At 66.5% G+C, this 54,795-nt stretch carries 56 protein-coding genes (2 of these 56 only partly in view); 22 read left to right on the top strand and 34 right to left on the bottom strand.

The window, feature by feature from the left end:
* The 3 genes from JOE41_RS07890 to JOE41_RS07880 all read right to left on the bottom strand — a co-directional run.
* On the bottom strand, positions 1-385 hold the 5' portion of the coding sequence (locus JOE41_RS07890; RefSeq protein WP_011693368.1) for a FadR/GntR family transcriptional regulator. 344 nt of this gene lie to the left of the window's left edge; 385 of the gene's 729 nt are visible here — the first part of the coding sequence; the start codon lies at positions 383-385; its stop codon lies off the left edge, out of view.
* Positions 386-477: 92 nt separating this feature from the next.
* Positions 478-729, bottom strand: a complete 252-nt coding sequence (locus tag JOE41_RS07885; RefSeq protein ID WP_209751835.1) for a DUF2630 family protein — start codon at positions 727-729, stop codon at positions 478-480.
* A 182-nt stretch (positions 730-911) separates the two neighbouring features.
* Positions 912-1,706, bottom strand: coding sequence for a carbon-nitrogen hydrolase family protein (locus JOE41_RS07880; RefSeq protein WP_209751833.1), 795 nt, complete (start codon positions 1,704-1,706; stop codon positions 912-914).
* Between the two features lie 32 nt (positions 1,707-1,738).
* Here JOE41_RS07880 and JOE41_RS07875 point away from each other — a divergent pair, with 32 nt between their 5' ends.
* Positions 1,739-2,395: a GntR family transcriptional regulator gene (locus JOE41_RS07875; RefSeq protein WP_011693366.1), complete on the top strand. Its 657-nt coding sequence runs from the start codon at positions 1,739-1,741 to the stop codon at positions 2,393-2,395.
* 13 nt (positions 2,396-2,408) lie between these two features.
* Here the strand turns inward: JOE41_RS07875 and JOE41_RS07870 are convergent, their stop codons facing one another.
* Positions 2,409-3,800 carry an MFS transporter gene (locus JOE41_RS07870; RefSeq protein WP_011693365.1) on the bottom strand — a complete coding sequence of 464 codons (1,392 nt, stop codon included), beginning with the start codon at positions 3,798-3,800 and terminating at the stop codon, positions 2,409-2,411.
* Positions 3,801-3,948: 148 nt separating this feature from the next.
* Here JOE41_RS07870 and JOE41_RS07865 point away from each other — a divergent pair, with 148 nt between their 5' ends.
* Positions 3,949-4,635, top strand: a complete 687-nt coding sequence (locus JOE41_RS07865; RefSeq protein ID WP_011693364.1) for a DUF2848 domain-containing protein — start codon at positions 3,949-3,951, stop codon at positions 4,633-4,635.
* A 69-nt stretch (positions 4,636-4,704) separates the two neighbouring features.
* Here JOE41_RS07865 and JOE41_RS07860 read toward each other — a convergent pair whose 3' ends face one another.
* Positions 4,705-5,895 carry a winged helix DNA-binding domain-containing protein gene (locus JOE41_RS07860; RefSeq protein WP_307800678.1) on the bottom strand — a complete coding sequence of 397 codons (1,191 nt, stop codon included), beginning with the start codon at positions 5,893-5,895 and terminating at the stop codon, positions 4,705-4,707.
* A 68-nt stretch (positions 5,896-5,963) separates the two neighbouring features.
* Positions 5,964-6,272 (bottom strand): hypothetical protein, encoded by a 309-nt coding sequence (locus JOE41_RS07855; protein WP_209751829.1) that lies wholly within the window; start codon positions 6,270-6,272, stop codon positions 5,964-5,966.
* A 335-nt stretch (positions 6,273-6,607) separates the two neighbouring features.
* Between JOE41_RS07855 and JOE41_RS07850 the strand changes: the two genes are divergently transcribed.
* Positions 6,608-7,213: a DUF1992 domain-containing protein gene (locus JOE41_RS07850; RefSeq protein ID WP_209751827.1), complete on the top strand. Its 606-nt coding sequence runs from the start codon at positions 6,608-6,610 to the stop codon at positions 7,211-7,213.
* 44 nt (positions 7,214-7,257) lie between these two features.
* On the opposite strand, the gene JOE41_RS07845 is transcribed toward JOE41_RS07850, so the two are convergent.
* Positions 7,258-7,899: an NADPH-dependent F420 reductase gene (locus JOE41_RS07845; protein WP_209751825.1), complete on the bottom strand. Its 642-nt coding sequence runs from the start codon at positions 7,897-7,899 to the stop codon at positions 7,258-7,260.
* A 156-nt stretch (positions 7,900-8,055) separates the two neighbouring features.
* Between JOE41_RS07845 and JOE41_RS07840 the strand changes: the two genes are divergently transcribed.
* Entirely contained in the window at positions 8,056-8,823 is a 768-nt protein-coding gene (locus JOE41_RS07840) for a hypothetical protein (RefSeq protein ID WP_209751823.1), read from the top strand.
* Positions 8,824-8,839: 16 nt separating this feature from the next.
* Here the strand turns inward: JOE41_RS07840 and JOE41_RS07835 are convergent, their stop codons facing one another.
* Together JOE41_RS07835 and JOE41_RS07830 are read right to left on the bottom strand one after the other, a co-directional pair.
* Entirely contained in the window at positions 8,840-9,154 is a 315-nt protein-coding gene (locus JOE41_RS07835; RefSeq protein WP_011693358.1) for a DUF6221 family protein, read from the bottom strand.
* 6 nt (positions 9,155-9,160) lie between these two features.
* Positions 9,161-9,346, bottom strand: a complete 186-nt coding sequence (locus JOE41_RS07830) for a hypothetical protein (RefSeq protein WP_209753714.1) — start codon at positions 9,344-9,346, stop codon at positions 9,161-9,163.
* A 165-nt stretch (positions 9,347-9,511) separates the two neighbouring features.
* Between JOE41_RS07830 and JOE41_RS07825 the strand changes: the two genes are divergently transcribed.
* The gene (locus JOE41_RS07825) at positions 9,512-9,883 is read left to right on the top strand and encodes a hypothetical protein (RefSeq protein ID WP_011693357.1); all 372 of its coding nucleotides are present in this window, start codon (positions 9,512-9,514) and stop codon (positions 9,881-9,883) included.
* 98 nt (positions 9,884-9,981) lie between these two features.
* Here JOE41_RS07825 and JOE41_RS07820 read toward each other — a convergent pair whose 3' ends face one another.
* From JOE41_RS07820 to JOE41_RS07805, 4 genes are all read right to left on the bottom strand, one after another.
* A complete protein-coding gene (locus JOE41_RS07820; RefSeq protein WP_011693356.1) occupies positions 9,982-10,266 on the bottom strand; it encodes a DUF1540 domain-containing protein in 285 nt (94 codons plus the stop codon).
* 269 nt (positions 10,267-10,535) lie between these two features.
* Complete coding sequence (locus JOE41_RS07815; protein ID WP_307800677.1) at positions 10,536-11,849, bottom strand: ammonium transporter; 1,314 nt, start codon at positions 11,847-11,849, stop codon at positions 10,536-10,538.
* Positions 11,850-12,225: 376 nt separating this feature from the next.
* A complete protein-coding gene (locus JOE41_RS07810; RefSeq protein WP_011693354.1) occupies positions 12,226-13,629 on the bottom strand; it encodes a GntP family permease in 1,404 nt (467 codons plus the stop codon).
* 71 nt (positions 13,630-13,700) lie between these two features.
* A complete protein-coding gene (locus JOE41_RS07805) occupies positions 13,701-14,246 on the bottom strand; it encodes a gluconokinase (protein WP_011693353.1) in 546 nt (181 codons plus the stop codon).
* Between the two features lie 191 nt (positions 14,247-14,437).
* On the opposite strand from JOE41_RS07805, the gene JOE41_RS07800 reads away from it, so the two are divergent.
* Positions 14,438-15,172 carry a FadR/GntR family transcriptional regulator gene (locus JOE41_RS07800; RefSeq protein WP_011693352.1) on the top strand — a complete coding sequence of 245 codons (735 nt, stop codon included), beginning with the start codon at positions 14,438-14,440 and terminating at the stop codon, positions 15,170-15,172.
* A 3-nt stretch (positions 15,173-15,175) separates the two neighbouring features.
* On the opposite strand, the gene JOE41_RS07795 is transcribed toward JOE41_RS07800, so the two are convergent.
* The 7 genes from JOE41_RS07795 to JOE41_RS07765 form a co-directional block, all read right to left on the bottom strand.
* Positions 15,176-17,347 carry a transglycosylase domain-containing protein gene (locus tag JOE41_RS07795; protein ID WP_209751819.1) on the bottom strand — a complete coding sequence of 724 codons (2,172 nt, stop codon included), beginning with the start codon at positions 17,345-17,347 and terminating at the stop codon, positions 15,176-15,178.
* 116 nt (positions 17,348-17,463) lie between these two features.
* Positions 17,464-18,285 (bottom strand): HpcH/HpaI aldolase/citrate lyase family protein, encoded by an 822-nt coding sequence (locus JOE41_RS07790; RefSeq protein ID WP_209751816.1) that lies wholly within the window; start codon positions 18,283-18,285, stop codon positions 17,464-17,466.
* Positions 18,270-19,055, bottom strand: coding sequence for a 2-oxo-hept-4-ene-1,7-dioate hydratase (gene hpaH / locus JOE41_RS07785; protein ID WP_209751815.1), 786 nt, complete (start codon positions 19,053-19,055; stop codon positions 18,270-18,272). Before hpaH ends, JOE41_RS07790 begins: the two co-directional genes overlap by 16 nt.
* A gap of 2 nt (positions 19,056-19,057) precedes the next feature.
* The gene (gene hpaD / locus JOE41_RS07780; protein ID WP_011693348.1) at positions 19,058-20,143 is read right to left on the bottom strand and encodes a 3,4-dihydroxyphenylacetate 2,3-dioxygenase; all 1,086 of its coding nucleotides are present in this window, start codon (positions 20,141-20,143) and stop codon (positions 19,058-19,060) included.
* Between the two features lie 49 nt (positions 20,144-20,192).
* Positions 20,193-21,707 (bottom strand): 5-carboxymethyl-2-hydroxymuconate semialdehyde dehydrogenase, encoded by a 1,515-nt coding sequence (hpaE, locus tag JOE41_RS07775; protein WP_209751814.1) that lies wholly within the window; start codon positions 21,705-21,707, stop codon positions 20,193-20,195.
* A 9-nt stretch (positions 21,708-21,716) separates the two neighbouring features.
* Positions 21,717-22,400: a GntR family transcriptional regulator gene (locus JOE41_RS07770; protein WP_209751813.1), complete on the bottom strand. Its 684-nt coding sequence runs from the start codon at positions 22,398-22,400 to the stop codon at positions 21,717-21,719.
* Positions 22,393-23,862 carry a fumarylacetoacetate hydrolase family protein gene (locus JOE41_RS07765; RefSeq protein WP_209751812.1) on the bottom strand — a complete coding sequence of 490 codons (1,470 nt, stop codon included), beginning with the start codon at positions 23,860-23,862 and terminating at the stop codon, positions 22,393-22,395. Before JOE41_RS07765 ends, JOE41_RS07770 begins: the two co-directional genes overlap by 8 nt.
* Positions 23,863-24,084: 222 nt before the next feature.
* Between JOE41_RS07765 and JOE41_RS07760 the strand changes: the two genes are divergently transcribed.
* Positions 24,085-26,001: an FAD-binding monooxygenase gene (locus JOE41_RS07760; protein ID WP_011693344.1), complete on the top strand. Its 1,917-nt coding sequence runs from the start codon at positions 24,085-24,087 to the stop codon at positions 25,999-26,001.
* Between the two features lie 9 nt (positions 26,002-26,010).
* Here the strand turns inward: JOE41_RS07760 and JOE41_RS07755 are convergent, their stop codons facing one another.
* The 4 genes from JOE41_RS07755 to JOE41_RS07740 all read right to left on the bottom strand — a co-directional run bounded on the left by JOE41_RS07755 (position 26,011) and on the right by JOE41_RS07740 (position 28,453).
* Positions 26,011-26,868, bottom strand: coding sequence for a prephenate dehydratase (locus tag JOE41_RS07755; protein ID WP_209751811.1), 858 nt, complete (start codon positions 26,866-26,868; stop codon positions 26,011-26,013).
* A gap of 124 nt (positions 26,869-26,992) precedes the next feature.
* Positions 26,993-27,709 carry a GntR family transcriptional regulator gene (locus tag JOE41_RS07750; RefSeq protein ID WP_011693342.1) on the bottom strand — a complete coding sequence of 239 codons (717 nt, stop codon included), beginning with the start codon at positions 27,707-27,709 and terminating at the stop codon, positions 26,993-26,995.
* Between the two features lie 4 nt (positions 27,710-27,713).
* A complete protein-coding gene (locus tag JOE41_RS07745; protein WP_307800676.1) occupies positions 27,714-28,226 on the bottom strand; it encodes a PTS glucose transporter subunit IIA in 513 nt (170 codons plus the stop codon).
* Positions 28,223-28,453, bottom strand: a complete 231-nt coding sequence (locus JOE41_RS07740) for a glucose PTS transporter subunit EIIB (protein WP_011693340.1) — start codon at positions 28,451-28,453, stop codon at positions 28,223-28,225. Before JOE41_RS07740 ends, JOE41_RS07745 begins: the two co-directional genes overlap by 4 nt.
* Before the next feature lie 186 nt (positions 28,454-28,639).
* Here JOE41_RS07740 and JOE41_RS07735 point away from each other — a divergent pair, with 186 nt between their 5' ends.
* The 3 genes from JOE41_RS07735 to nagB are packed head-to-tail and all read left to right on the top strand — an operon-like array spanning position 28,640 to position 31,974.
* Positions 28,640-29,914 carry a PTS transporter subunit EIIC gene (locus JOE41_RS07735; protein ID WP_011693339.1) on the top strand — a complete coding sequence of 425 codons (1,275 nt, stop codon included), beginning with the start codon at positions 28,640-28,642 and terminating at the stop codon, positions 29,912-29,914.
* Positions 29,904-31,187 carry an N-acetylglucosamine-6-phosphate deacetylase gene (locus JOE41_RS07730; RefSeq protein WP_209751810.1) on the top strand — a complete coding sequence of 428 codons (1,284 nt, stop codon included), beginning with the start codon at positions 29,904-29,906 and terminating at the stop codon, positions 31,185-31,187. The genes JOE41_RS07735 and JOE41_RS07730 overlap by 11 nt, the downstream gene beginning before the upstream one ends.
* A complete protein-coding gene (gene nagB, locus JOE41_RS07725; RefSeq protein WP_011693337.1) occupies positions 31,168-31,974 on the top strand; it encodes a glucosamine-6-phosphate deaminase in 807 nt (268 codons plus the stop codon). The genes JOE41_RS07730 and nagB overlap by 20 nt, the downstream gene beginning before the upstream one ends.
* Before the next feature lie 12 nt (positions 31,975-31,986).
* Here the strand turns inward: nagB and JOE41_RS07720 are convergent, their stop codons facing one another.
* Together JOE41_RS07720 and JOE41_RS07715 are read right to left on the bottom strand one after the other, a co-directional pair.
* The gene (locus JOE41_RS07720) at positions 31,987-33,396 is read right to left on the bottom strand and encodes an aldehyde dehydrogenase family protein (protein WP_011693336.1); all 1,410 of its coding nucleotides are present in this window, start codon (positions 33,394-33,396) and stop codon (positions 31,987-31,989) included.
* A 157-nt stretch (positions 33,397-33,553) separates the two neighbouring features.
* On the bottom strand, positions 33,554-34,147 hold the full coding sequence (locus tag JOE41_RS07715; RefSeq protein ID WP_011693335.1) for a TetR/AcrR family transcriptional regulator: 594 nt from the start codon (positions 34,145-34,147) through the stop codon (positions 33,554-33,556).
* Between the two features lie 182 nt (positions 34,148-34,329).
* Between JOE41_RS07715 and JOE41_RS07710 the strand changes: the two genes are divergently transcribed.
* The 3 genes from JOE41_RS07710 (at position 34,330) to JOE41_RS07700 (ending at position 37,621) form a co-directional block, all read left to right on the top strand.
* Positions 34,330-34,674 carry a cupin domain-containing protein gene (locus tag JOE41_RS07710; protein WP_011693334.1) on the top strand — a complete coding sequence of 115 codons (345 nt, stop codon included), beginning with the start codon at positions 34,330-34,332 and terminating at the stop codon, positions 34,672-34,674.
* An 8-nt stretch (positions 34,675-34,682) separates the two neighbouring features.
* Positions 34,683-35,990 carry an NAD(P)/FAD-dependent oxidoreductase gene (locus JOE41_RS07705; protein WP_011693333.1) on the top strand — a complete coding sequence of 436 codons (1,308 nt, stop codon included), beginning with the start codon at positions 34,683-34,685 and terminating at the stop codon, positions 35,988-35,990.
* Between the two features lie 155 nt (positions 35,991-36,145).
* The gene (locus tag JOE41_RS07700) at positions 36,146-37,621 is read left to right on the top strand and encodes an APC family permease (RefSeq protein ID WP_011693332.1); all 1,476 of its coding nucleotides are present in this window, start codon (positions 36,146-36,148) and stop codon (positions 37,619-37,621) included.
* On the opposite strand, the gene JOE41_RS07695 is transcribed toward JOE41_RS07700, so the two are convergent.
* Entirely contained in the window at positions 37,598-38,293 is a 696-nt protein-coding gene (locus tag JOE41_RS07695; protein ID WP_209751809.1) for an AmiS/UreI family transporter, read from the bottom strand. The genes JOE41_RS07700 and JOE41_RS07695 overlap by 24 nt on opposite strands.
* A gap of 205 nt (positions 38,294-38,498) precedes the next feature.
* Between JOE41_RS07695 and gdhA the strand changes: the two genes are divergently transcribed.
* Positions 38,499-39,836 carry an NADP-specific glutamate dehydrogenase gene (gene gdhA / locus JOE41_RS07690; protein ID WP_011693330.1) on the top strand — a complete coding sequence of 446 codons (1,338 nt, stop codon included), beginning with the start codon at positions 38,499-38,501 and terminating at the stop codon, positions 39,834-39,836.
* 8 nt (positions 39,837-39,844) lie between these two features.
* On the opposite strand, the gene JOE41_RS07685 is transcribed toward gdhA, so the two are convergent.
* The gene (locus tag JOE41_RS07685; protein WP_011693329.1) at positions 39,845-40,804 is read right to left on the bottom strand and encodes a helix-turn-helix domain-containing protein; all 960 of its coding nucleotides are present in this window, start codon (positions 40,802-40,804) and stop codon (positions 39,845-39,847) included.
* A 128-nt stretch (positions 40,805-40,932) separates the two neighbouring features.
* Entirely contained in the window at positions 40,933-41,529 is a 597-nt protein-coding gene (locus JOE41_RS07680; protein WP_011693328.1) for a TetR/AcrR family transcriptional regulator, read from the bottom strand.
* Positions 41,530-41,654: 125 nt separating this feature from the next.
* Here JOE41_RS07680 and JOE41_RS07675 point away from each other — a divergent pair, with 125 nt between their 5' ends.
* Together JOE41_RS07675 and JOE41_RS07670 are read left to right on the top strand one after the other, a co-directional pair.
* Positions 41,655-43,577: a primary-amine oxidase gene (locus tag JOE41_RS07675; protein ID WP_209751807.1), complete on the top strand. Its 1,923-nt coding sequence runs from the start codon at positions 41,655-41,657 to the stop codon at positions 43,575-43,577.
* 9 nt (positions 43,578-43,586) lie between these two features.
* On the top strand, positions 43,587-44,060 hold the full coding sequence (locus JOE41_RS07670; protein WP_011693326.1) for a hypothetical protein: 474 nt from the start codon (positions 43,587-43,589) through the stop codon (positions 44,058-44,060).
* Here JOE41_RS07670 and JOE41_RS07665 read toward each other — a convergent pair.
* Together JOE41_RS07665 and JOE41_RS07660 are read right to left on the bottom strand one after the other, a co-directional pair.
* The gene (locus tag JOE41_RS07665; RefSeq protein ID WP_209742425.1) at positions 44,057-44,503 is read right to left on the bottom strand and encodes an SRPBCC family protein; all 447 of its coding nucleotides are present in this window, start codon (positions 44,501-44,503) and stop codon (positions 44,057-44,059) included. The genes JOE41_RS07670 and JOE41_RS07665 overlap by 4 nt on opposite strands.
* A 165-nt stretch (positions 44,504-44,668) precedes the next feature.
* Positions 44,669-45,997, bottom strand: a complete 1,329-nt coding sequence (locus JOE41_RS07660; protein ID WP_209751806.1) for an MFS transporter — start codon at positions 45,995-45,997, stop codon at positions 44,669-44,671.
* A 153-nt stretch (positions 45,998-46,150) separates the two neighbouring features.
* Between JOE41_RS07660 and JOE41_RS07655 the strand changes: the two genes are divergently transcribed.
* The 3 genes from JOE41_RS07655 to JOE41_RS07645 all read left to right on the top strand — a co-directional run bounded on the left by JOE41_RS07655 (position 46,151) and on the right by JOE41_RS07645 (position 48,843).
* Entirely contained in the window at positions 46,151-46,987 is an 837-nt protein-coding gene (locus tag JOE41_RS07655) for a shikimate dehydrogenase (protein WP_209751805.1), read from the top strand.
* 124 nt (positions 46,988-47,111) lie between these two features.
* Entirely contained in the window at positions 47,112-47,909 is a 798-nt protein-coding gene (locus JOE41_RS07650) for an IclR family transcriptional regulator C-terminal domain-containing protein (RefSeq protein WP_011693322.1), read from the top strand.
* Between the two features lies 1 nt (position 47,910).
* A complete protein-coding gene (locus tag JOE41_RS07645; RefSeq protein ID WP_011693321.1) occupies positions 47,911-48,843 on the top strand; it encodes a threonine/serine dehydratase in 933 nt (310 codons plus the stop codon).
* 40 nt (positions 48,844-48,883) lie between these two features.
* Here JOE41_RS07645 and JOE41_RS07640 read toward each other — a convergent pair whose 3' ends face one another.
* Both JOE41_RS07640 and JOE41_RS07635 read right to left on the bottom strand, forming a co-directional pair.
* Complete coding sequence (locus JOE41_RS07640) at positions 48,884-50,242, bottom strand: LssY C-terminal domain-containing protein (RefSeq protein ID WP_209751804.1); 1,359 nt, start codon at positions 50,240-50,242, stop codon at positions 48,884-48,886.
* Positions 50,243-50,333: 91 nt separating this feature from the next.
* Positions 50,334-50,807 (bottom strand): sensor histidine kinase, encoded by a 474-nt coding sequence (locus JOE41_RS07635; RefSeq protein WP_011693319.1) that lies wholly within the window; start codon positions 50,805-50,807, stop codon positions 50,334-50,336.
* 315 nt (positions 50,808-51,122) lie between these two features.
* On the opposite strand from JOE41_RS07635, the gene JOE41_RS07630 reads away from it, so the two are divergent.
* The 3 genes from JOE41_RS07630 to JOE41_RS07620 all read left to right on the top strand — a co-directional run bounded on the left by JOE41_RS07630 (position 51,123) and on the right by JOE41_RS07620 (position 54,555).
* The gene (locus tag JOE41_RS07630; RefSeq protein ID WP_209751803.1) at positions 51,123-51,956 is read left to right on the top strand and encodes a response regulator transcription factor; all 834 of its coding nucleotides are present in this window, start codon (positions 51,123-51,125) and stop codon (positions 51,954-51,956) included.
* A 104-nt stretch (positions 51,957-52,060) separates the two neighbouring features.
* Positions 52,061-53,902, top strand: coding sequence for a histidine kinase (locus JOE41_RS07625; protein ID WP_307800675.1), 1,842 nt, complete (start codon positions 52,061-52,063; stop codon positions 53,900-53,902).
* On the top strand, positions 53,899-54,555 hold the full coding sequence (locus JOE41_RS07620; protein WP_011693315.1) for a response regulator transcription factor: 657 nt from the start codon (positions 53,899-53,901) through the stop codon (positions 54,553-54,555). The genes JOE41_RS07625 and JOE41_RS07620 overlap by 4 nt, the downstream gene beginning before the upstream one ends.
* A 74-nt stretch (positions 54,556-54,629) precedes the next feature.
* Here JOE41_RS07620 and JOE41_RS07615 read toward each other — a convergent pair whose 3' ends face one another.
* Positions 54,630-54,795: the final stretch of a hypothetical protein gene (locus JOE41_RS07615; protein ID WP_011693314.1), read on the bottom strand. The gene runs 329 nt beyond the window's last position; the window shows 166 of its 495 coding nt (coding positions 330-495); its start codon lies off the right edge, out of view; the stop codon is at positions 54,630-54,632.

The following is a 54,795-nucleotide window of genomic DNA, read 5'->3' as shown; positions in this document are numbered from 1 at the left end:
GAAGTGCCTCCACATCTTCGGCGCTGCGGCGCTGGGCTGCCAGGCCGGCGGCAGGCACTTCGACGTGGGGGCGGGCTTCGACGAGGGCGCTGGCCGAATACTTGCCGAGCTTGAGGTCCTGGGCCACCTTGTCAGCGATGACGAAGGTGCCCTTGCCTGTGTGGGTGGCCGTCAATCCCAGTGCGGTGCATGAACGCAGCGCCTCCCGGACCATCGTCCGGCTCACACCGTATTGCTTGGCGAGCGAGGCCTCCGAGTCGAGACGGGTGCCGACCGGAATCCTGCCGCCCTCGATGGCGCTGCGAAGGGATGCAAACACCGCCTCGGCCGCGCCAACGCGCACCACTCGGTCTTGCGCAGCTGTCCAGCTGTCCAACAGGTTCATACGACGACTATGGCACTTGTCACAGAACCTGTCAAAGGGCTTCTGAATATTGCGTACCGCGAGGTGCTTTCGCCGCCGAAAAGGACGCCGAATCAGCCGCGGTAGTCCTCCACCTGCTTGACCGGCCGCACCTCGGCCTCGTCCGGATTCTCGCCGTACTGCTTCTTGGCCCGCCGTTGGCGCAGCAGGTCCCAGCACTGGTCCAGGTCCTCTTCGATGCGCTGCAGGCGCGCGCGGTCCGGGGTATGTTCGGCGCCGGGCGGGGCGGCCTCCGCTTTGTCGCGAAGTTCGCGTTCCTCTTCAACGAGGCTTTGGATGCGGTGCAGGATGTCCTGTTCGTCCACGGTGTCCTTCTTCCTGGAGGGGTACCAGCCAGCGTAGTGTCGCCCGCGGTGCGTGACCAGATCTTCGGGCGGGCCGTGCGGACCCGCGGCCGGCACAAACGGCAGCCTGCACACGCGAAAGCGGACGACGGCGGGACGTCCCGCCGTCGTCCGCTCCCGGACCGTCTGCTTTCGTACTGCCGCTAAAGGTTCCGCGCGTTGGCGAGGACCGGCAGCTTTGCGCGGACGTCGGTAATGACGGCGGTGTCGATGTCCACCACGGCCAGCTCGGGTTCGCCGCCCAGGGTGACCAGGGGACTGCCGAGCGGTGACACCACGGCGCTGTGGCCGATGCCGGTGGGCGCAGTGCCGGCGGCGGGGAGCCCGATGCTGGCGGGATTGCCCTGGCCGCATGCCACGACGAACGTGGTGCTGTCCACGGCGCGGGCCCGCACCAGCAGGTCCCACTGCTCCGCCTTGCCTTCGCCGGCGCCCCACGAGGCGCAGACGATGTTGACCTGAGCGCCGGCCCGCGCGTTGGCCGCAAAAAGCGCGGGGAAGCGCACGTCGTAACAGGTCGCAAGGCCGATCACCGTGCCGTTGAGTTCGAACGTCACAGGCGACGTGCCGGCGTCCACCGAATCGGACTCGGCGAAACCAAAGGCGTCAAACAGATGGATCTTGTCGTAGGAAGTGTCCAGCCCCGGGCCGGTGACCAGCAGCGTGTTCCGTACGCGGCCGTTGTCTCCCGGGGTAAACATGCCGGCGACGACGGCGATACCCAGGTCCCTGGCAATGGTCCGGACGGCATTGGCCCATGGTCCGTCCAGCGGCTCGGCGATGTCTGCCAGGCTGTTGCCGAAGCCGCGCATGGCTGCCTCCGGAAACACCACCAGCTCGGCTCCGGCGGCTTTGGCCCGGGTGGCGTATTCTCGAATCAGCTCCAGGTTGGCGGCCGGATCGGCTCCCGTGATGATTTGGGCCACTGCTAAACGCATGAAATTACTCCAGTCTGTTGTATACATGATGTATGCGAAAAAGTTCGGGGACAGCGGCGTCCGGCCGCGAGAAGGCGTACGCGTACCTGCGTGAAAACATCCTGATCGATCCCGAAGTCCAGGGGAAGTTCCTGAATGAGCAGGAGCTTGCCGCCGAGATCGGGGTCTCGCGCACTCCGGTGCGGGAAGCGCTCCTGCTGCTCGTCTCGGACGGCCTGGTGGAACTGATTCCGCAGCGCGGGGCGTACGTCCCACCGGTGACCGGCCGTGAAATGTCCGAGCTGATGGAACTGCGCGGAGTGCTGGAAAGCCATGCCGCCCGCCTGGTAATCGAACAGAAGCGTGTCCCCGCCCGGACGATGCAGGACACCCTGGACCAGCAGGCGGCCCTTCCCGAGGACCTGAACCCGGAGGCTGCCCGGGAGTTCATCCGCCTGGACACCCTGTTCCACCAGCAACTCATTGACGCCGCCGGAAATGAGCTCATCTCCCGGACGTACAGCAAGCTCCACGTCCGGCAGATCCTGGTGGGCGTGTCCGCGCTGTTCCGTACCGGAGGCCGGCGCGAGCAGGTGTGCGCCGAACACCAGGGCATCCTCGATGCCCTGGTGTCCGGCGACGCGGCGAAGGCGCAGGAAGCCATTGACCATCACCTGGCCGTGACCCGGGACATCCTGCTCCGCACCTGAAAACGCCGGATCGTCAGCGGGATTCCGCGACGGCGGACGGCTGGCGCGCTGCTGCGGATCCTTCGAGCAGCAGGCGGTAGTCCTCGTCCTCCACTGTGTTGGAATCCCGGCCGAGCGCCAGGCCTACTGCGGTGACGGCGGCGGCCACGGCAACATAGATGGCCACCGGAATCCAGGTGCCGAACTGGGACAGCAGCAGCGTGAACATCAGCGGGGCAATCGCGCCGCCGATCACGCCGGCGAAGGTGTATGCCAGCGAACTTCCGGTGGACCGGAGCCTGGGGGAGAACTGCTCCACAATGAAGGCGGCCTGCGGTCCGTACATGAATGAGTGTGCCATGAGGCCCAGGACGATGCCCGCGATCAGCATCGGCTCATTGTCTCCGCCGAGGATGCCGAAGAAGATGAATGTCCAGACGGCGCCCAGCACCGCGGCCGTGCCGTAGACCAGGCGGCGGTTGAAGCGGTCCGATACGGCGCCGGCCAGCGGGATCATGAACAGCTGGAATGCGGAGCCGATCAGCACAGCGGTGAGGACCTGGCTGCGCTCGTAGCCGAGGGCCTGGATGCCATAGGTAAGGGTGAAGACGGTGAACAGGGCGTAGAGCACGTCAGGACCAACCCGGCAGAGCGTGGCGGCGATGAGCGGCCGGAGTTCCTTGCTGAAGACCTCCCGGACCGGGGCGTTGGGCTGTTCGCCGTGGGCCTCAATGGCCTTGAAGATCGGAGTGTCTTCCAGCTTGAGCCGGATCCAGAGCCCGAATCCGACCAGCACGGCCGAGACCAGGAAGGCGATGCGCCACCCGAAGCTGATGAACTGCTCTTCGGTCAGGGTGAGGGTCAGGACGGCCAGCGCGCCGTTCGCCATGAGGTTGCCGGCGGGAGGGCCCACCTGGGCGGCGGATGCCCAGAAGCCGCGCCGGTGGGGATCCCCGTATTCGCTGGAGAGCAGCACGGCGCCGCCCCATTCGCCGCCTACGCCCACGCCCTGGGCGAAGCGCAGCAGCACCAGGATGATCGGGGCGGTGATGCCGATGCTGCCGTACCCGGGAAGCACGCCGATCAGCACGGTGGCCACGCCGATGATCATGAGGGTGGTGACCAAGACCTTCTTGCGGCCGATCCGGTCGCCGAGCCGGCCGAAGATGATGCCACCCACGGGGCGGGAAACGTAGCCCACAGCGTAGGTTGAAAACGCCAGGATGGTGCCGGTCAGGGGATCGGATGACGGGAAGAAGACGATGGGGAATACGACGGCGGCTGCGGCTGAGTAGACGGCGAAGTCGTACCACTCGAGTGCGGTGCCGGTAAGGCTTGCGGCAAAGGCCTTATACAGGCCCTTCGGGTGCATCGGCTTGCCCGGGCGCGGCGCTGCGCCGGAAGCCTGAACTGGGACGTTGGCCATGGTGTTGTCCTCCACGAGATGTTTACGGTGACGCCTGTCACGCTGGCGTTAAATGTATACATTACGCATACTGGATGTACATTGGCGATCGTTTCCGGTTTCCGGTTTGTAAATTTCTCGAGCAGGACACGCAAAGGATGGACAGAACATGACGACTCTGAGCTTCGAACTTCCCGACGGCACCACCCGAAAAGTCGAGGTCAAGCACCTCCTGAACGCCGGCTACGCAGGGCGGCAGCAGGAAGAGGTACAGGCCCACATCGCCGAGTTGGCCGAGCTGGGAGTTCCCGGCCCCGCAACCACCCCGGCGCTCTATCCCGTGTCGCCGTACCTGGCCCAGCAGGTTTCCGAAGTCCGCGTGCAACATGACCGGACTTCAGGAGAAGCCGAATGGGCGCTGGTGATCACCGAGGACGGCGTACTGCTGACGGTGGCCTGCGACCACACTGACCGTCAGCTGGAGGTCCACGGCGTTGCCTGGAGCAAGAACGCCAGCCCTGACGTCCTGGGACGCAAAGCCTGGCGCCTTGACGACGTTCGGGAGCACCTGGACCAGATCACGCTCAGGGGCTGGGTGGGGGAGGGCGACACACCGGACACCCTCATCCAGGACAGCTCGCTGGGCGCGTTGCTGAGCCCCGACTACTGGCTGGACGTCCTCGCCGAACGCGGTCTCAACGAGCCCGGCACGGTGCTCATCTCCGGCACGGTGGCCATGACCCACGGGGTGGACCAGTTCGCCCGCAGCTGGAAGGTCGAGATGGCCGATCCGGTGACCGGCGCCTCCGTGGAGGCCCAGTATGTGGTGGAACAGATGGCCGAGCCGATAGGCTGATGCGGCTCCCCGGAACAAACAGGAGCGGACGACGGCGGGAGGTCCCGCCGTCGTCCGCGCCAGGGACGGTCAGTAGGTGCCGAACGCGACGTCCACCGACGATGCGCCTCGCAGCGCCGCGACCTGCCCGGCCTCACCCTGTAGCGACGTCCTGTCCCGATCCGGCAATGAGCCGAACGTCGTGATGGTGAGGGCCAGCTTCCGGCCGCTCTTGCGTGAGCGCCATGTGCCGGTGATTTTGCCGCCTGCGAGGACTGTTCCCGGTCCGCCGGCCATCCTCCACACTTCCCGGTGGTACTTCTTGTCGACGATCGTTTCCCGGTCGCGCATCTGCGTGTAAGGGTCACCGGGCGGGAGCAGCCGCACCCCCGTCGGCGCCGGGGCGGACCGCAGTGCGTCGAGATCTTCGGTGAGGATCCAGGACGTGCCGCCGAACTCGACCGGGGTCAGCTCGGTCCCGACCAGGTTCCACCAGGGGCCGGTGTCACCGGCATGGACCCCCGCCCACGAGGCGAAGTCGCCCCGCGTGGACGGTCCATAGCAGCGCAGGTAGCGGCGAAGCAGTTCGGCGCGCGCGAGTTCAGGGTCGATGTCCGGGATTGGATCGCCAAGCCACTCGTCGACCAGGACGAACGGAGATTGGTTCCCCACGCGCGGCGCGAGGCAGAGCACCCTTTGCAGCGTGAGGATACGGACGCAGAAATGCACGACGCCCTCACCGAGCGACTGCCCCGGGGCGTAGGGACCGTTGTCCTCCCAGATGTCGCGTTGTCGCTTCGGCAGCCTGCGGGCAATCCGCGTGGCGATCTCCGCCCCCAGCTCGTTGATGGCGAGCCTGCGCCCGGACAGTACCTCATGGATTTCCGCACCGGCCAGCTCCACCGCCTCGGTCAGGCTTATGGCAAGCTTGTCCAGCGCCGGCTCCACCCCGACCACCAGATGGCGCATCGCCTCCTCGGTCGGCGGTAGGACTCCGGTAGTGAATACCGGCGCGTCCAGGGCCGGGAAGTAGAACGGTGATCCTCGCATGCACCAGGTCTGCAGCAGGCTCTTCTCCTTGGCGACGGCGCCGGCCACCTGTTGCTGTGTCAGGTTGCGCACCCTGGCGTGCAGGGCTAGTAGCGCCGACCCGGGCGGGCTGTTCTGAATCCCGCACCTGCCGGCTGCGTCCAGCAGACCGCCTTCGCCCAACCGTTCGTCGAGATGATGGGCGGCCAGGCGGAACGCTATGACGTCGACCTTCGAAACCCTGTCAGCCACTGGCACATACTATCGCCGGCGGCCAGCCACCGCGGGAGCCAACCCCGCCACTTGGGATTCCGGCCGCGTCAGTCGCCGCCGCCACCGCCGTCGCCGCCACCGCCGTCGCCGCCACCGCCGTCGCCGAAGTAGCCGTTTTCGCCTGAGCCGCCTGATCGGGAACCATTGGCGCGGCTGCGAGGCTTCATGACCCCGAACAACAGCACACCGGCCGCCTGGGGATCGCCGCCGGAGGCTGCAAAGGCGGCCCGCCGCATGACTCCGAGGCGCCAGGTGACGAACAGGAACAGGGCATACGAGAGCGCCAGTCCCGAGTAGGTGGCCGTCCGCGCCGCGGAAAGCTCGAGCCCGAATGCGGCGATTACCATGGCGGCCAAGATCAGTCCTGCCGGAAAAGCAAGAAGAAGCCGGAGAATCAACCGGCCACGCAGTCTGGCCTTTGGCACGGGAAGCGGCGCGGTGCCCGGGTTGCGGGTGCGTCGCCGTCTTGCCTTCATGGCGAGCCTTGGCTGGTCCATCTGGCCCTCTCGGATATAGGTCTCGGTGAAACTCCGCGTCCGGGATGTTTCCTGGTGCTGTTTGAATCCTATGCCCGGGGGAGCTGTCGCCCGGGCAGTGCTTGTGTCCCCGGTCCCGTTGCCGCCTTATTGAAACTCCCTCAAGGCCTCTGAATACTGGAAGGCAGGTTATTCAGGATCGGGGCGGTGTTTACATGACCAGCGAAGGAACCGGCGGCGCGTTCAGGCGCCGGGTGGAACGTGCCGCCGAGCTACGCGCCGTCCGCGCAACCGGAATGTCGGCCCAGGAGGAGGCCGAGCTCGCCGCTGCCGAGGAAAAGGAACGGGACAAGCGGCGGAAAGTGGATGACGCCAGGCGGGTTGAATACCTGATCCGGGACGCCATGGCCCAGGGAAAGTTCGACAACCTGAAGTACGCCGGCAAACCCATCCCGGGGCTGGGCGAAGGCTACGACCCCGACTGGTGGGTCAAGGGCCTGATCCAGCGCGAGAACATCACCGGGATGGGCCCGAAAGCCATTCTCCTGCGGACCGAGGACGCCGGGCTGGATGCCAGGCTCGATGCCCAGTATTCGGAAAAGCAGGTCCGCGACATCCTCCAGGACTTCAATAAGCGCGTGATCGACGCACGGCGCCAGCTCCAGGGCGGGCCGCCCGTCATTACCAGGACCCGTGACGTTGACGCCGAGGTGGAGCTCTGGCGCGAGCGCCGTGCGGCCGTTGCTGCAGCCGCGCCGCCGCCACCGGAGCCTGAAGTGAAGCGCTCGTGGTGGCGGCGGGTCTGGAGCGGTGGAACCTGACGGCCACCTGACGGCCAACCGCAGGTGGCCGTACTGCGTGAACGTCAGATGGTGCGCGGAGCCCGGTCCAAGCTTTCCGTAAGCTCGGCGGCAGTCTGGCGCACCACATACGCCGGGCGGTCGCGCTCAACGCGCCAGCTTTCTGACAGGGGACCGACGTTGACGGTGTCGAAGCCGAACTCGTCGTAGAACCTGGTCACGAGTTCCGCAGCCTCGGGATAGTCGCTGGCCGTGGCAAGGGCCCGGCGGCCTTCCGTGCCGGCCGGCGTTCCGTCAGTGGTGATTTCCCTGGCCATGATGTGGTTGAAGCCCTTGGCCACCTTGGAAGTGGGGAGGTGCTTCTGCAGCAGCCCGGACGTTGTCTCCTGGCCGCTGTCCAGCTCAGGGAAGCGGCCGTCCCGTTCCCAGTAGTAGTTGTTGGTGTCAATCACGATCTTGCCTTCCAGCGGCTGCACCGGAACGTCCCTGATGCTCTTGAGGGGCACGGTCACGACGGCGAAATCGCCCGCCGCGGCCGCCTCCGCCGCTGTTGCGGCTCTAGCCCGCGGTCCCAGCTCCGCCACGAGGTCCGTCAGCGTTTCCGGTCCGCGCGAATTGCTGATGACCACCTCGTAGCCGAGTTCCACGGCCTTGCGGGCAATCTGGCTGCCAATGTGTCCTGCACCGATGATTCCGATTGTTGTCATATCCGGGCCAACACCAACCCGGCAGGGGATATTTCACAGCGTGCAACAAATCGTTATGCCCGGCATCGGTTCGGTGCCAATCGGGTAAACAACGATCCCGAGAACCCTGCGAAGCGTCAGAATAAAGGGACCGGATCCTGGCCCAAGGAGAATGGCATGAACTCGCGAACACGATCCCGTTTTCTTTCCCCTGCCGCCTTCCTCATTGCCAGCCTGCTGGCCGGTTGTGCCCAGCCGGCGGGCCCGCCGGAAACGTCGGCAGGAACCGCGAGCGACCTGCCTGCCTCTGTGACGGCATCCGCCCCGCCGGGATCGACGCATGTCCCGGGCGAAACGACGAGGCCGGATGGGACCGGGACGTCCACCGCCTCCGCGGCGTGGACCAGCTACACGACGGCCGACGGCCAGCTGATTTTCGACCATCCCGCCTCGTGGAGCGTGAAGGATCCGGCCGGCGAGCTGGCGGAGGGCGGCGGCGCCTTCGCCGAGATCACCAACCAGGCCGGGAAACCGTTGGCCACGCTTCGGACCAACATGGCAACGGGGTCAACCTGCACCGACCGGTTCCCCTACTCCGTCCTGGACTCGCAGGATCTGCCGGCGCTGACTCTCAAGGGATCCACACCCCGGTTCGTGTATGAGACCCGCGGAAACGCGGCTGCCCCGGGACCGGCAGATACCCCCGCTGCGGGCTACGGCATCACCTCCGGTCCGCCGGCGTCGGGGGACTCCGCATGCGCCATCTTCCACTTCTTCACCTGGCCGCCGAACGCTGCCATGTTCGGGGCGTTCTACGACCCGGCGAACAATGAAACACCGGGCGACCCGTCCCTGCCGTATCTGGAGAAAGCCAAGATTTATACGGAGACCGCGGAGTACCGCGACATCAGGCGGATGATCACCTCGTTGCGGCCCGCGGGCTAGCCAGCCGCCACCCCGTTCAGCGCCAGTCCTCTTCGAAGTCCGGGTGATCGGCGTAGGGCAGCGCCAGGGCCTTCAGCGATCGAGTGGTCCATTCGATGGCTTCAGGAATCCAGCGGGATTCCTCTTCGAACGGGTCGCTGACCATAGTGGCCAGCGCGGTCTGCCGCGCTGATTCAACGATCCGGATGACCTTCTTCTTCGCCTCGCACTCCAGCAAAAGCCGGTGCTCGTACCATTTCGCCGACTCGGAAACCGTGCGGTCGCTGAGGATTTTTAGGGCTGCCGCCTCATCTTCCCTGATGCGCAAGGACAGGAATTCGACAATGTCCACAACGGTTCAGCCGCCGGCCGCGCCATCCGTGAGGTCGGCGCCTGTGATGTCGGGGCCCGCCCCGCCTGTTACATCGGAGCCTTCGGCCGGCTCCTGGGAATGCACCCGGATGTCCCTCGGATCAGCGTTCTCGTCGCCCTCGGCCGGAGCTTCACTGTGGACACGCTCCGACGCGCGTGGGTTCTCGCTCATGTCCGGTCCTTTGCTGTGCTTTTGTCCTGATTTGTGGATCCCCGCTACTGATCATCTAGCTCCCGGTGCCATGGGGCTGTCAAGGACCTTTCCGCCCCTACCCGCGCTGCCGGGGTGGAGGACAATAAGTCTCATCGGAGGACAGCCCAGCGAAGGAGCAGGACAGTGTCAGAGACGAACGGACCACGGCGTGCGGCGCAGCAGATGCAGGAAGCGGCCCGGTACCTTGCCCGTGCCACCAGGAACCTGGACGCACCCTCGGACAGCCATGAAATCCTCCGCAGCCTGACGGAAACTCAGGGCTCCATCGCCCAAGCCATCCGGGAACTGGCCGCATGGCACCGGGCAGCGGCAGCCGGAACGCACTATTTCCGCCCGCACAATGAAAGTGCCCGCGGCGTGATGACAGCGGTGGCTGAGCTGGACATCGCCGCGCAGGAGGCCGACGCCCTCCAGGAGACACTCAGCCGCGCCCACGGCGGCAGCAGCGTGGTGAACTGGATGGAGACATCCGAACCTGAGGCGCCGGCGCAATGACCGCTGGATGCCGGTAGCCGGCAAACGCAAGCGGACGACGGCGGGAAGTCCCGCCGTCGTCCGCTGCGTTCAGTTAGTAGTCCCCGCGGGGAGTGCCGCTACGCGTGCGCGTAGGTAAGGCAGTCGGCGTTGTCCGCCCCGGGACCCACGCGGACCTCGGGCGCCTTGCACATCAGGTGGTCGTTATGGGCGCATTCCGAGCGTTGGCAGGCTCCGACGTCGGCCAGGACCTTGGGCAGGCCGCCATGGATGCCGGTGTCGATGAAAGTGGCGCATGACGCGTGGTCTTCGCTCCCGCCCACCGTGATGGCGGCGGCGTTGCAATGCGAGTGGTCGTTGAAGGAACAGTTGGAAACACTGCAGTCTGCGACGTGCGTTGTCATAGGAAGATCCTCCGTGGTTCGGCTGCCCGGGCGGGCGGCTCCCTGCGTCCACGGTAGGCCCGTTCCGCCCAATCAAAAAGACCCAAACGCATGACCTAATTGCGGGAATTGCGGGCGCTTAGGGCACAAGGGCCTATGGTCCGGAAATGCCCCGCTCCCTAGAATTGAGGTAGGGCCGACGGCACGACTCCCGGTACGTCCGGGGGGCCTTCCCAAACCGCCGCCGGCCCCTCGATCCTGATCCAGCGAAGCACACCCGGAGAAGGCAGCTATACCAGGCTGTCTTCCTTTTCCTGCGCTGCCGGAGCGGTTGCCGGAGCGGGCACGTGGTGGTGGAACGGGTTGAAGCGGCTGCGGGACAGCTCACCGAATGCGTAGGCGGTCTCGGCGTGCTCGGACAGGTCCACCCCTGCGTTCTCCGCTTCCTCGCTGACCCGGAAACCGAGGGTCTTGTGGATGGCGAGGCCCAGCACGGCGGTCACCAGGCCGGAGAGCAGGACAGTGACCAGCACGGCCACCGTCTGGGCCACCAGCTGGTGGAGTCCGCCGCCGTAGAAGAGGCCGCCGCCCTGGCCGTCCACCGGCAGTGCAATGAAGCCAAGTGCCAGGGTTCCGATGAGGCCGCCGCCGAGGTGCACGCCCACCACATCGAGGGAGTCGTCGAGGCCGAACCGGTACTTCAGGTCCACGAAGATGGCGCAGAGGGCGCCGGCGGCAAGGCCCAGGCCGATTGCGGCCACGGGGCTGATGTTGGCGCAGGACGGGGTGATCGCCACCAGGCCGGCCACCACGCCGGAGGCTGCGCCCAGGGAGGTCGGGTGTCCGTGGCGGATCTTTTCGGTGACCAGCCAGCTCAGCATGGCCGCGGCAGGGGCCACCAGTGTGTTGATCCAGATCAGGCCGGCCTGCTCTGCCGTGGTGGCTGCGCCTCCGTTGAAGCCGAACCAGCCGAACCAGAGGATGGCGGCACCGAGCATGATGAAGGGGATGTTGTGCGGGCGGTGGTTGGGGTCCTTGCCGAAGCCCTGGCGCTTGCCAACGATGACGGCCAGGACCAGTGCTGCAACACCGGAGCTGATTTCGACCACGGTGCCGCCGGCGAAGTCGATGACCTGCCCGAACACGGAGGTGATGGCTCCGTTGGCGCCCAGCAGTCCGCCGCCCCAGACCATGTAGGCCAGCGGGCAGTACACCAGGGTGACCCAGATGGGCACAAAGAGCGCCCAGGAGCTGAACTTGGCGCGGTCGGCGATTGCGCCGCTGATGAGGGCAACGGTGACCATGGCGAACGTGCCCGCGTAGGCTGCCTTGATGAGGTCCGGGGAGCCGATGAGGTTGGTGAGCCCGAAGTTGGCGAACGGGTTGCCGAAGATGCCCAGCACGCCTTCCCCGCTGCTCATGGAGTAACCCCACAGCACCCAGATGACGCCGACGATGCCCGCGGAGATGAAACTCATCATGATCATGTTGAGCGCCGCCTTGGCCCGGGTCATGCCGCCATAAAAGAGGCCGAGGCCGGGCGTCATGATCAGCACGAGGGCCGTTGACACCAGCACCCAGACGTTTTCCGCAGTGATTTGCACCTGCGTGTCCCTTCTCATCAAGTCTTCCGTACGGGACCTCGAGTGATTCCGGGCCACGCCCCCGCTCAATGGTTCATGTTCCGTGTTTCCGATAATGGGGCGCCACGTTGCGGGAAAGTTACAGGAACGGCCCTTGCGTGAAGATCACATGACCGCTGTGTTTCGGGAATGTTAACGGAGGCGTGCGGATGGGATGGCGGGATGCTTTTGGCGGGATACGTTTCCGTGAGATGACCGGCTGCTCACTTCCCTGGATTGACGGTTGAGCATCCGGCCAGGCCGGCGATGGGCTGGCGTTAAAGCGAGAACGACGGCGGTACGTGCCGCCGTCGTTCTCTGTTGCGTTACCGGGTTGACCCGGAGATGGTTCGGCCGGCTAGCCGGCCAGGCCGGCCACGCCGAAGATGGCGGCAGCGATAGCGAAACCCATGACGCCGATCAGCGTTTCCATGACGGTCCAGGTCTTCAGGGTGGTCTTGACGTCCATGCCGAAGAAGCGGCCCACCAGCCAGAAGCCGGAGTCGTTGACGTGCGAGACCACCACGGAGCCGGCGGCTACGGCGATGACCAGGGCGGCCACCTGCATGCCGTTCATGCCGGCCAGGGCCACCGCGGGAGCGATCAGCCCGGCGGTGGTGGTCAGTGCCACGGTGGCGGAACCCTGTGCGATGCGCAGGATGGCCGAGATCAGGAAGCCGGCCAGCAGCAGGGGGATGCCGACGTCGCCGAGGACGCCGGCCAGGGCGGTGCCAATGCCGGAGGTGCGCAGCACGCCGCCGAACATGCCGCCGGCGCCGGTGATCAGGATGACGGAGCAGACCGGGCCGAGCGAGGATTCGAGCAGCTTCTCCAGGGTGGCGCCGCGGGAGCCGCGAAGCCTGCCCAGTACGAACATGGCCACCAGTACCGCGATCAGCAGTGCCACCGGCGTTTCACCGAGGGTGCGCAGGATCTGGTACCAGGCTTCGGTCTTTGCCGAAGCCGGAAGGACACCGGAGGAAGCCAGGGTGCTGAGGCCGGTGTTAAGGAAGATGAGGACCAGCGGGAGGAGCAGGACGCCCACGACCGTGCGGAAGCGCGGCGGGTTCTCTTCGGCGGCGGAGTCGGCGTGGCCCAGCAGTTCCGGAACGGGGAGGACCAGCTTCTTGCCGGTCCACAGGCCGAACAGGTAGGCAGTGACGTACCAGGTGGGGATGGCAGTGATGAGGCCGGCGATCAGGACGAGCCCGATGTTGGCGTCGAAGAACGTAGCCGCGGAGACCGGTCCCGGGTGCGGGGGCAGGAAGATGTGCATCACGGAGAAGGCACCTGCGGCCGGCAGGCCGTAGCGCAGCACGCCGCCGCCAAGCCGGTGCGCCACTGCGAAGACCACGGGCAGCATGACCACCAGGCCGGCGTCGAAGAAGATGGGGAAGCCGAAGATCAGCGAGGCGAGGCCCAGTGCGAACGGCGCGCGCTTCTCACCGAAGAGGTTGATGAGATAGTCGGCCAGGGCTTTGGCGCCGCCGCTGGTCTCTACGATGCGGCCCAGCATGGCGCCGAGGCCGACCAGCAGGGCAACAGTGCCCAGGGTGCTGCCGAATCCGTTGACCAGCACCGGAACCACCTTGTCCGCCGGGATGCCGGTGGCGAAGGCGGTTGCCAGGCTGATGAGGATCAGGGCGAGCAGCGCGTGCATGCGCAGCTTGATGATGAGGAACAGCAGCACCAAGATGGCGGCGCCGGCAATCAGCAGCAGGGGGCCTGCGCCGAGGGTTTGAGTCCATCCTTCGATGGTCATGGTTCTCCTTTGAAACAGATGTGTTGGGGGCTGTGGAGCTTGGGGGAGTGGAGCTTAGGGGAAGCGGGAGATCAGGAAGTGCTGGGGGCGTGGCCGGCCGGCAGGTGGAGTTCGGCCTTGATGGCCTGGATCAGGTCTTCAGGTGTGCGCGTGATGTCCAGCCGAAGGCTTCCGGCGGCGAGCTCCTCCGGCGTCAGCGGCTCAAGGGTGGCCAGCTGGCTGGGCAGGAGCGTCACCGGCATGAAGTGTCCCTCGCGTCCGCGCATGCGCTCGCCGAGCAGGGCGGGATCGCCGTCGAGGTGGATGAAGACCACCGTGCCTTCTGCCTCCGAGAGGAGCTGGCGGTAGCTGTGCTTGAGGGCGGAGCAGGTCAGGACGGTGCTTTTGCCTTCCGCGGCCTGGGCGGTCATCCAATCGCGGATGGACTGCAGCCAAGGCCAGCGGTCCTCATCCTGCAGCGGTGTGCCGGCGTTCATTTTGGCGATGTTGGAGTCGGGGTGGAACTGGTCCGCCTCGGCCATGTCCCAGCCGAGATCCCGGGAGAGGGCCCCGGCGATGGTGGACTTGCCGGCTCCGGCGACACCCATGACTACCAAATGCATGGCAGGAAACTTCATTGTTCTACCTCCGTAGAAGACGTCGTTGGCTTCGGAATGAAGCTCAAGCCAGCAGCGGACGCTGGATAGGAAAATAAGATAGCACCATTTGAGGCGATTAGTAGCATCTTTTTGTAACACAGGTCATACCTTTGACGTTTTGTGGCCTAAACTGGAGGCCAGGCGCCGCGGCGCAGAGGGAGGCTACAAAGATGTCGATGGAGACAGAGGACCACGCAGGCGCAACCGATGGTGAGACGGCGGTTCCGGCCCTGCACCTGCGGGTGCTCGACGCCCTCGGCGAAGCCATCGTTTCCGGTGAGCTGGCCCCCGGCCGCCGGCTGACCCTGGACGACCTGCAGCAGCAGTACAACGTGTCCCGCACCCTGGCCCGGGACACCATGCGCGTCCTGGAATCGATGAACCTGGTGTACTCACGCCGGCGGGTGGGCATCGTGGTGCAGGACCCCGAACTCTGGAACGTCTTTGATCCCAAGCTGGTGCGGTGGCGGCTCGCGTCCAGCCGCCGGGCCGAGCAGTACAGCAGCCTCACGGAACTCCGGATCGCCGTCGAACCCATTGCCGCGGCGGGTGCTGCGCGGCGTGCGGGCGCAGCCGAACGCCGTCAGCTCACCGCGCTGGCTGCAGAATTACGGCGGCTTGGCGAAGCCGGCGAGCTGGAAGCATTCCTCAAAGCGGACATCGCCTTCCACAGCCTGCTCCTGCACAGCAGCGGGAACGAAATGTTCAAGGCCCTGGACGGCATGGTGGCCGAAGTCCTGTCCAGCCGGACTAAACAAGGATTGATGCCCTTCAAGCCGCGTCCTGAAGCGCTGGCGGCGCACGAGGCCGTGGCGGCGGCGGTTGCCGGGGGCGATGCCGGCACAGCGGAGGCCGCCATGCACAACATCCTTGATGAGGTCCGCACTGCGATGGGGCTGCCCTAGGACCTAGCGGGAAGGCGTCGGCGCCGGCGTCGGGTTGCTCATGGACGGCGGCGGCGGAGGGAAGGCCTCGGCCGGGTATAGCCCGGCCACCTGCATCATATAGTTGGCCCACTGCGGCCCGGCGAGCATGTAGCCGTCGACCGACTTGTAGAACTTGCCGTTGATGGTGACGTTCTGGCCTGCCCGCTGCTGGCCTTCCAAAGTGTCTCCGAAGAAGGACGCCGTGGCCAGGCTGGAGGTGTAACCGACCACCCAGGTGGCGCCGTTGTTGTTTGACGTTCCCGTCTTGGCCGCCACCGGCACCTTGCTCTGGACTTTCGGCTCGATATAGACACCGGATCCCAACTTCAGTACGTCCTGGAGCACGGCGTTGACGCCGCGGGCCACATCGGGCTTGACGGCGCTGCGGCACTGGGAGGACTCGGACGGCAGGTGGCGTTGTGCCGTGTCAGTCACGTCCGCTATGGCGATGGGCGAGCAGTAGCGGCCGTCATCGGCGAACGTGGCAAAGGCGTTGGCCAGGTGAAGGGGAGCCACGCCGATGGCGCCCAGCAGGTTGCCGAGCTGGTGCATGTTCACCTGCGCTCCGTCCAGGCCGCTGTGGAGGCCCACTGCATCCACCATCTTCTGGATGCCGCAGAAGTCCAGCTGCGCGGCTTCAGCGAAGGTTGCCGTATTGATGGAGTTGTACAGGCCGTAATTGACGGGCATGGGCCGGTAGTAGCCCGGGTCGTTGTTTTGGAGATCGTCCGCCGCGCCCTCGTTCCGCTGGGCGGTGTTGTAGGCACCCAGCACCTTTCCGCAGCTGGACCGCCACGGGAAGTCGAGCGGATAGGTCCGCCGGGAGGCGTCGACCATCGCGTTCAGGGGTTTGCCTTCATTCAGCCATTCCGCGAACGTGAACGGCTTCATGGTGGATCCGGGCTGGAACCCGCCGGCCCCGTTGAGGTCATTGCCGTTGGCGTCCTTGGAGTCGACGTTGAAGTTCAGCTGGGTGTCGAACTTTCCTTCCGCGGGAAGGAACACGGTGTTCTGCGCCATGGCCAGGATCCTGCCGGACCCGGGCTGGATGGTTACCAGGGCAGCCCCCCATTTGTCCGGGTTCGCGCCGGCGGTGGCGTCCACCTGGGCCTGGGCTGCGGCCTGCAGCCTGCTGTCCAGCGTGGTGACGATGGTCAGGCCGCCGCGGTACAGCAGCCGTTCCCGGTCGTTGGGGTCCGCGCCGTAGGCCGGGTTGTTGAGGACCAGGTGGGACACGTAGTCGCAGAAGTACGGTGCAATAACGGCGGCGGCGCAGCCCTGCCGGCCCGGGGTGACCTTCAGTTCCACCCCCGTGGCCACGGCGGCGTCATGCTCGGCCTGGGTGATTTTCCGCTGCTCCAGCATGTTGCCCAGGACCTGGTTGCGGCGTTGCAGCGAGTTCTCCGGATGCACGGCGGGGTCGTAAAAGCTGGGGCTGTTCACCAGCCCGGCCAGCATGGCCGCCTGCGGCAGGGTGAGGTCCTTGGCGGACGTGCTGAAGAAGTGCCGGGCGGCTGCCTCGATTCCGTAGGCGTCCCGGTTGAAGAACACGATGTTCAGGTAGCCTTCGAGGATCTGGTCCTTGGTGTATTTCTTCTCCAGCTCGACGGCGAGCTTCATCTCCCGGACCTTGTCGCCAACGCTCTTCTGGCCGCTGAGGACCACCTGCTCGCTTTGATCCGCAGAGAGATGCGACTCGTTGATGACGTTGGTGACGTACTGCTGGGTCAGCGTGGACGCACCCTGACGGCCGCCCTGGGTGACATTGAACGTCAGCGCCCGGAGGATGCCCTGCGGGTCGACGCCGCCATGTTCGTAGAAGCGGCTGTCCTCGATCGCCACGATGGCGTCCTTGATGAAGGGCGACATCTGGTCGAGGGTGACCCGCACCCGGTTCTCCGCGTAGAAGGTGGCGATGGGCTGGCCGTCTGCGGTCACCATCTTGGTGGCCTGCGAGGGAGGATCGACGGTGAGGTCACCGGGCAGGCTGTTGAAGAACGTGATCGAAGTGCTGACCGTCACACCTGCCGCCGCCACGCTGGGTGCCACCAGGCTGGCGGCCAGGACCCCGCAGACGGCGCTCACGGCAATAAATCCGATCAGCCTTCCCAAGGCTGCGGCCAGACGGGAACCCCATCGCTTCTTCGGCGCCATTTTTCCAGCTATCACGCGTGCCAGTGATTCAAGGCTACGCCGGGCGGCCGCCCGCCGGACAGAGTCCTACTGCCCTACCCCGCCGTCCTGCTGCCCTACCCGCCGAAGGGGGCGGCTCAATAGCTGGCCGGGGTGTGGGGCGGCTCAACCACCGGTTCCGGACGGATGTATTCGTCGGCGAGGGCTTCGGTGCCGCGGGCCAGAATGGCGACGTCGGCGCCCACCAGCACGAATGCGGCGCCGGCCGCGAGGTAGCTGCGGGCGGTGGCGGGGTTGAAGGCGTTCACTCCGGCTGGTTTGCCTGCCGCTTTGGCGGCGGTGAGGCAGTGTTCGACGGCGGCGCGCACCTGGGGGTGTTCCTGCTGGCCCAGCACGCCCATGGAGGCGGCGAGGTCGGAGGGGCCCAGGAAGATGGCGTCCACGCCGTCGACTGCCAGGATGTTCTCCACGGCGGCGACCGCGGCTTCGGATTCGATCTGGACGGTGACACTGATGGTCCCGTTGGCGCGGGCGAGGTAGTCCGGGATGCGGTTCCACCGCGAGGCCCGGGCCAGGGCTGAGCCCACACCGCGGACCCCGTGGGGCGGGTACCGGGTGGCGGCCACTGCGGCTTCGGCCTCCGCGGCGGAGTTCACCATGGGTACCAGCAGGTTCTGGACGCCCAGGTCCAGGTACTGCTTGATCAGCACGGTGTCGTTGACCGGCGGCCGGACCATGGCCTGGACCGGGTAGCCGTGGACGGCCTGCAGCTGGGCGAGGACGGATTCGAGCCCGTTGGGGCTGTGCTCGGCGTCGATCAGCAGCCAGTCCAGGCCGGCCCCCGCGCAGAGTTCGGCCACCAGGGGGCTGCCGGAGCACACCCACATCCCCATGAGCGGCCGGCTGGCGGCGGCGAGGGCGTGGCGGAACGTGGCGTCCGGTTCTACTCGAAGCGGCATGTCACAACTCCCAGGGGTCCGTAGTCTGCGTGGACGGTGTCGCCCTTATACACCCAGAGGGGGCGGGTGAAGGAGCCGGCGAGGATGATGTCTCCGGCCTTCATGCCGTCACCGTGGGCGGCGATTTTGTTGGCGAGCCAGTGCACTCCGTTGGCGGGGTGGTCCAGGACCCCGGCGGCCACGCCGGTTTCTTCAACGGTCTGGTTCTTGTAGAGGATGGCCGAGACCCAGCGGAGGTCCACGGCGTCCGGCTTCACCGGGCGGCCGCCGACCACCATGGCGCCCATCGCGGCGTTGTCCGCGATGGTGTCCACGATGGTCCGGCCCTCCATTTCGATCCTGGAGTCCAGGATCTCCAGGGCCGGAACCACGTAGTCGGTGGCGTTCAGGACATCGAAGATGGTGCAGCCGGGGCCTTTGAGCCCGTCCTTGAGCACGAATGCCAGCTCGACCTCCACCCGCGGATGCGTGTACCGGTCCCACTGCACGGAGCAGCCGGTTTCGAGGACCATGTCATCGAAGATGGCGCCGTAGTCCGGTTCGGTGATGCCGGTGGCGGCCTGCATCGCCTTGGACGTGAGGCCGATCTTGCGGCCGACGAGCTTCCGGCCGGCGTCCTCGTTACGGTTCCGCCAGAGCTGCTGGACGGCGTAGGAATCCTCCACGGTCATCTCCGGGTAGCGGGACGTCAGGCGGGGCACCGGCTTGCGGTTGCGGCCGGCTTCCAGCAGTTCGTCTGCAATGGCTTCGATCGTCTTGGCATCCAGCATGGCTAGACCTGGACTCCGAGCTTGAAGCCCGTCCGGTCACCTTCGGGCGAACCGTCCTTGCGGGTGTAGGAGAAGCCGTCGGCGCCCACGGTCACGGCCATCTCGGACTTTTCCTCGCGGACGATGACGGGCTGCGGGTTGCCGTCGAGGTCCAGGACGAGGGAGGCCTCGGTGTACCAGGAGGGGACGACGGGGTTGCCCCACCAGTCGCGGCGCTGGTTGTCGTGGACGTCCCAGGTGATGGTGGGGTTGTCCGGGTCGCCGGTGTAGTAGTCCTGGGTGTAGATCTCGATGCGGTGCCCGTCCGGGTCCAGGATGTAGAGGTAGAAGGCGTTGGACACGCCGTGCCGGCCGGGGCCGCGTTCGATCCGGTCGCTGATGCGCAGGGCGCCCATCTTGTCGCAGATCTGGATGATGTTGTGCTTCTCGTGGGTGGCGAACGCGACGTGGTGCATGCGGGGGCCGTTGCCGCCGGTCAGTGCGGTGTCGTGGACGGTCTGCTTGCGGTGCATCCACACGGCGTAGGAGACGCCGTCGGAGTCCTGGATGTCCTCGGAGACACGGAAACCGAGGTCCTCGAGGTACTTGCGGCCGCGGGGAACGTCCGGGGTGACCTGGTTGAAGTGGTCCAGCCGGACCAGTTCGCCGGCGGAGTAGAGGTCGTAGCGCTGGGTGAGGCGTTCCACGTGCTCCACGTCGTAGAAGAATTCGTACGGGAAGCCCAGCGGGTCCTCGACGCGGACGGAATCGCCGATGCCCTTGGTGAAGCCTTCCTTGCGGCGTTCGGTGCGGCAGCCGAGCTCCTTGTAGTACGCCTCGGCGGCGTCCACCTCGGCGGGGGACTTCACCCGGTAGGCGAAGGCTGCGACGGCGGCGATGGGTCCCTTGCGCAGCACCAGGTTGTGGTGGATGAACTCCTCGAGGGAGCGCAGGTAGATGTTGTTCTCGTCTTCCTCGGTGACGTGCAGGCCGAGGAGGTCAACGTAGAACTCGCGGGACTTCGCGAGGTCCGTGACCACGATTTCCATGTACGCGCAGCGGACGATGTCAGGGGCCGGAACGGAGGGCTTGGGGATGACGTTGCTCATGGTGTTCTCTCTTCTTTGAAAGGGGGTCGGGTGGTCTTGCGGACCGGGACTAGGCGCCGAATTTGGGGGTGTGGACAGTGCCGAGGGTGATGTGCACGGCCTGCTGGTCGGTGTAGAAATCGATGGAGCGGTAGCCGCCCTCGTGGCCCAGGCCGGAGGCCTTGACGCCGCCGAACGGGGTGCGGAGGTCGCGGACGTTGTGGCTGTTCAGCCACACCATGCCGGCCTCGACGTTCTGCGAGAAGTTGTGGGCGCGGGTGAGGTTCTGGGTCCAGATGTAGGCGGCCAGACCGTACTTGGTGTTGTTCGCGAGGGCGAGTGCTTCGTCGTCGTTCTCGAACGGGGTGATGGCGACGACGGGGCCGAAGATTTCCTCCTGGAAGATCCTCGCGTCGGGGGCGACGTCGGCGAACACGGTGGGGGCGATGTAGTTGCCTTCCGGCAGGCCTTCCGGGCGTCCGCCGCCGGCGAGGAGCCGGCCTTCGGATTTGCCGATCTCCACGTAGGAGGCCACCTTGGCGAAGTGCTCCGGGTGGACCAGCGCGCCCACCTGGGTCTTGGGGTCGTGGGGGTCGCCGACGACGATGTTCTTGGCGCGGGCGGCGTACCTTTCGCAGAACTCGTCGTAGATGGCGCGTTCCACCAGGATGCGGGAGCCGGCGGTGCAGCGTTCGCCGTTGAGGGAGAAGACGCCGAAGAGGGCGGAGTCGATTGCGGCGTCGAGGTCGGCGTCGGCGAACACGACGCAGGGGGACTTGCCGCCGAGTTCCATGGAGAGGCCCTTGAGGTTGGCGGCGGCGTTGCGGAAGATCGTCTGCCCGGTGGTGGTCTCGCCGGTGAAGGAAATCAGCGGGACGTCCGGGTGCTTGACCAGGGCGTCGCCGGCTTCCTCGCCGAGGCCGTTGACCAGGTTGAACACGCCGTCGGGCAGGCCTGCGTCCTTGAAGATGGTGGCCCACAGCGAGGCGGAGAGCGGCGTGAATTCGGCGGGCTTGAGGACCACGGTGTTGCCGGTGGCCAGTGCCGGGGCGAGCTTCCAGGACTCCAGCATGAACGGGGTGTTCCACGGGGTGATGAGCCCGGCGACGCCGATCGGCTTGCGGTTCACGTAGTTGATCTGCGAGCCCGGGACCTTCATGGCGTCGTCGAACTGGGCCACGATCAGGTCCGCGAAGAAACGGAAGTTCTCTGCCGCGCGCAGGGCCTGGCCCTTGGCCTGGGTGATGGGCAGGCCGGTGTCGAACGTTTCCAGTTCGGCCAGGCGTTCTTCCTGGGCTTCGACGGCGTCGGCGATTTTGTTCAGGATCCGGGCACGTTCGCGGGGCTTCATCTTCGGCCAGGGACCGTTGGTGAAGGCTTCGCGGGCGGCGGCGACGGCGAGGTCGATGTCTTCCTTCTGGCCGGCGGCGGCGGTGGCGTAGTTGGTGTTGGAAACCGGGTCCAGGACGTCGAAGGTCTTACCGCCCACGGAGTCAACGAATTCACCGTTGATGTAGTGCTGGATGTGGCTGGGAAGGTCCTGCGGAACGTAATGGGACGTGGTTTCTGCGGCAGTGAACGTCATTGTTTTTCCTTACTGCTGTGCGGTGTGTTGTTCGGTGGAGGTGGCTTGGGCCAGGTAGGCGTCCAGGGTGGCGCTGCGGTGCAGGCGGGCCGCCTTTTCTATTTCGTCGGCCCCCGCACCGGATTCGATGAGCCGGAGCAGGGCCTCGTGTTCGTCCACGGAGTCGCGGGCGCGGCCGGGGACGAACCGGAACGTGGAGGACCGCAGCGAAGCTAGCCGGTTCCAGCCCCGGTGGACCAGGTCCAGGATGTGCGGGTTGGGGCAGTGCTCGAACAGGACGCTGTGGAAGTCCTGGTTCAGCCGGGTGAAGCGGACGGGGTCGAAGTGCTCGAGGCATTCGCGCATTTCCTCGTTGACGGCCCGGGCCCGGGCCACGTCCGCCGACCCGATCAGTGGAGCCGAGAGAGCCGTGGCGGCACCTTCGACGATGCTCAGGGTCTGCATGGTGTAGAGGTACTCGGTGGGGTCGATGCCGGACACGGTGGCTCCGACGTTCCGCTCGAACGTGACCAGCCCTTCGGCCTCGAGCCGGCGGATGGCTTCGCGGACGGGCACCACGCTGACGCCCAGGTCCTCGGCAATTTTTGCCAGCACCAGCCGGTAACCGGGGGAGTAGGTGCCGTCCACGATCCGGGCCTTGACGGCCGCGTACGCCTGCTCGGACTTGCTGCCGGCCATCACTGTTTCAGTCATGTGCGGGGCCTTCCCATTCGTCGTACTTGGCCCGCCATTCGGAGTTCAACGGGTAGAGGCCGTCCACGCTGTGGCCCTGCCGCACCATCTCGGCGATGAACGCCTCCTCGCGTTCCTGGGCGATGGAATCGTCCGCGAGTTCTTCGGCGAGGGCCGGCGGGATCACCAGGATGCCGTCCGCATCGGCCACGATGATGTCCCCGGGCTGTACGGTGGTGCCGCCGCAGGCGATGGTGATGTCGGTGTCCCACGGGATGTGCCGGCGGCCCAGCACCGCGGGGTGCGGGTTGGAGTAGTACGTGGGCATGTCCATGGCGGCCACAGCGGAGAAGTCACGGACGCCGCCATCGGTGATGACGGCGGCGGCGCCGCGGACCTGGGCGCGGAGGGCCAGGATGTCGCCGATGGTGCCGGTGCCCTTTTCGCCGCGGGCTTCCATCACCAGGATTTCGCCCTCGTTGATCGAGTCGATGGCCTTCTTCTGGGCGTTGAAGCCGCCGCCGTGGGTCTTGAAGAGGTCCTCGCGGTTCGGCACGTAGCGCAGGGTCCGGGCCAGGCCCACGATCCGCTTCTCCGGACGCGTTGAGGTGAGGCCGTCGATGCTGACGTTGTTCAGGCCGCGCTTGCGCAGCTGGGAGGACAGCGTGGCCGTGCAGACGCTTTCCAGCTTGGCCTTCAGTTCCGGCGAGAGGACAGGTCCGACGGCGGCAAGCCCGGCCGCTTCCCGCGAACCGTATGCTTCCTCCCGCTGGACGTCATCGGTCTTGGGACGGGCGCCGAAGTCCGCGAACGGCGTCGTGCCTTCCTCCACCCGGGTGGCCAGCCGCCCGGTGGTCGCGTCAGGAGTGCTGACTTCAACCTCGATGACGTCGCCCGGCTTGGCGACGGAAGCGCCGGCCGGGGTGCCGGTGAGGATGATGTCGCCCTCTTCGAGGGTGAGCAGCTGGGACAGGTCCGCGATGAGCCGGGCGAACGGAAAGAGGAGGTCTTCGGTGGTGTCGTCCTGGACCAGTTCGCCGTTATGCCAGGTGCGGATCCGCAGTCGTGCGGGGTTCACGGCGTCGGCCGCGATCAGCCCCGGGCCGATCGGCGTGAAACCGTCCCCGCCCTTGGAACGGAGGTTGGAGCCCTTGTCCGCGTAGCGGAGGTCGTAGACGCCGAGGTCGTTGCTGGCGGTGACCCATTCGACATGGCTCCAGGCGTCCTCGATGCCCACACGGCGGGCCGGCTTGCCGATGATCAGGGCGATCTCGCCTTCGTAACCGAGGAGCTCACATCCGGCCGGGCGCTCCACCGTTGAAGGGGCTTCTGCCGACCCGATCGCCAGGGATGAGGACGGCTTCAGGAAGTACGAGGGCTGCTCCGGAGTGCGGCCGCGCTGGGCTGCCCGGCTGGGGTAGTTGATATGCACCGCGATGACTTTGCGGGCCGCGGCCAGGAGGTGGTCGGTGACCTGTTCCAAGAATTACTCCTCATCGAGTACGAAATCGTATACGATAACTATTGCCTAGGAAGCGTGGAACGTCAACCCTTTGTGTTCGGGAGTTTTCCGGGCTGCTTGTAACGCAGGTCATATCTGCGTACAGTTTTGAATGAGCATTAGATTTCTATTATCGAACACTGAGTTCTGATATCGAATACCGAAGACGGCGATTCGCCGCCACACAATGAAGTGAGGACCCCCGTGCAATTCCACCATCACGGTTACGTATCCGGTGACCCGCGAGTCCAGCCGGCAGCAGGCGTAGGCATCAATCGGCCTACTGAGCTTCCTGATGAAGTGGACGTCCTGATTGTCGGCACAGGCCCTGCCGGCATGCTGGCCGCCGCCCAGCTGTCCCAGTTCCCGGGCGTCACCACGCGGATCGTGGAACGCCGTGCCGGCAGGCTGCCCATCGGCCAGGCAGACGGCATCCAGGCGAGGAGCGTCGAGACCTTCCAGGCCTTCGGCTTCGCCGAGCGGATCATCGCCGAGGCGTACCACATCACCGAAATGGCGTTCTGGAAGCCGGACCCGGCCGACCACTCGCGCATCATCCGGGGAGCCCGCGCGGTGGACGACGAGATGGGGATCAGTGAGTTCCCGCACCTCATCGTCAACCAGGCCCGCGTGCTGGACTACTTCGCTGAATTCATGGCGAACTCGCCTACCCGCATGGCGCCTGACTACGGCTTTGAGTTCCGGAGCCTGGAGGTCACCGGCGAGGGCGAGTATCCGGTCACGGTGACCTTGCTTCACACTGCAGGCCCCCAGGAAGGCCGGGAGAAGGTTGTCCGGGCCAAATATGTGATTGGTGCAGACGGCGCGCGCAGCAAGGTACGCGATGCGATTGGCTGCACCCTGGCCGGCGACGCCGCCAACCACGCCTGGGGTGTTATGGATGCCCTGGCCGTCACCGACTTCCCCGATATCCGCACAAAGTGCGCCATCCAGTCCGGGTCGGGCGGAAGCATCCTGCTCATCCCGCGCGAAGGCGGCTTCCTGTTCCGCATGTATGTTGACCTCGGCGAGGTGGACCCGAACGACAAGGGCGCCGTGCGCAACACTTCCATCGAAGAGATCATCCGCAAGGCGAACGAGATCCTCCACCCGTACACGCTCGACGTCCGCAATGTCGCGTGGCACAGCGTGTACGAGGTGGGCCACCGACTCACTGACCGGTTCGACGACGTCCTCCCGGACCAGCGGGGCACCCGCACGCCGCGCGTATTCATCACCGGCGACGCCTGCCACACGCACAGCGCCAAGGCCGGCCAGGGCATGAACGTCTCCATGCAGGACGGTTTCAACCTGGCCTGGAAGCTTGGCCACGTCCTCGAGGGCCGCAGCCCGGAAAGCCTGCTGACCACGTACTCGGACGAACGTCAGGTCATCGCCAAGAACCTCATCGACTTCGACAAAGAGTGGTCCACGATGATGGCGAAGAAGCCTGAAGAGTTCGAGAGCCCCTCCGAGCTTGAGGACTTCTACGTCAGCACCGCCGAGTTCCCGGCCGGATTCATGACCCAGTACGCCCCGTCGATGCTCACCGGCGGCACCGGACACCAGGACCTGGCCGCCGGTTTCCCCGTCGGCAAGCGCTTCAAGTCAGCGCCCGTCGTGAGGGTCTGCGATACCAACCCCATGCAGCTCGGACACCACGCCACGGCCGACGGACGGTGGCGCATCTATGTCTTCGCCGACGCCGCCGCGCCGGCAGCGGGACAGCAGGGTGTCCCCTCAGCAGTGGCCGACTTTGCCGAGTGGATTGCGCAGGCGCCGGACTCGCCGCTGGCCGCCACGCCGTCGGGCGCCGACCTCGACGCATGGTTCGACGTGAAGGTGATCTACCAGCAGCCCCACACGGACATCGATATCAACGCAGTGCCGGCGGTGTTCAAGCCGCAGGTTGGCCCGTTCCAGCTGACGGATTACGAGAAGGTGTACGCCACCGATCCGAAGGCTGACATCTTCGAACTGCGCGGCCTGGACCGCGGCGGCGTGATCGTGGTGGTGCGCCCGGACCAATACGTGGCCAACGTCCTGCCCCTGGCTGCGACGGCGGAACTCGGTGCGTTCTTCGCACCCCTCCTGGCTACGGGACGGGCCGCGGCAGTCTAGCCCCGGACGTCAGCCGGCGACTGCCTGCCCGGTCCGGTATTCGGCGGCGGCATAGACGCCCAGGATGCGCACTTCGGTGGTGAAGAAGTCCAGTTCCTCGAGGGCCAGCCGGACGGGCAGGTCCTCGGGGTGGCCTTCGACGTCGGCCATGAACATGGTGGCGGCAAACTCGTTGCCCACCATGTAGCTTTCCAGCCGGGTCATGTTCACGCCGTTTGTGGCAAATCCGCCGAGGGCCTTGAAGAGCGCGGAGGGGACGTTGCGGACCCGGAACAAGAGGCTGGTCACGGCCGGTCCCGGCAACGCCTCCCGGGAGGGCAGTTCCTTTTCCGGCGCCAGGACCACGAACCGGGTGGTGTTGGAGGGGTCATCCTCAACCCTCGACGCGAGCACCTCCAGGCCGTAGATCTGTGCCGCGAGCGGGGGAGCGAGGGAAAGTTTGGCAGGATCGTTCCATTCGCTCACCTCCCGGGCAGAGCCTGCAGTGTCCCCGGCAATGACAGGCTTCAGGCCGGCGCTGCGGATGAGGCGCCGGCACTGGCCCAGGGCGTGGATGTGGCTGTGGACCTCCGTGGCGCCTTCGATGGTGCTGCCGGGGATGCCCAGCAGGTCGAAGTGGATGGGCAGGAAGAACTCGCCCACGATCTGCAGGCGGGACTGGGGGAGCAGGATGTGGATGTCCGCCACCCGTCCCGCGATCGAGTTCTCGATCGGAATCATGGCCAGGTCGGCTTCACCGCCGGATACCAGCTCGAAGGCGTCCTCGAAGCTGGCGCACGGGATGCTCTCCAGCTCCGGGAACATCTGGGCGCACGCAATATTGGAATTAGCGCCGGGTTCACCTTGGTACGCAATCTTCTGGGCCATGGTCGGTATGGTTTCACGTCCTGGCGGCTCCCACCCAACCGGCTCGCATTTAACGTCGCCATTCGCGCGTTTCACGACATTCACTGCCAGTCAGTTGGGTGGGACGAGAACAGCCGCGCTCCCGTCAGAGCGCCAGCCGCATCGACACCTGGTACCGGTCTGAGCGGTACGTCGAGATGGAGTACTCGATGGGCGTGCCCGGATCCTCCTGGCCGGTGAAGGAGCGGCGCCTGAAGAGGAGCACGGGGGCCCCGGGCTCGATGTCCAGCAGGACCGCGGTGTCCTCCGATGCGGCGGCAGCCTCGACGGTCTGTTCCACATGCTGCACCGGATGCCCGGAGGCAGCGAGGACCCGGTAAAGCGAGCCAGTCAGGTCCTCGGCGAGCAGGTCCGGCAGGAGCGGGGGCGGCAGCCAGGATTCGTCAACGCTGACGGGTGCCCCGTTTGCGAGGCGCAGCCTGCGTACCTGGTAGGCCGCCTGCCCCGGAGGCAGCCCCAGGTGCTCGGCCGCCGCGGCGGGCGGCTCCGCCGTCGCGGCCGTGATGACCTTGGTGCTGGGTTCGAAGCCGGCAGCCCGCATGTCCTCATTGAAGGAGGCCAGATGGAGGGTTGAACGAACCAGCCCGTGCGAGACGAAGGTCCCCTTGCCCTTGATCCGGACCAGTGCCCCGTCCTGGACGAGGTCCGAGATTGCCCGCCGCACCGTAATGCGCGACACCCCGAACTGTTCCTCCAGCTGGCGTTCCCCCAGCAGCGCGTCCCCGGGCCGCAGCCTGGTGGCCACGAGGTCCTGGAGCTGCCTGCGCACCCAGACGTGTTTGAGTTCCCCCGCCGTATCCATAGCTCTATTGTCCGGGCAGGTTGAACAGGTGTCCGCCCGCTTCCACGCGGCCGCCGGAGGCCGGCAGTTCAACGGCATCCGCTTTGCTGTCCAGGACCACCACGGGGCTGCACATGCTCAGGTTTTTCGAGCGGACGAACGTGACATCGACGCTGATCATGGGGTCTCCGGCCCGGACCTGGTCCCCTTTCTGCGCCAGTACGCTGAAGCCTTCGCCCTTCAGGCCCACCGTGTCGATGCCGACGTGGACCAGCACTGCGGGTCCCGAGGCGTGCTGGACGATGTAGGCGTGCGGCATGACTTTGATGACCCGGCCGTCCAGCGGCGCGACGGCGGTGAGCACCCCGGCGTCGTCGTCCGGGATGACGGCGGCGCCTCCGCCGACGAGCCCCTTGGCGAACACGGGGTCCGGCACTTCGCCCAGCGGGATGAGCCGGCCGGGCAGGGGCGAGGCCACGCTGATGGCCCCGGCCGGCGCAGCCTCCACTTCCGCCGTACTCATATCCGCCGTGCTCACATCAGGTCCTGGATGTCTTCTGCCAGGCTCTCCGCTTCGGGGCCGACTACCACCTGGACCACCGAGCCGGCCATCATGACGCCGTGGGCGCCCGCCGCCTTGAGGGCTGCCTCGTCCACCTTTCCGGCGTCCACCACTTCGGTGCGCAGGCGGGTGATGCACCCTTCGATCTCTTCGACGTTATCGGCGCCGCCCAGGGCGGCGAGGATGATTTCTGCTTTGGACATGTCCACTCCTGTTGGTCGTTTTCGCGGTGAGTCCGGCCGGTCCTGAAGCTTTTTTCCTGCCTGAGGTTGACAACTAAGCCCGGTGCACTTCACAGTGATGATTGTCACTGGTTATAACCAGTTAGCAAAACTCTACTGAATCCCGCATCCCCGCACAAGCACCCCTTTCTGGAAACGAGGAACCTCATGTCCACGGAAAACCCGTCCGCTTCAGCCGGGGCCGGCCCGTTGGCCACACCGGCCCCGGGCAAGGCCAAGGGCAGCGGCAAGGCATTGCAGAACATGCAGCGCTTCGGCCGCAGCCTCATGCTCCCCATCGCCGCCCTTCCCGCCGCCGCGCTCCTCCTGCGCCTGGGCCAGGACGACCTGCTGGGCCGGTTTGAAGGCCTGACCACCGTTGCCCAGGTGATCGGCGCGGCCGGCGGAGCTCTCTTTGAGAACCTGCCTCTGCTCTTCGCCGTCGGCATTTCCTTTGGCTTCGCCAAGAAGGGCGACGGTTCCACGGCGCTGGCCGCCGTCGTCGGCTTCCTGGTGCTGACCAACGTCTTCAAAGTCATGGCACCCATGGTGCTGGGTGCCGCCCCGGAGGGCGGCAAGGATCCCGTCATCAACTACGGGGTGCTGGCCGGCATCGTGATGGGCCTGACCACGGCCTGGCTGTGGCAGAAGTTCCACCGGACCACCCTGCCGGACTGGCTCGGGTTCTTCGCCGGCCGGCGGCTGGTGCCCATCCTGACCTCGTTCGCGGCCATCGTGATCGGCGTGGTCATGGCGCTCCTCTACCCCTTCTTCAACACGGGCCTGACAGCCGTGGGCAACGCCGTCGCGGACAACACGGTGGTGGGCAGCGGCATCTACGGCACACTCAACCGGCTGCTTATCCCGCTGGGCCTGCACCACATCCTGAACTCGATCGTCTGGTTCATCATCGGCGACTACAACGGCGCCCACGGCGACCTGAACCGCTTCTTCGCGGGTGACCCTTCGGCGGGTGTCTTCATGACCGGGTTCTTCCCCATCATGATGTTCGCCCTGCCGGCGGCCGCCCTCGCCATCTGGCATGAGGCCAAACCGTCCCAGAAGAAGATCGTCGGCGGCGTCATGCTCTCCACCGGCCTCACCGCCTTCCTCACCGGCATCACCGAACCGCTGGAATTCTCCTTTATGTTCGTGGCATGGCCGCTCTACCTCGTCCACGCCGTCCTGACCGGAACTTCCATGATGCTGGTCAACTTCCTGGGCATCCACCACGGGTTCGGGTTCTCCGCCGGGGCCATCGACTACCTGCTCAACTTCGGCATCGCGCAGAATCCGCTCTGGCTGGTGCCCATCGGGCTGGGCTACGCGGCGGTGTACTACGTGGTGTTCCGCTTCGTGATCCGGCGCTGGAACCTCCGCACCATGGGGCGCGAAGACGAAACCGACGAGAACGGCTCGATGGCCAAAGCCGATGCAAGCTGAACCCGGCTTGCCCGGGCTGACTCAACCCGGAGCGGAAGGCGAAGACGGCGGCGGCCTGGGGCTGCGGGGCCGCCTGGTCACCGGCCGCCCCGGGGATGGAGTGATCGACGACGGCACGGTGGTTATCGCCGGGGGGCGCATCGTGTGGTGCGGCCCGACGGCGGAGCTGCCCGCCGGCGTCCAAACAACACAGGTTCCGCTCATCCTGCCCGGACTGGTGGACGTGCACTGCCACGGCGCAGTGGGGCACACCTTCTCCGCGGATTCGGACGGCGCCCGCCGGGCGGCAGGTTTCCATGCCGGGCAGGGTACGACGTCGGTGCTCGCCTCGCTCGTTTCGGCGCCGTCCGGTGTGCTGCTTGAGCAGATCGCCGTGCTGCGGGAGCTGGTGCACGACGGCACGCTGGCCGGCCTGCACCTGGAAGGGCCGTTCATCGCCAGGAGCATGTGCGGAGCGCAGGACCCGGCGGCCATCATCGACGGGGACCCGGCGCTCCTGCGGCAGTGGCTCGAGGCGGGGCGGGGAACGGTGCGGTCGCTGACCCTTGCCCCGGAAACGCCGCACTTTGCCGAGTTGGTTGCCCTGTGCCGGGAGTACCGGGTGGTCCCGTCCCTTGGCCACACCGGTGCGACGGCGGCCCGGACGCGTGAAGTACTCGGGGGAGGGGCGGGCGCCGGACGCTGGTCCGCCACCCACCTGTTCAACCGGATGCCGGCGCTTGGCCACCGGGCGCCGGGGCCTATTCCGGTCCTGCTGCAGGAGGCCCGGCAGTCACCGGACCGGATGGTCGTGGAGCTGGTGGCCGACGGTGTGCACCTGGACCCGGAGATTGTCCGCATGGTGTTCAACCTGGTGGGACCGGGCTCGATCGCGCTGATAACGGACGCCATGGCCGCCGCCGGGATGTCCGACGGCCAGTACACGCTGGGGAGCCTGGACGTGCTGGTCCAGGACCGGGTGGCCCGGCTGGCGCCCGCGGCGGAGGGTGCCCCTCCCGGGGCGATCGCCGGGGCCACCAGCCTGTTGCTGGAAAACGTCCGCCGCTGCGTCGGGTGGGGCGTGCCCTTGGCAGACGCCGTTGCTGCGGCCTCGGCCACTCCCGCCCGCCTTATGGGCCTGGATCAGCCGGGCCCCTCGCAGGTCGGATCCATCATCACCGGGTACCGCGCCGACGTGCTGGTGGCCACCGAAGAAATTGAACTGCTGCAGGCCTACCGGGCCGGCGCACCGCTAACGGAGGAAAGGAAAACGAGTGCAGATCATTCTGTGTGAGTCCGCGGAACACGTAGGGGGCAGGGCCGCCGACATCATTGACGCCCGGGTCCGGCAGGGCCCGGCCGTCCTGGGGCTGGCCACGGGAGGTTCGCCAAAATCCACGTACCGGGAACTCATCCGGAGGCACCGCGAGGAACAGCTGAGCTTCAGCCGGGTCACCGCTTTCACCCTGGACGAATACGCCGGGCTGGCGCCGGAGCACGAACAGAGCTATCACTCCACTATCCGGCGCGAATTCACCGACCACGTGGACCTGCCGCCGGAGCAGCTCATCACCCCGCAGGGGAATGCGCCGGACCTCATCGCCGAAGCCGACCGCTACGACGCCGCCATCTCGGCCGCCGGCGGGGTGGACATCCAGATCCTCGGCATCGGTGCCAACGGCCACATCGGCTTCAATGAGCCCACCTCATCCCTTGCCTCGCGCACCAGGGTGAAGACCCTGGCCGGTGCCACCCGTGCCGACAACGCCCGGTTCTTTCCGGCTGGCGACGTTCCGCGGCTGTGCCTGACACAGGGGCTGGGAACCATCCGAGAAGCCAGGCTTGCGGTACTCGTTGCCATGGGGGAGAACAAGGCCGGTGCGGTCCAGGCCATGGTGGAAGGGCCGGTCAGCGCGCACTGCCCCGCTTCCGTGCTGCAGCTGCACCGCCGGGCCGTGGTCATCCTGGACCCGGCAGCCGCGTCCCGCCTGAGCCTGCTGGACTACTACCGGGACGCCCAGGAGTTCAACGACCAGCTGGGCCAAACGCCCACCAGGCCCTGGCTGCAGCGGCCGCTGTAGCCAGGGCCCGCGCTAGCCGTTGATCACCTGCGGGACGCCGAGGGCTTTCAGGCCTTCGACGCCGAATTCCAGGCCGTAGCCGGACTGCTTGGCGCCGCCGAAGGGGACGCGGGGGTCAACGGCGCCGTGCTTGTTGATCCAGACGGTGCCTGCCTCGAGCCTGGCGGCAACGTCCCGCGCGGCGGCGGGATCGGAGGACCAGACGGAGGCGCCCAGCCCGACGTCGAGCGCGTTCGCCATGGTGACTGCCTCATCCACGGTGCTGTAGCGGATGATGGGCAGGGCCGGGCCGAACTGCTCCTCCGCCACCAGCGGGTTGCCGTTGTCGATGTCCGCCACGAGGGTGGCGGGGTAGAAGTGGCCGGGCTGGTCCGTGTCCGGGTTGCCGCCCAGCAGCACGCGGGCCCCGGAGTCGCGGGCGGCCTCGACGAGGCGGGCCACGATGTCGTACTGCTGCCGGTTCTGCAGCGGGCCCAGGACGTTGTTCTCATCCAGGCCGTTGCCCATGGGCATCGCGGCGGCCACCGTAGTGAGCTCCTCGCACACGGCCTCATACAGCGAATCGTGGACGTAGAGGCGCTTGAGGGCCGCGCAGGTCTGGCCGGTGTTGATGAAGGCGCCCCAGAAGAGGCCTTCAGCGATGGCCTTGGGATCGGCGTCAGGAAGGACGATGCCGGCGTCATTGCCGCCGAGCTCCAGGGTGAGGCGCTTCACGGTGTCCGCGGAGGATTTGATGATCGCCTTGCCCGTGGCGGTGGAGCCGGTGAACATGACCTTGCCGATCGCGGGGTGTTCGGCGAGCCGGGCGCCGACGTCGCGGCCGCCGGAGACCACCGTGAGGAGGCCCTCGGGGAGTTCCTCGTTGAGGACCCTGGCCAGCGCCAGGACGGACAACGGGGTGTATTCGGAGGGCTTGACCACCACTGCGTTGCCCATCCGCAGGGCGGGGGCGATCTGCCAGACGGTGATCATCATGGGCCAGTTCCACGGCCCGATCGCGCCCACGACGCCGATGGGCCGGTAGTGCAGTTCGGCCCGGGTTTCGCCGTCGTCCACCACGGTTTCCGGTTCCAGCGGCGTGCCGGCAGCGACGCGCAGCCACGCGGCACAGGCACCGACTTCGAAGCGGGCGTTGGGGCCGTTCAGCGGTTTGCCCTGCTCGCGGGAGAGCAGCCGGGCGAGTTCTTCGGCGGAACGTTCGACGGCGTCGGCTGCTTTGAGGAGCGCGGCGGACCGGGCGTCGTGGCCCAGTGCTGCCCACGCGGGCTGGGCGGCTGCGGCGGCGGCGATGGCCGCCTCGAGGTCCGCAACGGTGTGGACCGGCGCCTCGCCTACAGGTTCCCCGGTGGCGGGGTCCAGGATGGTCCGGGTTTCGCCGGTGTCCGCGGTGATCGAGGCCAGAAGGGCGTCGTAGGTTTCCATGGGGTACTCCACTTCGAGTAGGTCAGAGAACGCGGCCGGTACGGCCTAATAGCGCTGCCTTAAGCGTGCTCCGGCCGGCGCCGCGGGTCTTGTGTATCCGCGTACGGCACTTGACCTGTGGCGAACAGTCCGGCGGGCCTGAACGACAGGGCTGGCCTCAGGGCTGTGTGCCGGAGCCCGTCCTGAGCAGGAGTACCTCGTGGACTTCCTCGAGGGATGCCGCGATCGCTGAGCGATCGACACCTGCCAGATACTGGAGGACAAGGCCATCGAGGGCAGCAAACAGAGTGCGGGCCACAACCTGAACGTTGTGGGTCACGCCGGAGGCACTCAGCCCTGCGGCCAGGGCCCCGACATAGTTTTCGTAGAGGGCGGTGACCGCTTCCGAAAGCTCGGGGCGCCGCCGCGCCTCCAGGATCATCTCGTACTGAAATACCTGTAGTTCGGGGTCGGCCAGCAGCAGCCCCAGCAACGTCTCCGTGAACGAGTGGCCCAGCGTGGCCGCCTCGCGCAACTTGGACGCGCTGATGGACTGCTCGGTGGCCCAGTCCAGGGCCGCGGCGATGAGCGCGTCCCGGGAACCGAAATGGTGGGCCACCAGCGTGTTGTTGACGCCGGCAGCTTCTGCCACCGACCGGTACGTCAGCCCGCGCAATCCCTTTGCTGCCACCACAGTCACGGCGGCGCGGAGCAAGGCCTCCTTGCCCGTGCCGTATTTTGACGGCGGGGCGGCGGCAGGAGAGGAATTCATAATCCGAGTCTAGCCAGCGACGAAGAGCCGTTAAAACGCTATTGACTTAAACTAAGCAACTGCTTAGATTGATCCCAGGTGGTGATGCGGCTCACTATTCAGCCTTGCTGGAACACCACCCCAACCCAACCCGACCCGCGCCCGGCCGAGCCGCCGGCGCCGTCATTCCCCTTGGAGTCAACATGCCAGAGCCCATTGCTTTCACCACTTCGTCCGCCCTTAATCCAGAGAAGATAGAACCCTTCGAACTCGGGCAGGTTCAGTGGGTGCGCCGCTTCGGGGAGGGGGACCGTCCCTCCCTTGCCTGCGGTTACTGGCATGTAACGCCCGCCGAGGCGCCGGAGCCTTTCGACCTGGTGATGGAGGCGGACGAGACGATCTCGATCGTCGACGGGCACCTGCGCATCGAAGTGGAGGGCGGGGACGCCTACGATCTCACTGCCGGAGGTGCAGCCTCCTTCAACAAGGGTGCGCGTACCCGGTGGGCTGTCCTTGCGCCCACCGTCGAATTCTTTGTGTACTCGTAGGGCGCGCCATGGGAAACGAAGTGTATGACGCAGTGGTGGTCGGCGCAGGCTTTGCCGGTCTGACCGCGGCCCGCGAGCTCAGCAGGCAGGGACTGGCCGTCCATATCGTCGAGGCCAGGGACCGGATAGGCGGCCGGACCTGGCTGGACCACCGCTTGGGCCGGGACCTTGAAATCGGCGGAACCTGGGTGCACTGGACGCAGCCGCACGTCTGGGCCGAACTGACACGCTACGGGCTGGAGACCACGCCAAGTCCCGAACCGGAACGCGCCTTCTGGTGGGCGGACGGGTGCCGTCACGAAGGCAGGCCGGATGAGTTGCTGGGGCTCATCGGCCAGACAAACGAGGAGTTCGTCCGCGACTCCCGCAAGTATTTTCCGGAGCCCTTCAGGCCCATGGCCCGCGACGATTTCAAGTCGATCGACCACGTGTCAGTCCAAGCGAGGATCCGTGAACAATTCCCCGCAGGCGCGCCGCGGGACATTCTTGAATCCTTTTGGGCCCTCAACTTCAATGGTCCACTGGACAACGCCGCGTTGACTCAGGCTTTTCGCTGGGTGGCACTAACCAACGGCGACTGGGCGGTGAACTTCGAGGCGTGTGCCACGTACAAGATCGTTGGTGGCACAGCCGCACTGGCAGCTTCGATGCTCGCGGACTCGGGGGCCGGCATCCAATACGGCTTTAAGGTTGAAGCCGTCGCTGAGGACGCGGATGTCGTGGAAATCCGCAGTGCGGACGGTCGGACGGTCCGTGCCCGGACTGCGATTGTCACCGTTCCGCTTCATGCCCTGAATGCAGTTGACTTCGAGCCGCCCCTGCCGGCGGCCAAGGCCGAAGCCGCCAGCCTTGGGCAGGTCTCCAAGGGGGCCAAGGTCTGGTTCCGGCTTCGCGGCGAACATGCACCGTTCGTGGCCCTGGGAGGTGCCGATTGGCCACTGAATTTCTTCCAGGTGGAATACGCGCTCGACGGCGACACGATCGCCGTCGGGTTCGGTCCTGACGCCGCAAAGATCGAGGTGGAGGATCCGGTCGCCGTCCAAGCACAGCTCGCGCGCCTGGTGCCGGGAGCCGAAGTGGTCGCGGTGGCCAGCCACAACTGGGTGGACGATCCGTTGTCCGGTGAAACCTGGCCCATGCACCGCACCGGCTTTCTGTCGACGCACCTACCCGCCATGCAGGCCTCGCACGGCCTGGTTCTCTTTGCTGGTTCCGATATTGCCAACGGCTGGTGCGGATTCATCGACGGCGCCATTGAGAGCGGCATGGGGGCCGCCCTTGACGCAGCGTCCCTGCTGGCAGGCGGGCGGCCCTGAACCACGCTGCGCTCAGGAACAACAACTGATCGCTGCACGACAAGCCGGGCCCGGCGGCAAGTGCCATGCTGGATTTCACGGTGCACCTTTGCCCGGGCCCAGGCACCCTCCCCTAGCTCTTTCACCCAGCACTCATTACCGTTAAGAAGGATCCAATGAGTATTTCGAACCCTGAATCGCGGACCGCAGAACCCGGTTCCCGCCAGGAACACTCCACCGCCCTGCGCGCAGGAAGCATCGGAGTCCTGGGCATCCTGTTCTTTGTCCTTTCCGCACAGGCCCCGCTGACCGGCATCGTGGGAGCAGCGCCGCTCGCTGCCGCGCTCGGCAACGGTGCCGGCGCCCCGGGCGCCTACCTCGTGGTCGGCATCGTCATTGTCATCTTCGCGGTGGGCTTCGTGGCCATGAGCCGGAAGGTGCAGACCAACGGCGCCTTCTACGCTTATGTCACCGCAGCGTTCGGCCGCAAGATCGGTGCCGGCGCGGCGTGGCTTGCCCTCCTGGCCTACAGCACGGTGCAGGCGGCGATGTACGGGCTGTACGGAGCGGCATTCTCCGGGCTGCTGGCAACCGCGGGCGTAACTGTTCCCTGGTGGCTGCTCGCGGTGGCCACCATGGCCGGCGTCCAGGTCCTGGGTTCCATGAACATTGAACTCGGAGCCCGCGTCCTCGCCGTACTGGTGGGCCTGGAAGTGGCAATCCTCCTGATGTTCGGATTCGCCGTGCTGTTCAAAGGCGGCGGCCCCGAAGGGCTGGACCTCGCCGCCTCGTTCGCGCCGGAAGCCATTGCCAGCGGAGCTCCCGGCGTCGCCATCATGTTCGCAGTGGCCTCCATGTTCGGCTTCGAATCCACCGCCATCTACTCCGCCGAGGCCAAAGACCCGCACCGGACCGTTGCACGGGCCACCTACCTGTCCGTGGGCATCATCGCCGTCTTCTTCTCCTTCATCACCTGGATGCTGGTCAGCTTCTACGGGCCCTCACACGTGGCGGATGCCGCGGGCGCCGCCCTGGAATCCGGCGATGCCACATCGTTCGTAATCGGCCCCATCGTTGAAATGTTCGGCCCCTGGGCCGGCATCACCGCCGGAGTGCTGCTGGTGACCTCGCTGCTGGCAGGCATCATTGCCTTCCACAACGGCATCAACCGATATCTCCACTCGCTGGCCCTGCGCGGTTCCATGCCGGCAGTGGTGGCCCGGACCAACAGGCACCGCGCGCCGGCCGCCGCGGCCTGGATCCAGACCGTAGTGGCCGCCCTGCTGGTGGCGCCGTTCGCCTTGCTGGGGCTGGACCCGGTGCTGACCCTGTTCTCCTGGTTCAGCGGCCTCGCCGTCGCGGCACTGCTGGTGCTGTATATGCTGTCCTCCCTCGCCGTCGTCGCCTATTTCCGCCGGGAAAAGGTAGCCGGCCAGCATTGGCAGACGTTCATCGCCCCGGTGCTCGCTTCCGCGCTGCTGGCGTGGGTGCTGTATCTGGTGGTCAGCAACTTCACGTCCCTTATCGGTGGCAGCACCGAAACGGCCGCGGGCCTGCTGGCGGCTGTTCCCGCCCTGTTCCTGGCCGGCGTGCTGGTGGAGATCCGGGTGGAGCGGCAGATCCGGGCCTCAGAGCTTGAGCTGGTCCGGTAGCCGGCTTTCCGGGGTAACAACAGGGACGCCGAAAGAGCCGGCGACGGCGGCGCGGGCGGCGGTGTGGCGCCCGCGCCACGCGAGGCAGCCGGCCAGCAGCAGAAGCACCGCCAGAGCTGCTGCGCCGCCCGCCGCCGTCGTCGCCGCTTCCGGACCATCGGGCCAGCGGCCTGTCATACCCATGAACGCCGGAATCGTTGCCGATGCCTGGCTGGTGAGGACGAGCGACCATCCGATGAGTGGCGTGAGGCGCTCCATGCCCAGCGCAAGCTGCAGGTAGAACAGCAGCCACAGGTAGGTCCAGCAGAGCCAGAGAACGGCCAGCAGCGGATCCTCCCCGGACCAGGCGGCGGCAAGCAGGAGGCCGCACAGCCCCACCATCCCGCAGAACCAGCCGAGCCCCCTGGACCCGAGCCCCAGCAGGAAATCCAGGCCGACGTACATGTAGGTCAGTCCAAACAGGAACATCCCGGACGCCCCGAGCAGCAAATGCGGGCCGCCGTCGCCGGTGCCCGTATAGGCGCCGGCGACGTACGTGATGCCGAGGACCAGCTGGATGCTGCCGATGACCAGGCTGATCACCGCGGCGTCCCTGCGGGGGAGCAGCTCCAGCGCTGCGAGCCCGTTGATCAGGAGCGCGGCCCCGGAGAGAAGCAAGCAAATGTGGGCCATCAGGAGTCCCCCGCCGGAGCTGGAACCGAGGCCGTAACTTTCGTTTTATGGAAATTAGATGTCACAATACGGAGGTTAGTGGAACGGCGACTGGCCGTGTGTGGCCCTCGCAGTCACAATTGGGTATGTTGAAGTTTCAATAAAAGGCTGCCGGTGCGGCGTCGCCGGAGACGTCCCGGGCCCCGGTTCGACGTAAGGAATCATCATGGATGCACGGCTCGAGGCCATCAGGGACACCGTCCTGGCCAGGAACCCCGGAGAAGCGGAGTTCCACCAGGCAGTGGTCGAGGTGTTTGAAAGCCTGGGCCCTGTCCACGACCGTCACCCCGAATTCCTCGAAGCGGCCATCCTGGAGCGGCTCTGCGAACCCGAACGCCAGATCATTTTCCGGGTGCCGTGGACCGATGACCAGGGCCGCGTGCAGATCAACCGCGGCTTCCGGGTGGAGTTCAACTCGGCGCTCGGCCCCTACAAGGGCGGCCTGCGATTCCACCCGTCCGTCTACCTGGGCATCGTGAAATTCCTCGGCTTCGAGCAGATCTTCAAGAACGCCCTCACCGGCATGCCCATCGGTGGCGGCAAGGGCGGCTCGGACTTCGACCCCCGCGGCCGCAGCGATGCCGAAGTCATGCGGTTCTGCCAGTCCTTCATGACCGAGCTGTACCGCCACATCGGCGAATACACCGATGTGCCGGCCGGCGACATCGGCGTCGGCGGGCGCGAAATCGGCTACCTTTTCGGCCAGTACAAACGCATCACCAACCGCTACGAATCCGGCGTCCTGACCGGCAAGGGCATCTCCTGGGGCGGGTCGCTGGTCCGGCCCGAGGCCACCGGCTTCGGCACGGTGATCTTCACCCAGGAAATGCTGAAGACCCGCGGAAAGTCCTTCGACGGGCAGCGCGTGGTGGTTTCCGGTTCCGGGAACGTGGCCATCAATGCGGTCGCCAAGGCCCAGTCGCTCGGTGCCACGGTGGTGGCCTGCTCCGACTCCTCCGGCTACATCGTGGACGAGGCGGGCATCGACGTCGGGCTTCTCCGCGAGATCAAGGAGGTGGAGCGCGGACGCCTGAAGGACTATGCGCTGCGCCGTTCCGGCGTCTCCTATGTGGAGGCCGGTTCGGTGTGGGACGTCGACGCGACGGTGGCGCTGCCGTGCGCGACGCAAAACGAGCTCGACGGCGATGCTGCCGCGAGGCTGGTCCGCAACGGACTGCTCGCCATCGGCGAAGGCGCCAACATGCCGTCCACCCGCGAGGCCGTAGCGGTGTTCCAGGAGGCCGGCGTGCTGTTCGGCCCGGGCAAGGCCGCCAACGCGGGCGGCGTGGCGACGTCCGCGCTGGAGATGCAGCAGAATGCGAGCCGCGACTCCTGGTCGTTCGAGCACACGGAACAGCGGCTCACGGACATCATGGTGGGGATCCACCACCGCTGCGCCTCCACAGCCGACGAGTACGGGGAACCCGGCAACTATGTGCTGGGCGCCAATATCGGCGGCTTCGTCAAGGTGGCCGACGCCATGCTTGCGCAGGGCCTGATCTAGCAGCCGATTCAGGCGCCGCGGCGCCAGTCGCTGGGGGATTCGCCGTAGGCATCCCGGAAGGTGCGGCTGAAATGCGCTGCGTCCAGGAACCCCCACCGTGCGGCGACTGCCCCCACGGACGTGCCGTTGAGTAGCGGATCCCTCAGGTCGCGGCGGATGCGTTCCAGGCGCTGGCTCCGGATCCAGCTGGCAACAGTGGTGCCCGTCTCGTGGAAGATGTTGTGCAGGTGGCGGGTGGAAATGAAGTGCGCCGCCGCAATGCTGGCCGGCGAAAGCTGCGGATCGGCGAGGTTGGCCTCGATGTATTCGCGGACGGACGTGGCCAGCAGTACCTGGGGCTTCATGCTGTCCCGGGCCATGTCCAGTTCAGAATGAAGCATGGTTGATACCAGGTCCAGGGCGTTGGCTGCCAGCCGCGAACCGCTGGGGCCGCTGAGGGCCTCGAGGTTCTCTGCCAGTTGGGCAATGAACGGGCCCACGATGCCGGTCAGCCCGTGCCCGCCGGCCAGCCGGACCGCCGAAAGCTGGCCCACGTAATCCGGGGGCAGGGACAGGGAGTCGTGCGGAAACATAACCACCATGACCCGGGCCTGCTCTTCGAACGCCAGGGTGTACGGGCGGTTGGTGTCGTAAATGGCGAGGTCGCCTGGGCGCAGCACTGCCTCACGGTTGTCCTGGATGAGCAGCCCGGTGCCCTCCAGCTGGAGGTTGAGCTTGAAATAGCGCTGGCCAGGCCGGGCCACCAGGGCCGGCGTGCGGTGGACGCTGTGGCCCGAGGCGGAGACCTCCACGATGCACAGCCGGTCCAGGACCCTGGAGCGCATCCGGCCGCGGAAAGTGTCGGGATGATCCGTCTCGGCGGCCAGCGGCACAAAGGACTGCGCCACGAGGTGCCGCCAGTGGTCGAATGAGGTGGCCACGCTGGACGTGAGGTCCTGGCCAGCGGGGCGGGCTGTAATTGCAGACATGGATGTTCCTGACGCCGGATAGCCATCTGAATAGTGGTTCCCCAATACTGTGTCCTGCGACACAGTCATTTCAGGTTAGCGCCGATGGCTGGCATTGTCATCTTTTTTCGACGGACGTCGAAAAAAGATCAGGGCGCGGCCTGAAGCAGGGTCAGGAATGCTTCCAGCTGGTCGTTCAGGCCCGGATCCGCCTGGCCGTCCGGGGCGAGTGCGGCAGCTATTTGCGCGCCCAGCAGCATGTTCAGCAGGTGACCGGCAACCGCTGAGTCGTCGACGGCGGCATGCACGTCACCCCGCGTCCTGGCCTGGGCCAGGTGCGCCACGATCGCGGCATGCCATTGGTCCATGGACTCGCGGTGGATGGCAGCCTTTTCCGGATCGTTGATGGCCTTCTGCCAGAACGGGACCACGATCCGCGCTTCATTGACGCGCTCGGAGTCCAGCGGCAGCACCTCAACGCAAAAAGCCCTGAGCGCCGGAATTCCGGCCTTGCCCGCCGTCACCTCCCGGATGCGCTCATTGGTCCTGTTGAAGACGTGACCGAAGGCAAATGTCAGCAGCGTGTCCTTGGTGGGGAAGTACGGCTTCAAGGCGCCGTTGGCGAAGCCGGCCTCGAGGGCGATCTCCCGCATGGTGGCACCTTCGATGCCCAGCCGCGCGATGATCCGCCAAGTCGCATCCACGAGTTCCAGGCGCCGTTCATCATGGTCAACAATCTTTGGCACGGTGGTGCTCCCCCGGAAATATTTTGCGGCTGGCTATTGTGAGCCATCTTACGGACGGTTATTCTCTACAACTATAGAAAATAAAAATTCCGACCCCAACACGGTCCCGGACGAAGGTCGAGCGCATGACACTTGCATCAACTGACACAGTCACCCCGTACCGCCTGGCAACCGGCGCTGAAATCACCGAAGTCCAGGGCATTCTCCGCGCCGGGGGACTGCTGGACCCGGCGAAGCGGATCGCCTACCTCGGCCTGCTGGACCCCGCCCGGGGCAGTGCCAAGGATTCCGAGGACCGTCGCTTCCGCGTGTTCGTCCACGATGTTTCCGGCGGCCGCCCCCTCGACGTGACGGTCTCCGTGACGCGCGGCGAGGTGACCTCCGCCGTCGAACTGGACACCGCCGTCGCCGGCGAACTTCCGGTGCTGGAAGAGGAGTTCGAGGTGGTCGAGGAGCTCCTGGCCTCCGACGGGCGGTGGCTGAAGGCCCTGGCCGACCGCGGACTCGACGTCCGCAAGGTCCGCGTTGCTCCGCTGTCCGCCGGTGTCTTCGAGTACCCGGAGGAAAAGGGCCGGCGCATCCTCCGCGGGCTGGCCTTTGTGCAGGACTTTCCCGAGGACAGCGCCTGGGCGCATCCCGTTGACGGCCTGGTGGCCTACATCGACGTCGTCAGCAGGGAAGTCACGCAGGTCCTGGACCTGGGAGCCGTGCCCATCCCGGCCGAACACGGTAACTACACCGACCCCGAGCTCACCGGTCCGGTCCGCACCACCCAGAAGCCGCTCCACATCACGCAGCCCGAAGGGCCCAGCTTTACGGTCACGGGCGGCAACCACGTTGAGTGGGAAAAGTGGAGCGTTGACGTCGGCTTCGATGTCCGCGAGGGCGTGGTGCTGCACAACCTGGCTTTCCAGGACGGCGACCGGAAGCGCCCCATCATCAACCGCGCCTCCATTGCCGAGATGGTGGTTCCCTACGGCGACCCGTCGCCCATCCGGTCCTGGCAGAACTACTTCGACACCGGCGAATACCTGGTGGGCCAGTACGCCAACTCGCTCGAACTGGGCTGCGACTGCCTCGGCGAGATCACGTACCTCAGCCCTGTGATCAGCGATGCGTTCGGCAACCCACGCGAAATCCGCAACGGCATCTGCATGCACGAGGAGGACTGGGGCATCCTGGCAAAGCACAGCGACCTCTGGACGGGCATCAACTACACCCGCCGCAACCGCCGCCTGGTCATCTCCTTCTTCACCACCATAGGCAACTACGACTACGGCTTCTACTGGTACCTCTACCTCGACGGCACCATCGAATTCGAGGCCAAGGCCACCGGCGTCGTCTTCACCAGCGCCTTCCCCGAAGGCGGCTCGGCCAACATTTCCCAGCTCGCACCGGGGCTCGGCGCACCGTTCCACCAGCACCTCTTCAGCGCCCGCCTGGACATGGCGATTGACGGCTTCACCAATCGGGTGGAGGAGGAGGACGTGGTCCGGCAGCCCATGGGCGAAGGCAACGAGCGCGGCAACGCGTTTTCCCGGAAGAGGACTGTCCTGACCCGGGAATCCGAGGCCGTCCGGGAAGCCGATGCACGCAGCGGCCGGACCTGGATCATCTCCAACCCGGAGTCGCGCAACCGGCTGGGCGAACCGGTGGGCTACAAGCTGCATGCCCAGGGCCAGCCCACGCTCCTGGCGGATCCGGATTCCTCCATTGCCCGCCGGGCGGCGTTCGCCACCAAGGACCTGTGGGTGACCCGGTTCGCAGAGGACGAGCGGTACCCCACCGGCGACTTCGTGAACCAGCACTCCGGGGGAGCGGGGCTGCCGGCCTACATCGCCCAGGACCGCGAGATCGACGGCCAGGACATCGTGGTCTGGCACACCTTCGGGCTGACCCACTTCCCCCGGGTCGAGGACTGGCCCATCATGCCCGTGGACACGGTCGGCTTCAAGCTGCGGCCTGAGGGTTTCTTCGACCGCAGCCCCGTGCTGGATGTGCCAGCCAACCCGAACAGCACGCCCGCCGGCGCACACTGCCACGGCTAGGACGACGCCATGACAGCACTGCGTGGATGGAGCCGCGCCGCCGGCTCCGTCCGCCACCCCCGGCCCGTGCTGCACATGCGCGCCGTTGCCGCGGCCACTGTTGCGTCCTCCCTGGTGCACCTGTGGCTCGTCGCGGGAAACCACCACGGGATGTGGCTGAACCTGCTGATGCTGGCCATGGTGGGGGTATGCCTGCCGTGCGCGGTCCACATCTGGCGCGACGGCAGGCCTGGTTCGCTGCGGCAGGTGATGGCGTGCGCGCTGGCGATGGCCGCCGTGCACGCTTTCCTGTTGCTGGGCGACGTGCCGGCTGCCGGTCCGGCCGGCCACAGCCACGGGGTCTCCGGGCTGCCGGCAGCGGACGCCGCGGTTTCCGCTGCCGGGGGCATGCTCCCCATCATCGCCATGGAAATCACGACGGCGTTACTCGCCGCGACGCTGGTGGCCAGGCTGCGGCGTACGGCCTTGATGGTCGGCCCTTAGCGCTCCGCAATGAGCTTGAGGTTTTCCAGCGTCTGCTGCCGTGCGCGTTCCTGGAGGTGTTCAATCATGACATGGTCCACGAACTTGCCGATCGCACTGCCCGGCACGTTGTATTCGATCTCCATAGAGACGAGCGTCCCGGTCCCAGCTGGTTCGTAATCCCAGTTCTGCCAGCCCTTGAGCGGACCGTCGAATTCAATCCGTACGTGTTTCCCTCCGGCGGGCGTCGGCTGGTTCTCCACAACGTGCGTGGTCACCGGAAACGGAACGCCGGCCATCAGGTAACTGTGCTCCACCACGGTGCCGGCACCGCCGTCGCCCGTTACTTTCTTGGCTTCTCCGAGATTCACCCACCAGGAGGCCCAGTGCCGCGGATCCGTGGCGATCTCCGTGACCCGCTCCACGGGTGCGTCAATCGTTGTGTTCAGCTTGATGTGGCCCATCGGAACTCCTCTGGTGGCAAATGGCAACAGCTGTGTTGTTTCCCCGGCCTCCAGCCAACCACCTGCCGGCGCAGGGCCGCAGAGGACAAGGTCCCATTGTTGCGGCGGGCAACTGTGCGCGGGCCTGCCGGGACCCGGGTCCCGGCAGGCCGGACCGACTGTCCGTCAGTGGACCGAGTTGCCCAGTTCGCGCAGCGGGGTCTTGCTGGTCTCGCGGGCCCAGATCGCACCGGCGACGGCCAGGAGCGAGGACGCGGCCACGATCCAGGCGGCGGGGCCCCAGTTTGCCTTGTCCGCGCCGACGAGTGCGGTGCCGAGCAGCGGGGTGAAGCCGGCGCACAGAATGCCGACCTGCAGGCCGATGGCCATGCCCGAGTAGCGGACTTTCACGTTGAATAGCTCCGAGAACCAGGCCGGGTAGATGGCGTTGGACATGGCGTAGGTGCCGGCCGTGATCAGCGTGCTTGTCAGGAAGATCATGGGGACGTTGCCGGTGGAAATCACGGAGAAGTAGACGAAGATCATGGCTCCTGATCCGAGGACGCCGGTGATGAACACCGGGCGGCGGCCGTACTTGTCAGAGAACCAGGCCATCAGCGGCTGGGTTGCGATGGCCAGGACGTTGCCGGTGATGCTGACCCAGAGCATGGTGGAAGCGGGAACCCCGACAGACACCGCATAGGCCAGGCCAAAGGACTGCATGAAGGTGTTGGTGACGGTCTCGAAGGACATCAGGGCCACCTGGAAGAACTGGGCCGGGTGCGTTTTGAACATCTTGGCGAAGGGGAGCTTCACCAGCTCGCCGTGATCATGTTTCTCCTCGAACACTTCGGGTTCCTCGAGCGAGCGGCGGACCAGGTACGCGACGATCAGCACGATCAACGAGAGCCAGAACGGGATGCGCCAGCCCCAGGCGAGGCGGTCGGCTTCACTCATGGCAGCCACGGGCAGGAATGCCAGCGAGGCCAGGACGATGCCGGCGGAGATGCCGCTCATCGCAAAACTTGCGAAGAAGCCGCGGCGCCCTTCCGGGGCCTCCTCGGTGGACAGGGCGGAGGCGCCGGCCGTTTCGGCTCCTGCGGAGAGGCCCTGCATGAGTCGCAGGAGCACCAGCAGGGCAGGGGCCCAGTAGCCGGCGGTGTTGAAGTCGGGCAGCATGCCGATGAGGAACGTGGCCGAACCCATCAGCACCAGCGTCAGCACCAGGGTGTTCTTGCGGCCGATCTTGTCACCCAGGTGGCCGAAGACTACCGCGCCGAAGGGGCGTGCCACATACGCCACGCCGAAGGTGGCGAAAGAAGCGATCAGGGCAACGGTGGGGTCTCCTGCCGGAAAGAAGATCCTGGAAAAGACCAGCGACGCGGCGGTCGCGTAAATGAAGAAGTCGTAATACTCCAGCGCGCCGCCAAGGAACGCGGCGAGGGCTGCTTTCTTGGCCCGCTTGAGCTGGCGCTGTTCGGCTCCGATGCTGGCGCCTGTAGCTGTATTTGTCATGGTGCTTGCCCTTCCGCGCTGAAAGACGGTCGTTGTTTGCTAAATTTGTGCGCATTCCGAACAGCTGTGCGGTATGCGATTATTGAAAGAGTAGCGCAGAGTGAGGTGCCTCACAACACCCCCGGCTGAGTCTCCCAAGCGAAAGGTGCCACCATGGAAAACCGCACACCGGCCTCCCGGCTGTTCCTCATCGGCTCGCAAGCCTCGGCCGCCATGTCACCCGGGCTCTGGGGTCCTGTCCTGGAACAGCTGGGAAGCAGCTGGACCTACGAGGCCTGGGATGTCCCCGCCGGGCAGGACATGTCCGGCGTCCGCGCCGCGATGCTGGGCGCCGACGTCGTGGCCGCAAACGTGACAATGCCCCACAAGCAGTGGGCCGCGGGGACGGCTGACACTGTTACCGAACAGGTCCGGATCAGCGGAGCTTCCAACCTGCTGGTCCGGCACGGGCGGCGGCTGAGTGCACACAACACTGACATCACTGCCGTCGCCGAGCTGCTGGGCGGCGGGCACCAGCAGCATGCCCTGATGCTCGGGGCGGGCGGCGCCGCGCGTGCAGCACTGGTCGCGCTGGCGGGACTGGCGGACCGGGTCACTGTGACAGACAAGGATCCGCGTGCGTCGCGGCAGTTGCTGGATCTCGCCACCAGCCTGGGCATGGAAGCCGCTGCAGTGACGTGGGCCGAGGCGCGGGATCATGCGGCGGACGCCTCGCTGATCGTCAATGCGACGCCCCTCGGCAAGAGCAGTGCCGACGAACCTGCCTGGGGTCCTGCAGGGCTCTCGCCGGACACCTTTGTCTATGACTTCGTCTATGCAGGCCACACGACTGCCACCATCGCAGCCGCGAGGGCGCAGGGCCTGCCTTGTGCCGACGGCTGGGACCACCTTCGGGCGCAGGCGGCGGCTATGATCCCCATCCTTGGACTGGCACCGGAGACCGGTGCCCTCCTGGGCCGGACACTCGCGGACATCAGGACAGGGAACTGACCACGGGCCGAAACCGGTCTGACCCCGCGGACCCGCCGCGCTTTATCCGGATATGATCGGAATAAGCCTGCGGACCCGCGTCCGCGGAGGCCGACATTGAGCTTCAGGGAGGGCAAGCGATTCCATGGCGGAGCAACCCGATTACTTCGTGAAGTCTGTGGAAAAAGCGTTTGACGTGCTGCGCTCCTTCGCCCCCGACGAGCCCCGCCTGACTGTGTCCCAGGTCGCCGCAAAATCGGACATGACCCGGGCCTCCGCCCGGAGGTTCCTGCTGACGCTGACCGACCTCGGATACCTTCGTGCCGACGGTCCGTACTTCGAACTGACGCCCCGTTCGCTGGACATCGGACAGTCCTTCCTGGCGAACCTGGCACTTCCGAGAATCGCCGAGCGGCACCTCAAGTCGCTGGCCGCGGAACTCAACGAAACGACCTCCTTGTGCATTCTCGACGGCACCGACGTCGTCTATGTCGCCTGCGTTCCGTCGCCCCGGCTCCTGAGTGTCTCCATCAGTGTGGGCACCCGGTTCCCCGCCTGGGCAACCTCGATGGGCCGGGTCCTGCTGGGTGCGCTGTCCACCGCCGAGCTGGAGACGTACTTCGAGTCCGTCCAGCTGCAGCGGTTTACCGAACGCTCAATAGGGAGCCTGGAGCAGCTCCAGGCCGAGGTGGACCAGGCCAGGACGAAGGGATGGTCCATGGTCTCGCAGGAACTGGAGGAGGGCCTCCGCGGTGTGGCCGTTCCGGTCTGGCGCGGCCACGAGGTGGTCGCCGCGGTCAACGTGTCCCTCCAGACCCACCGGGCCCCGGCGGAAGCCATCGAAAAAACGGTGGTTCCGCTGCTGCAGGACGCCGCACGGCAGATCGGCCACGACTACGGCGGCCGGGCCGCCGCACCACTCACTACTGCAACCCGGGGATAACATGATCACACGCCACGACGTCGATGAAGCCGCAGACAGGATCGCCGGGCTGATCCGCCGCACCCCGGTGATCGAAGCGGACCGGGAGAGCTTCCCCGGGACTGTCTGGCTCAAATGCGAGTTCATGCAGCACACGGGTACGTTCAAGGCCCGGGGTGCGTTCAACCGCGTGCTGGCCTGCCGCGAGAGGGGCGAGCTCAAAGAGGACATCGGAATCGTCGTCGCCTCCGGAGGGAATGCCGGCCTCGCCAACGCCTATGCCGCAGCACAGGCAGGCGTGCCTGCCACGGTCTTTGTCCCCGAGACCGCCCCGGCCATGAAGGTGAAGAAACTCCGGGAATCCGGGGCGTCCGTCGTCCAGCGCGGTGCCGAATACGCCGTCGCCTACGACGCCGCGATCGCGTACGCGGCCGAAACCGGGGCCGTGTACTGCCACGCCTACGACCAGCCCGAGATTGCCGCCGGTGCCGGCACTGTCGGCTCGGAACTACTGGAACAACTGGGCGGAGTGGATACCGTGCTGGTGGCAGTGGGCGGCGGGGGCCTGATGGCCGGGATAGCGGCCGCCGTCGAAGGCTTTGCCAAGGTGGTGGCGGTGGAGCCGGCAACGGCCCCCACCCTGCACGCCGCGCTGAAGGCGGGTACGCCGGTGGACGTCGCCGTCTCCGGGATCGCCGCCGACTCGCTGGGGGCGCGCCGGATCGGACAGATCGGTTTCGATGTCGCGGTACGGACGGGCGTGGTGGGCGTGCTGGTGTCCGACGACGAGATCGTCGCCGCGCGCTCGCGGCTGTGGGCCGACTACCGGATGGTGGTGGAGCATGGCGCGGCGGCCGCTTTTGCCGCCCTGGCCTCGGGGGCCTACGTCCCGACGCAGAGCGAGCGCGTAGCCGTGATCCTCTGCGGAGCGAACACGGACCCGTCCACGCTCTGACCGCCGGTCACTTCGCCGCGTCGGTCAGTTCGCCCGTCGATTAGATCGCCGCGCGGCCGCCCGGGCGTGCTGCGATCCGTTTTGGCTCCTTGCGGTCGCGCCGGGCGTAGATGCGGGACCGCTCGCTGGACAGGGCCAGGATCAGCAGGATATCCAGGGTGAGGCCTGGCAGGTTGGTCTGCAGGGTGATCCCCGGGCCGCCGTTGGCCACGTCAATGACCTGCAAGCCGATCGCCGCCGTACTCACCGCCATCGTGAGCGTTCGCGCCCAGTTCCGGCCCAGGAAAACGAACCAGGCGAGAAGCATTTCAGCGAAGGCAAAAAGGACCACCACGGCCACGCCAAGGTAAAGCGCCAGCAGCGCCTGGCCCGTGGTCAGGCCCGCCCCGGTTCCGCTGCCAGGTTGAAGGAGCGGCTCCAGGTGCGCGGCCGGGAAAAGAATGATGGACAGGGCCAGGGCTGCCGCGGCCACTGCACGGCCGGCGACGAGGACCGCCCCGATGATGGTGGGGGCGGGCCGCCTGTTCCGGCTGTCGCTCGGGAGCCGCGGCGCGGCAAGTCCGGGCACCGGCGTTGCGCGCAGGTCAACAATGGGGAGGTCCCCGTCGGTGGCAATCTCATCACCCCCGCCGTTGCGGCTGTGGTAGCCGGTGGAGAAGTCCCGGATGACCCGGACGACGGCTGCCGGGTCGGCGTCGGAAATGGACGCGACGATATGGTCCCGCTCGTCGTCCGTGTGTTCGTCGATCTTGTGCGTGATCTGGAGGGTGAACAGCGAGAAGCCGACGCTGCGGTCATAGGTACCGGCAGCCAACCAGTCCGCGGCCACGCCGCCGGGGAGCAGCCAGCCGGGCGGGCATCGCCAGAAACGGACGTGGTGGCGCTTGCCGGGGTTTCCGTCCACCTCCTGCTGGTAGGCGAAGTCCTGCTGCCGGCCGAACAGGAAGAGCGGGCTGACCGGAGCCTCAAGGTAGCTGCGGCGCAGCACGGTGGAGGTGACGATCCTCCAGCTGCTGGCGAGGGTCACGTCGTCCGCGATGGTCCAGCCCGCCCGGCGCATCACGTGGTGGAGCTGGGCTTCGGAGCCAAGCAGGGCAACGTTCACCGGATCGCCGAGGAGGCCGTCGCTGGTGCGGGCGCGCCCGATGAAGTAATCGGGCACATAGAGGCGGGTCAGGATCGAGTGGAGCCTGGGCAGCACGAGGTAGGCGAGCATGGCCCAAAAGATGAACATGAACCAAAGCTGGCCCCAGCCCCACTGGAAGCTCAGCTCAAGGAGAAGATAGGTCAACCAGACGGCGGCGACACCACCGACCAGGAAGAAGATCCGGTCCCATGCGGTATCGAGCGCTGTGCGGGAAACGCCCGCGACAGGCACCTTCACCGCAGGCCTGGTCATGGGCAGAATAATACTGGAGCAGGTGGCTGGTCCTGTGGGCACAGCGGCCCGGACTGAGGTGCATGGTGTTTCCCCCCGTGAAGCGTGGCGGTCAGTCCAGTGGAAGGGTGACCGTGATGCGTGTGCCCTGGCCGGGCGCGGTGTCGACGGTCGCGGTGCCGCCGGCTTCGTGGACCGCGATGGACATCAGGAGCAGTCCGAACCCCTGCGGCCGGCTGCCGCAGCGGTCAGCGCGGTCGAAACCGGTGCCGTTGTCAGCCACGGTCAGCCGGATGCCGTGGTGCACCGCAGCGAGCCGGACCGTGAGTTCGGTGGCGGCGGCGAATTTGAAAGCGTTGCTCAGCGCCTCCTGCGCGGCGTGGTAAAGCAGCCCGGCACTGCCGGCCGGGATCTCGATACCGTGGTGCGGCGTCTCCCACCGGACCGTGGTCCCCTGCTCCCGGAGCGGGGCGGCGAGCCGGTCTATGCAGCCAGCGAGCCCGAGGGCATGAAAATCCACCGGTGCCTGATCGGTAATGACGCCGTGGATCGCGGCGACTTCATTGACAGCTGGAGCCTTTTTCATGGCCAGTCCTGCTTCCTTGCAGCCTGTGATGCTTCCTTCTCACGGGTGCTGGGTTCCCGCCTGGATGTATGACTCAAGGGTGGACCGGCGGAATCACGAATGACGCGACTTTGACGCAATTTTTGCTCAAGTTCAGGAGGATTCCCGTGGTCGTCTCAAGAGATGCACAAGATTTGATGACCCGGCGATGCCGCATCTCGCTCCGTGTGTAGGCTCATCAACGAACCCCCTTAAATCCAGATAATGGAAATACCCATCCAAGGTGTTTTCGCAGACGAATGTTTAAGGGTGTGACCGGAGACTATGGGGGCATAGATGGAAGAACGCGGTATTGCCGTTGTTGTAGAGGACGACGACGACGTTAGGCATTCCCTCAGGGAAGTGCTGCTGCAATCAGGGTTCTCCGTTTACGCGACGTCTTCCGGGCTCGAAGGGGTAGAGGCGGTCCGCCGGTACAACCCCGTGGTGGTCACCATGGACCTGGGGCTTCCGGACTTTGACGGCCTTGAGGCCTCCCGCCGCATCCGCACGTTCAGCGACGCCTACCTCGTCATCGTGACCGGCCGGGTGGACGAAGCCGACGCCATCATGGGATTCGAAGCAGGGGCGGACGATTTTCTGACCAAGCCCTTCCGCCCCCGCGAGCTCCGCGCGAGGATCGCCGCGATGCTCCGCCGGCCCAGGCAGGCCGTCGAGGCGGCCGTGCCTGCCGGTGACCTGCGCGGAGCCCCTGCCGGGCCGGCCGTGCCAACGCGTCCGGCCGGCATGGTGCAGGTCGGACCCCGTGAGCGAGACCGTTCCGGTTCAGATCTCGCGGAGTTCGAGCACAACGGGCTCACGCTGAGCGAGGGAACCAGGACCGCCGAGTTTGAGGGAACGAGGGTTGAGTTGACCCGGACGCAGTTCGATCTCCTCCTGGTCCTCCTGGAAAACGGACGCCTGGTGCAGACCAAGGCCGACCTGGTCCGCCGCCTGAGGAACGAACCCTACGACACCGGTTCCTATGTCAGCACCGCCGAAGAGCGCGCCGTCGAAGTCCACATGGGGAACCTGCGGAAAAGGCTGGGGGACGATTCGCGCGCGCCGCGATGGGTTGAGACCGTCAGGGGAATCGGCTACCGGCTCGCGCCGCAACTGGCTGCCGGCTGACCTGCCCCCGGCTGCAGTCCCGAGCCATGGCCCCGAACTAGGCACCGAACTATGGCCGGGGGCCCCGTGGCATGGGATTCTTAAGCTTGGCGGAGGGAAGCACCGTGACTCCCAAGCAACTGGTTCTCGTAGTGGCTGCCACCGTGGGCGTCCTGGCCCTGGTGCTGATTTCGATCGACTGGTCCCCGGCTGCATTGCAGGATCCCGCCCGGACCTTGGGCGTCCTGAATGCCCAAGGAGTCATCCGCTGGGGCGAGAACCCGGACAGGGCACCTTTCTCCGTGTTTGAACTCTCCCTGTTCGTGGCAGTGGGACTGGCCTTTGTCCTGGCCGGCATGACGGCGTGGCAGACCCGGCCCAACCGGAATCCCGGCCTTCTGCTGGTGCTCGCCGGACTGCTGTGGCTGGCCGCCGGAGTGCGGCGGTCCAGTGATCCGGTGCTGTTCACAGCCGGTGTGGCGCTGACGCTCATGTACCAGCCGCCGCTGCTGCAGCTGGCCCTGAGCTTCCCCTCGGGAGTCCTGCGCTCGCGGACGGAACGGGCTGCCGTCGTTTTCTTCTTTGCTGCCTGGGCAGTCATCGCAGTGGCGAGCTGGGCCTTTTTCGACCCGCGGCTGCACATCGCGGCGGGGGAGTCCACCTCCCGCAACCTGCTTCTGCTGTGGGACAGCCCGCAGCTGACCAGCGCCATCGGGGACGCTGCCCGCATTGTCCAGGTGGGCATCGGCATGGCCATTGTGGCCGTGCTGGTCTCCCGCTGGCGGTCCGGCTCGCCCGCGTACCGGGCAGCATTCCTGCCGCTGTGGCTGGCGGTGATCATCAAGACCGCGTCCACCGTCTGGGTCTCACTCGCCGTGGTGCAGCTGACCGGATCACTCTCCAACGAGGCTCTGTTCTGGCAGTACCCGGCGACGGCGATCGTCCCGCTCGCCGTCTTGCTGGGGCTGTGGCGCTACAGGTTCGCCCGCGGTGCCCTGAGCGAGCTGATGGTGGAGATCGGGATGGCGCCGGTCAGCGACCGGCTCATCCGGGCCCTGCGCAGGTCGGTCCGGGACCCCACACTCAGTCTGTGGCGGTGGTCGCCCGCGCTGTCCGGCTTCGTGGACGACGACGGCGTGCCCCGCGCGGTCCCGGAGGACGGATCCGGGCGGGCGGCCATGGTGCTGGAGCGCAACGGCACTCCTGTGGGGGCGCTGGTTTTCGACGAGGCCCTCCGGGACCAGCCCCAGCTAATGGCCGCCGTGCGGAGCGCCACGTCCCTGGCCCTGGACAACCAGAACATGGAACAGCAGCTGCGGGACCAGCTGATCGAGGTCCGGCGCTCCCGGGAACGGATTGTCACGGCCGGGGACGCCCGGCGTCGTGAGCTCGAGCGGGACCTTCACGACGGCGCCCAGCAGCGGCTCGTTGCGGTGTCCATGGACCTGGCAAGGGCGCGGCGGGCCGCGACCCCGGCGGAGATGAAGGAGCTGGTGGACCAGGCCAGCGACGAGCTCGCCGTCGCACTGGCGGAACTTCGTGAGCTGGCCCGGGGCGTTTACCCGCCGTCGTTGCGGGAAAGGGGGCTGGCAGGCTCCCTGACGGCGCTCGCCGAGCGCTCGGCGCTCCCCATCGAACTGGACGTTGACCTGCCGCAGAGGCCGCCGCCGCAGGTGGAACTCGCGGCGTATTTCATTTGCGCCGAGGCCGTGACCAATGCGGCCAAACACGCCCGTGCCTCGAACCTGCAGATCAGCGTCACGGGCGCGGACGCCGGACTCAGGCTCCACGTCACGGACAACGGGATCGGCGGGGCAAGCCCCGGGGCCGACGGCGGGCTGCTGGGGCTGGCCGACCGGGCGGCAGCCCTGGGCGGCTCCCTGACGGTCACCAGTCCGGAAGGCGGCGGAACAACCGTGGCGGCAACCCTGCCGTTCGCGGCCGACCCCACGGAGGACATGCCATGACATTGCGCGTCGCCATCGCGGACGATTCGGCGCTGCTGCGCCGGGGCCTGGCCGCGCTGCTCGCCTCCGAAGGGCTGGAGGTGGTCTGCGAGGCTGCGGATGGCCAGGAACTGCTGGCGTGTGTTGCCGCCCTTCAGCCCGATGTTGCCGTCGTCGACATCCGCATGCCGCCCACCTTCACTACCGAAGGGATCCAGGCCGCGACGGCGATCAGGCAAGACCAACCCGGAACGGGCGTCCTCCTGCTGTCCCAGTATGTGGAGACGGAAAACGCCATGCAGCTCCTGGGGAACGGAGCGAAAGGCCTGGGCTACCTCCTGAAGGAGCGGGTCTCGGACATCGACGAGTTCATCGACGCGCTGCACCGGGTGGCAGCCGGCGGGACCGCCGTCGACCCTGAACTGGTGGCACGGATGGTGGCGCGGCCGCATAACGGCCACCAGCGGGAAGATGAGCTCAGCAGCCGGGAACGGGACGTCCTGGAACTGATGGCCCAGGGGCGCACCAACCAGGCGATCGGGAAGACCCTGTTCCTGGGGGAGCGGACGGTGGAGGCGCACATCCGGAGCATCTTCCTGAAGCTTGGTCTGCGACCTGAACCCGAGGACCACCGCCGGGTCCTCGCCGTGCTCACCTACCTGCGCCAGCACTAGCAAACCCGGCGGCCGCCCTTGTGGGGACGGCCGCCGGGTTCCGGTCAGAGGGATGCCGCTAGTTGGACATCGCGCTAGTTGGACATGGACGTGGTGCCGCTGCTCTTCCAGCCCGTGAACGGCGACCAGACCCCGCCGGCTCCTTCCTGGTGGCGGACCTTCTGGTACACCTCCTCATTGCCGATCTCCGTATTGGTCAGGGTCCGGACGTTGTGGATGGTGACAGTGCCGCTGTAGTAG

This window comes from Arthrobacter sp. PvP103, from assembly GCF_017833075.1.
Taxonomy (GTDB): domain Bacteria; phylum Actinomycetota; class Actinomycetes; order Actinomycetales; family Micrococcaceae; genus Arthrobacter.
This window is presented reverse-complemented; position numbering and strand designations above follow the sequence as displayed.

What these genes read in the sequence shown, in the direction of transcription:
- JOE41_RS07805 (WP_011693353.1), bottom strand. Translation starts at nt 14,246, where the DNA reads ATGAAGTTTCCTGCCATGCATTTGGTAGTCATGGGTGTCGCCGGAGCC.
- JOE41_RS07660 (WP_209751806.1), bottom strand. Translation starts at nt 45,997, where the DNA reads ATGACAAATACAGCTACAGGCGCCAGCATCGGAGCCGAACAGCGCCAG.
- JOE41_RS07620 (WP_011693315.1), top strand. Translation starts at nt 53,899, where the DNA reads ATGACATTGCGCGTCGCCATCGCGGACGATTCGGCGCTGCTGCGCCGG.
- JOE41_RS07700 (WP_011693332.1), top strand. Translation starts at nt 36,146, where the DNA reads ATGAGTATTTCGAACCCTGAATCGCGGACCGCAGAACCCGGTTCCCGC.
- JOE41_RS07650 (WP_011693322.1), top strand. Translation starts at nt 47,112, where the DNA reads ATGGCGGAGCAACCCGATTACTTCGTGAAGTCTGTGGAAAAAGCGTTT.
- JOE41_RS07875 (WP_011693366.1), top strand. Translation starts at nt 1,739, where the DNA reads ATGCGAAAAAGTTCGGGGACAGCGGCGTCCGGCCGCGAGAAGGCGTAC.
- JOE41_RS07715 (WP_011693335.1), bottom strand. Translation starts at nt 34,147, where the DNA reads ATGAATTCCTCTCCTGCCGCCGCCCCGCCGTCAAAATACGGCACGGGC.
- JOE41_RS07710 (WP_011693334.1), top strand. Translation starts at nt 34,330, where the DNA reads ATGCCAGAGCCCATTGCTTTCACCACTTCGTCCGCCCTTAATCCAGAG.
- JOE41_RS07795 (WP_209751819.1), bottom strand. Translation starts at nt 17,347, where the DNA reads ATGGCGCCGAAGAAGCGATGGGGTTCCCGTCTGGCCGCAGCCTTGGGA.
- JOE41_RS07720 (WP_011693336.1), bottom strand. Translation starts at nt 33,396, where the DNA reads ATGGAAACCTACGACGCCCTTCTGGCCTCGATCACCGCGGACACCGGC.
- JOE41_RS07750 (WP_011693342.1), bottom strand. Translation starts at nt 27,709, where the DNA reads ATGGATACGGCGGGGGAACTCAAACACGTCTGGGTGCGCAGGCAGCTC.
- JOE41_RS07670 (WP_011693326.1), top strand. Translation starts at nt 43,587, where the DNA reads ATGACAGCACTGCGTGGATGGAGCCGCGCCGCCGGCTCCGTCCGCCAC.
- JOE41_RS07870 (WP_011693365.1), bottom strand. Translation starts at nt 3,800, where the DNA reads ATGGCCAACGTCCCAGTTCAGGCTTCCGGCGCAGCGCCGCGCCCGGGC.
- JOE41_RS07845 (WP_209751825.1), bottom strand. Translation starts at nt 7,899, where the DNA reads ATGACAACAATCGGAATCATCGGTGCAGGACACATTGGCAGCCAGATT.
- JOE41_RS07790 (WP_209751816.1), bottom strand. Translation starts at nt 18,285, where the DNA reads ATGCCGCTTCGAGTAGAACCGGACGCCACGTTCCGCCACGCCCTCGCC.
- hpaH (WP_209751815.1), bottom strand. Translation starts at nt 19,055, where the DNA reads ATGCTGGATGCCAAGACGATCGAAGCCATTGCAGACGAACTGCTGGAA.
- JOE41_RS07755 (WP_209751811.1), bottom strand. Translation starts at nt 26,868, where the DNA reads ATGGCCCAGAAGATTGCGTACCAAGGTGAACCCGGCGCTAATTCCAAT.
- hpaD (WP_011693348.1), bottom strand. Translation starts at nt 20,143, where the DNA reads ATGAGCAACGTCATCCCCAAGCCCTCCGTTCCGGCCCCTGACATCGTC.
- JOE41_RS07665 (WP_209742425.1), bottom strand. Translation starts at nt 44,503, where the DNA reads ATGGGCCACATCAAGCTGAACACAACGATTGACGCACCCGTGGAGCGG.
- JOE41_RS07645 (WP_011693321.1), top strand. Translation starts at nt 47,911, where the DNA reads ATGATCACACGCCACGACGTCGATGAAGCCGCAGACAGGATCGCCGGG.
- JOE41_RS07705 (WP_011693333.1), top strand. Translation starts at nt 34,683, where the DNA reads ATGGGAAACGAAGTGTATGACGCAGTGGTGGTCGGCGCAGGCTTTGCC.
- JOE41_RS07850 (WP_209751827.1), top strand. Translation starts at nt 6,608, where the DNA reads ATGACCAGCGAAGGAACCGGCGGCGCGTTCAGGCGCCGGGTGGAACGT.
- JOE41_RS07685 (WP_011693329.1), bottom strand. Translation starts at nt 40,804, where the DNA reads ATGTCTGCAATTACAGCCCGCCCCGCTGGCCAGGACCTCACGTCCAGC.
- gdhA (WP_011693330.1), top strand. Translation starts at nt 38,499, where the DNA reads ATGGATGCACGGCTCGAGGCCATCAGGGACACCGTCCTGGCCAGGAAC.
- JOE41_RS07635 (WP_011693319.1), bottom strand. Translation starts at nt 50,807, where the DNA reads ATGAAAAAGGCTCCAGCTGTCAATGAAGTCGCCGCGATCCACGGCGTC.
- hpaE (WP_209751814.1), bottom strand. Translation starts at nt 21,707, where the DNA reads ATGACGTTCACTGCCGCAGAAACCACGTCCCATTACGTTCCGCAGGAC.
- JOE41_RS07770 (WP_209751813.1), bottom strand. Translation starts at nt 22,400, where the DNA reads ATGACTGAAACAGTGATGGCCGGCAGCAAGTCCGAGCAGGCGTACGCG.
- JOE41_RS07730 (WP_209751810.1), top strand. Translation starts at nt 29,904, where the DNA reads ATGCAAGCTGAACCCGGCTTGCCCGGGCTGACTCAACCCGGAGCGGAA.
- JOE41_RS07880 (WP_209751833.1), bottom strand. Translation starts at nt 1,706, where the DNA reads ATGCGTTTAGCAGTGGCCCAAATCATCACGGGAGCCGATCCGGCCGCC.
- JOE41_RS07830 (WP_209753714.1), bottom strand. Translation starts at nt 9,346, where the DNA reads ATGAGCGAGAACCCACGCGCGTCGGAGCGTGTCCACAGTGAAGCTCCG.
- JOE41_RS07865 (WP_011693364.1), top strand. Translation starts at nt 3,949, where the DNA reads ATGACGACTCTGAGCTTCGAACTTCCCGACGGCACCACCCGAAAAGTC.
- JOE41_RS07800 (WP_011693352.1), top strand. Translation starts at nt 14,438, where the DNA reads ATGTCGATGGAGACAGAGGACCACGCAGGCGCAACCGATGGTGAGACG.
- JOE41_RS07695 (WP_209751809.1), bottom strand. Translation starts at nt 38,293, where the DNA reads ATGGCCCACATTTGCTTGCTTCTCTCCGGGGCCGCGCTCCTGATCAAC.
- JOE41_RS07735 (WP_011693339.1), top strand. Translation starts at nt 28,640, where the DNA reads ATGTCCACGGAAAACCCGTCCGCTTCAGCCGGGGCCGGCCCGTTGGCC.
- JOE41_RS07630 (WP_209751803.1), top strand. Translation starts at nt 51,123, where the DNA reads ATGGAAGAACGCGGTATTGCCGTTGTTGTAGAGGACGACGACGACGTT.
- JOE41_RS07740 (WP_011693340.1), bottom strand. Translation starts at nt 28,453, where the DNA reads ATGTCCAAAGCAGAAATCATCCTCGCCGCCCTGGGCGGCGCCGATAAC.
- JOE41_RS07820 (WP_011693356.1), bottom strand. Translation starts at nt 10,266, where the DNA reads ATGACAACGCACGTCGCAGACTGCAGTGTTTCCAACTGTTCCTTCAAC.
- JOE41_RS07840 (WP_209751823.1), top strand. Translation starts at nt 8,056, where the DNA reads ATGAACTCGCGAACACGATCCCGTTTTCTTTCCCCTGCCGCCTTCCTC.
- JOE41_RS07810 (WP_011693354.1), bottom strand. Translation starts at nt 13,629, where the DNA reads ATGACCATCGAAGGATGGACTCAAACCCTCGGCGCAGGCCCCCTGCTG.
- JOE41_RS07655 (WP_209751805.1), top strand. Translation starts at nt 46,151, where the DNA reads ATGGAAAACCGCACACCGGCCTCCCGGCTGTTCCTCATCGGCTCGCAA.
- JOE41_RS07640 (WP_209751804.1), bottom strand. Translation starts at nt 50,242, where the DNA reads ATGACCAGGCCTGCGGTGAAGGTGCCTGTCGCGGGCGTTTCCCGCACA.
- JOE41_RS07675 (WP_209751807.1), top strand. Translation starts at nt 41,655, where the DNA reads ATGACACTTGCATCAACTGACACAGTCACCCCGTACCGCCTGGCAACC.